This window comes from Marmoricola sp. OAE513 (assembly GCF_040546585.1).
Taxonomy (GTDB): Bacteria; Actinomycetota; Actinomycetes; order Propionibacteriales; family Nocardioidaceae; genus Marmoricola.
This window is the reverse complement of record NZ_JBEPOC010000001.1, coordinates 1-55,630: the sequence shown is the minus strand read 5'-3', so window position 1 is coordinate 55,630 and position 55,630 is coordinate 1. Positions and strand designations below refer to the sequence as shown.

The following is a 55,630-nucleotide window of genomic DNA, read 5'->3' as shown; positions in this document are numbered from 1 at the left end:
CGGTCTGGAACATGCCCTCGTCGAGCTCGACGATCTCGGGGATGGTGCCGTTCTGGCGGGCGCGCTGGAAGTTCGGCTCCAGAGGGATCGAGTCCAGCGAGACGAAGGCGTAGACCAGCTTGCGGATCTTGCCGGCCCGGGCGAGAAGACCGACGTCGGCGCCGCCCCAGGAGACGATGGTGAGGTCCTTCAGGTCGGACCGGAGGATGGCGCGGACCAGGGCCATCGGCTTGCGCCGCGGGCCCCACCCGCCGATGCCGATGGTCATGCCGTCGGAGAGCTGGGCGACGACCTCGTCGATCGTCATCTGCTTGTCGCGGGGCTTGCTCACTTCTTTGCCTTGTCCGTTCCCGCGAAGTCATCGCGAAGCTCATCACTGACACCGGCGAGGTTGAGCTCGAAGGTGAACCCCTGCTCGAACCGGTAGCTCTTGTTCACGTCGACCGGCTCGATGCCGTTCAGCGCTTCCTTGGCGGCCCTGATGACCCGCCCGTCCTTCTCGGCGATGCTCGCCGCGACCTCGAGCGCCACCTCGAGCAACTGCTCCGGGGGAGCGAGGCGGTAGACCGACCCGAACCGGTGCAGCTCGGTCGCCGGGATGGTGGCGGCGGTGAAGTAGAGGGCGCGCATCATCTGCTGGGGGACCAGACGGGCCATGTGCGTCGCTGCGCCCAGTGCCCCCTGCTTGACCTCCGGGACGCCGAAGTACGCGTTCTCGGCGGCGACCACGATGTCGGCGTTGCCGACCAGTCCGACCCCACCCCCCACGCAGAAGCCGTTGACGGCCGCGATGACGGGCACCGGGCACTCGTAGACGGCCTTGAAGGCCGCGTAGCACCCTTTGTTCGCACCGATCAGAGCGTCGAACCCGGTCGTGTTCTGCATCTCCTTGATGTCCACACCGGCGTTGTAGCCCTTGCCCTCGGCGCGCAGGACCACGACCTTGACGGCCGGGTCCGCGCCTGCGGCGTCGAGCGCGCTCGCGACGTCGAACCAGCCCTGGACGGTGAGCGCGTTCACCGGCGGGTGGGACATCGTGATGACGGCGATGCCGTCGTCACGGACGTCGGTGGTGACTGCAGACATGGGGACCTCTCCCTGTGGCCGGGTTGTCGAGCCCGGCCGACACACAACCAAGCACTTGCTTGGTACTCTACCAGCATGGCTCTCTCGATCGACCTGACCGGACGGGTGGTTCTGGTGACCGGCGGCTCCCGCGGCATCGGCCGCGGGATCACCGAGGCGTTCGTCTTCGCCGGTGCCACCGTCGTGACCTGCGCGCGCTCGGAGGCCGAGCCGTTCCCGGGCAGCACCCACGTCGTCTGCGACGTGCGCGACCCCGAGTCGGTCCAGGCGATGGTCGACGGCATCGTGGCCGAGCACGGCCGCCTCGACGTGCTGGTCAACAACGCCGGGGGAGCGCCGGCCGCGGACGCGGCGACGGCCTCGCCCCGGTTCCACGACAAGATCATCGGCCTCAACCTGAGCTCGCCGCTGCTCGTCGCCCAGGTCGCGAACGCGGTGATGCAGACCCAGGGGAGCGGCGGCTCGATCGTCAACATCAGCTCGATCAGCGCTCACCGTCCGGCCCCCACGATCGCGGCGTACGCCGCAGCGAAGGCCGGCTTGGAGTCGCTGACCAAGAGCCTGGCGATGGAGTGGGGCCCGAAGGTGCGCGTCAACGCCATCGAGGTCGGGCTGTGCCGGACCGAGCAGACCGACGACCACTACGGCGGTGACGACAAGGTCGCCCGCATCGAGGAGACCATCCCGCTCGGTCGGATGGCCCGCCCCGACGAGGTCGGTAACGTCGCCGCCTTCCTCGCCAGCGATCTGGCGTCCTACGTCAGCGGTGCCAGCGTCGGCTGCCACGGCGGTGGCGAACCCCCTGTTTTCCTGCACATCAGCTGACCCACTCGGTCGTCGAGCTTGGCGAGACGCCAGAACCTAGGAGTAGAAGTTGTCCCGTCTTCTTGAAGGCCGCATCGCCATCGTCACCGGAGCCGGTCGCGGCATCGGTCGGGCGCACGCGCTCGAGCTCGCCCGACACGGTGCCAAGGTCGTCGTCAACGACTTCGGCGTCTCGAACAACGGCGACAAGACCGACTCGCCGGCGCACGAGGTCGTCGCGGAGATCGAGGCGATGGGCGGCGAGGCCGTCGTCAACGGTGCCGACGTGGCCGACTTCGAGCAGGCGGCCGCGATGGTGCAGCAGGCGATCGACACCTTCGGCGGCCTCGACATCCTGGTGAACAATGCCGGGTTCGTGCGCGACCGGATGCTCGTCAACGCCACCGAGGACGAGTTCGACGCCGTCGTCCGGGTGCACCTCAAGGGCCACTTCGCGACCCTGCGGCACGCGGCGGCGTACTGGCGGGCGGAGTCGAAGGAGGGGCGTCAGCGCGTCGCGCGCGTCATCAACACCACCTCGGGCGCCGGGCTGCAGGGCTCGATCGGCCAGGTCGTGTACTCGGCGGCCAAGGGCGGCATCGCCACGATGACCCTGGTCGCAGCCGCCGAGCTCGGGCGGGTCGGCGTGACCGTCAACGCACTCGCGCCGGTCGCCAAGACCCGGATGACCGAAGGTGCGTTCGACACCTCCGAGATGGCCCTTCCCGAGGACAACTCGCCGATCGTGGCGTGGCTGGCCTCCGAGGAGTCCGGCCACGTGACCGGTCGCGTCTTCGAGAGCGACGGCGGCCTGCTCACCCTCGAGGAGGGCTGGAACCACGGCGCCTCGCGCGACAAGGGCGCCCGCTGGGAGGCCACCGAGCTCGGCTCCGTGGTCGACGAGCTCATCGCCGAGGGCGTGAAGCCGGAGCCGGTGTACGGCGCCAGCTGAACGCCGAGAGGGCCCAGATGTCCCACCCGGGCATGCCGAGAGGGCCCAGATGTCCCAGCTGGCCATGCCGAGAGGGCCCAGATGTCCCAGCTGGGCATGCCGAGAGGGCTCGGATGCACATTCGGCGGATCATCTGAGCCCGCTCGGCGCACCTGCGCGGGACACCTGAGCCCGCTCGGCCCACCTGGGCGGGACATCTGAGCCCGCTCGGCCCACCTGGACGGGACATCTGAGCCCGCTCGGCGCACCTGGGGCGGGGCGGGTCAGCGCAGGCTGACGGACTCGTCGGCGCCGGGGACCTCGATCGCGATCTTCTCCTCGAAGTCGAAGGCGATCTCGCCGGGGTCGCCGGGCGTCTCGCTGACGAACTTCAGGATCTGGTGCGGCTCGTCGGCGCGGACGAACATGCGGTACTTCTCCTTGCCGTCCGCCGAGATCAGCTCGACCACGGGGTGACCGTCGAGCTCGGTCAGCTTGCCGACCTCGAAGTTCTCGTCGTCGAGGTCCTCCTCGGAGGCGAACAGGTTCGAGCCGAGTCCGCACAGCGTGCTGAACTGCTCCGAGGCGGGCAGCTTGGCCCACTTGCCGTCGAGGAACTTCTGCGTCTGCTCGGCGTTGGCTCCGGCGTTCTTCTCCCAGAACTTGTCGTCGGCCTTGAGGTACGAGGCGTCCTTGGCGGAGACGAAGGTGGCGGTGCCCCCGTCCTTCGTGCTGAGCTCGCCCTCGCACAGACCGTCGCCGTCCGCCTTCAGGTCGATGTCGAGACGCTCGCCGTCCTGGATCATGTTGCCGCTCAGGTGCACGGCGCCCGTCTTCTTCATCGCGGCCGCTGCGGCCTCGACGATGTCCGGACCCGACTTCTTCGCGAACGCTGCCGAGGCGGCGTCAGCCTTCGGCTCGTCGGTGGAGTCAGAGGACTTGTCGCCGCCGCAGGCCGCCAGGGGCAGCGCGAGAGCGAGAGCAGCGGTGAGCAGGACCGGACGGGACACAACGCGCGAAGAAGACATCGCGCGAGCCTAGCGGCCCGTCCGGGCCGGAGTCACCTCGGACGCACAGGGCGAGGACGCTCAGATCCGCTCGATGATCGTGCCGGAGCCCTGGGCGCCGCCGGCGCACATCGAGATCAGCGCGGTGGACTTGTCCTGGCGCTCGAGCTCGTGCAGAGCCGTGGTCAGGAGCCGTGTTCCGGTCGACCCGACCGGGTGACCGATCGCGATCGCGCCGCCGTTGACGTTGTACTTGTCCTCAGGGACGTCGTGCACCTTCGCCCAGCTCATCACGACGGCGGCGAACGCTTCGTTGACCTCGAAGAGGTCGATGTCGGAGATGCTCATGCCCGAGTCCTTGAGGACCTTCTCAGTCGCCTGGACCGGTCCGTCGAGGTGGTAGTACGGGTCGGAGCCGACGAGGGTGGAGGTGATAATCCGGGCGCGCGGCGTGAGACCGAGAGACTTCGCGAGGTCCTCGTCCATCAGCAGCAGCGCCGAGGAACCGTCGGAGATCTGCGAGGACGTACCGGCCGTGTGGAAGCCGCCCTCGAGGACGGGCTTCAGGGTGGCGAGTCCCTCGAGCGTGGTCTCGCGGAGGCCCTGGTCGGTGTCGACGACGCGGGTCTCACCGGTCGGCTTGCCCTCGTCGTCAAGGACCGGAGCCTCGAGGGCGAAGATCTCGCGCTTGAACCGGCCCTCGGCGACGGCCTGCGCTGCCTTGCGCTGGGACTCGTAGCCGAAGCGGTCGATGTCCTCGCGGGTGAAACCGCGGTTCTTCGCGATCCGGTCGGCGCCCTCGAACTGCGACGGAAGGTCGATGGCCCAGTCGTCCGGGCGGGGGTCTCCGCTGCCCGGCGGGACGTTGGCACCGAGGCCGATGCGGGACATCGACTCGACGCCGCAGGCGATACCGACCTTGATCGCGCCGCCGGCGATCATCGCGTTGATGAAGTGGGTGGCCTGCTGGGCCGAGGAGCACTGCGCGTCGATCACGGTCGACGCGGTCGCGTTCGGGAGTCCGGCGTGCATCCAGGCGCGCCGCGCCATGTTGTTCGACTGCTCGCCCGCCTGGGTCACGCATCCCGCGATCAGCTGGTCGACGATCTCGGGGTCGATGCCGGCGCGCTTGATGACCTCGGTCTGGGAGGCGCCGAGGAGGACCGCGGGGTGCAGACCGGCGAGCCAGCCGCGGCGCTTGCCGAGGGGAGTGCGCACCGCTTCGACGATGACCGGGTTACCCATGGTTCCTCCTGTGACGGGTGGGGAGCGTTCCTTCAAAATAGAACACGTTCTGGTTTTCTGCCAGACTCAACCTAGCCCGAAAAACTCTGCGGAGACCTTTGATCACGTGCACAAATTGTGTAATCATCGCCACTAGAACGTGTTTCAGAACCGTGGAGGAAGAGAACTCGTGACCATTGCCCCTGAACTGCCCGCCGCTTTCGATCCGACCGATCCCGGTCTGAACGAGATCGCGGTCCCGCTCGCAGAGTTCGCCGAGCTGCGCAAGACCGCCCCGGTGCACTGGGTCGAGCAGGCTCCAGAGGCCCGCGCCGGCTTCCTGGACACCGGCTTCTGGGCGATCAGCAAGCACGAGGACATCCTCGCGATCTCCAAGAACAGCAAGGTCTTCTCGACTGCCGAGAACGGCGTGATCATCCGGTTCGCTGCAGACATGACCCGTGACCAGGTCGAGCTGCAGCGCGCGATGCTGATCCACCACGACCCGCCGCACCACACCCGGCTGCGCCAGATCATCAGCCGCGGGTTCACGCCGCGAGCCGTGAACGCGCTCAAGGAGGTGCTGGTCGAGCGAGCCAACGACATCGTCGACGCCGCCGTCGCGAAGGGCTCGGGCGACTTCGTCGAGGAGCTCGCCGCCGAGCTTCCGCTGCAGGCGATCGCCGAGCTGCTCGGCGTGCCGCAGGAGGACCGCAAGAAGCTCTTCGAGTGGTCCAACCAGATGCTGTCGTACGACGACCCGGAGATCGAGGGCGACCCGGCGGTCGCGGCGGCCGAGATCCTGGGTTACTCGATGATGCTCGCCGACGACCGTCGGGCGAACCCGAAGGACGACATCATCACCAAGCTCGTCACCGTCGGTGACGACGGCGAGGGCGCGCTCACCGACGACGAGTTCGGGTTCTTCGTGATCCTGCTCGCCGTGGCCGGCAACGAGACGACCCGCAACGCGATCACCCACGGCATGATGGCGTTCTTCGAGAACCCCGAGCAGTGGGAGATCTGGAAGGCCGAGCGTCCGACCACCATGGTCGACGAGGTCATCCGTTGGGCCACCCCGGTCACCGTGTTCCAGCGCACCGCGCTGGAGGACATCGAGATCGGCGGTCAGCTGGTCAAGAAGGGCGACCGGGTCGCGCTCTACTACGCCAGCGGCAACAACGACGAGGACGTCTTCGACAACCCGCGTCAGTTCGACATCAAGCGGGAGCACAACCCGCAGCTGGCCTTCGGCGGCCACGGCGCGCACTACTGCATCGGCGCGAACCTGGCCCGCGTCGAGGTCGACGTGATCTTCAACGTGCTCGCCGACAAGGCCCCGGACATCAAGCAGGCGGGTGAGGGCCGTCGACTGCGGCACGCCTGGATCAACGGCATCAAGGAACTGCCTGTCACCTACGTCTAGGACGCGTTCGTACCTGAGCCGCTGCGACCTCACGGGGCCGCAGCGGCTCGGTGCATTCCACAGGGCGTTCTGGGCAAGGGCTGTCCACAGCCGGGGAATCCACCCTTGCACCCCCATTCCCTCGTCCTCCTAGGGTCGCCCTCATGTTCCCATCTCGGTTCCCCGGTGCCGTCCTGCTCGCACTCGTCCTCACGGTCGTCCCCGTGGCTTCCTCGCGTGCGGCGGAAACGCCTCCGGGCCTCGCCCTGAGCGTGCCGTCCGCGCTCGTCGACGAGACCTCCGGCACGCTCACCGTGCACTGGACGGACGCGGACGGTGCGGCGGTGCCGGGCACCGTCCGAATCTGGTCGCACGGCCGCGGTCGGCCGTGGGCTCCCGGGACGCTGGTGCACCTGGACGCCTCCGGGCGCAAGGCGTTGCCGATCCGGCCGCGCGTGGACACCTGGTACCAGGTGCGGGGCGAAGCCGGGCCGGTCGACGAGACGGGGGCCCCGAGCTGGCCTGCGGCGCGTTCCGCGGTCCGGTACGTCGACAACAAGCCGCCCGCCCGGCGCGTCGTCCTGCCACCGAAGGCGCCTCGTCCCAAGAAGCTGCCCGCGCAGCCCCGCGCGGTGGGTGCTGGCGCCGCGGTCGTGGTCACCAGGATCCCGCGCGACGTGTGGTCCTCGATGGTCGGCCGCAGCTGGCGGCCGGGCTGTCCCGTCGGCAGGTCGAACCTCCGGCTGATCCGGGTGAACTACTGGGCCTTCGACGGCTACCGCCGCCGCGGCGAGCTCGTCGTCCGCGCGAGCGCCGTCGGCGACTTCACCCGCGCGCTGAAGCGCCTGTACGCCGCACGCGTCCCGATCCGCTCGATGTACCTGCCCGACCGCTTCGGCTACACGGCGCGGTCCGGGGGAGCCGACGACTACCGGTCGATGGCGCACGACAACACCTCGGCGTTCAACTGCCGCTGGGTCACCGGCAGGCCGCGTGTCCGCTCCCCGCACTCCTACGGCCGCTCGCTGGACCTGAATCCGTGGGAGAACCCGTTCCGCTCGGCCAAGGGGTGGAAACCGAACCGCTGGTGGATCGGGCACAGCAACCCGCGCTACGCCTGGCGCTCGGGGAAGCACCGGGTCGTGAAGATCATGCGCTCCAGCGGCTTTCGCTGGTCGTGGCCCGGCTCCGACCCGCAGCACTTCGATGCCTGAAGAATCGATTGACAAACGATAGATAAGGAACGAGACTCGATCCATGAAGATCGAACGTCGAGCCGTTCCTCCGCTGCGACTCTGCCTGGTCGTGCTGTTCGCGATCCTGGTCGTGTTCCAGACCATGTCGCTGCCCGGCCAGTTCCGGCACATGGCTGCCACCGAGCCGGACATGGCCGGCTGGCGCTGGCCGTTGACCGCACTCGCGGTGTTCTGCGTGCTGTGCGCGCAGGTGGTCGTCGTCGCGACCTGGAAGCTGCTCGGCCTGGTGCGCGAGGACCGGATCTTCAGCGAGGCGGCGTTCGTCTGGGTCGACGCGATCGTGGCGGCTGCCGGCGCCGGGTGGCTGGTCCTGGCGGGCACGTTCCTCTGGGTCGGTTTCCATGCGGACGACCCCGGGGTGCCGATGCTGCTGTTCCTGCTCACCGTTGCCGGCGCCGTGGTGGTCCTTGTCATCGTCGTGATGCGCGCGCTGCTGCGTCAGGCGGCTGCCCTGCGCAGCGACCTGGCGGAGGTCATCTGATGGCCATCGTCGTCCGCATCGACGTCGAGCTCGCCCGCCGGAAGATGAGCGTCGGCGAGTTCGCCGAGAAGGTGGGCCTGACGCCCGCCAACGTCGCGGTCCTGAAGAACGGGCGTGCGAAAGCCGTCCGGTTCAGCACGCTGGAGGCGATGTGCCGGGTGCTGGAGTGCCAGCCCGGCGACCTGCTGGAGTGGGTCGAGGAGTCGGACGGCGAGAACCTGCGAGCGCAGGACGTCGGCGTGACCGCCGCGCTCGGTTAGCCCCCGGTCACCGGGCTGTCAGGACGAGCGGACCGTCCTCGGTGATCGCGATCGTGTGCTCGCTGTGCGCGCCGCGCGAGCCGTCGGCGCTGCGGAGCGTCCAGCCGTCCGGGTCGGTGTAGATCTCGTCGGTGGTGTGCATGAACCACGGCTCGATGGCGATCACCAGGCCAGGCTTGAGCCGCAGTCCGCGACCGGGGCGGCTGTCGTTGGGGACGTGCGGGTCGCCGTGCATGGTCCGTCCGACGCCGTGGCCCCCGAACTGCAAGTTCACCGACAGGCCGTTGGCACGGGCGACCTCGCCGATCGCGAAGCCGATGTCGCCGAGCTTGTTGCCCACCACCGCAGCGGCGATGCCCGCCTCGAGCGCGTCCTCGGTGGCCTTGATCAGCGCGAGGTCGGCGGGGTCGGCGGCACCCACGACGACCGATGTCGCGGAGTCGGCGACCCACCCGTCGACCTCGCACGCGAAGTCGACGCTGAGCAGGTCACCGTCGGCCAGGGTGTAGTCGAAGGGCAGGCCGTGCAGGACGGCGTCGTTGACCGAGGTGCACAGGACCTTTCCGAACGGCATCGCGCCGAAGGACGGGTGGTAGTCGACGTAGCACGAGGTCGCGCCGCGGTCCGCGATCATCCGGGCGACCAGGGCGTCGAGCTCGAGCAGGTTCACACCGACCGCTGCCGTCTCGCGCAGGGTGGTCAGGACGTCGGCCACGAAGCGCCCGGCGGGACGCATCTGCTCGATCTCACGGGCGTTGAAGAACTCGATCACACAAGGAGTCTAGGTGCGGGCGTCGCGGCAAGCTCGACGACCGGTCGTCGAGCTTGCCGAGACGTGGTGACCTAGTTGGACGGCTTCTCCGAGCCGACCAGCCACATCGCGAAGAACTGCGAGCCGCCGCCGTACGCGTGGCCCATCGCCTTGCGGGCGTCCGCGACCTGGTGCTCGCCGGCCTCGCCCATCACCTGCAGGGACGCCTCGGCGAAGCGGATCATGCCGCTGGCGCCGATCGGGTTGGAGGACAGCACGCCGCCGCTCATGTTGAACGGGATCTTGCCGCCGATCGCGGTCTCCCCGGCCTCGGTCAGCTTCCAACCGTCTCCGGGTGCGGCGAACCCGAGGTTCTCCAGCCACATCGGCTCGAACCACGAGAACGGCACGTACACCTCGGCGCAGTCGATCTCCTCGATCGGGTTGGTGATGCCGGCCTGCTTGTAGAGCGCTGCCGAGGCGGCCCGCCCAGCGGCTGGGTTCACCTGGTCGCGCTCGGCGGCGGTGGTCGGCTCCGAGCGCATCTGGGTGCCGTGGATCCACGCCGGGTTCGTGATGTCCGAGGCAGCGACAGCCGACTCCGACGCGATCACGAGCGCGCAGGCACCGTCGGAGGACGGGCAGGTCTCGTCGTACCGGATCGGGTCCCAGAGCATCGTGGAAGCGAGCACCGACTCCACGGTGGTGTCCGGGTTCTGCAGGTGCGCGTAGGGGTTCTTGAGCGCGTTCTGCCGGTCCTTGGCCGCGACGATCGCGCCGATGTGGGTCGGCGCTCCGGAGCGTCGGATGTACGAGCGCACGTGCGGGGCGAAGTAGCCGCCCGCGCCGGCGTGCACCGGCATGATGAACGGCACCGGGATCGAGAGCGCCCACATGGCGTTCGACTCCGACTGCTTCTCGAACGCCACGGTGAGGACGCGCTCGTGGACGCCCGACTGCACCAGCGAGGCGGCGACGATCGCGGTCGATCCGCCCACCGAACCGGCGGTGTGCACGCGCAGGAGCGGCTTCCCGGCGGCGCCGAGGGCGTCAGCCAGGTACAGCTCGGGCATCATCACGCCCTCGAACAGGTCGGGGGCCTTGCCGACGACCACCGCGTCGATGTCGTCGAACGTCAGCTGGGCGTCGGCCAGCGCGCGGTCGACGGCCTCCCGGAGGAGGCCCGCCATCGAGACGTCGCCGCGGGCTGCCTGGTACTTGGTCTGGCCGACGCCGATGACGGCTGCAGGAACCTTGGCCATGTCAGATCCCCTTCTGCGAGTCGAGCACGGTCACCAGGTTGTGCTGGAGGACCGGTCCGGAGGTGGTGTGCGCCACGGCCTTGTCGGAGTCGCCGCTCCAGATCCGCGAGGCGGCCTCGCCGATCCGGTTCAGGCCGGCGGAGAACATCGGGTTGGCGGTCAGCGCGCCGCCCGACGGGCTGATCCGGACGTCGTCGGCCAGGCCGAGGGCGTTGCGCAGGATCAGCTCCTGGTGGCTGAAGGGCGCGTGCAGCTCGGCGGTGTCGACCCCGTCGAGCCGACCGTTCAGCTTCGCGGCGGCGGACGCCGTGCTCGAGGACACCGTCAGGTCGCGGGCGTTGATCGCGATCGGCTCGATGCGGTGCTCGAAGCCGGTGATCCAGGCCGGACGCTGCCGGGCCTCGAACGCCTTGTCGCCGGCCGCGATCACGATGCCGGCCGCCCCGTCGGAGACGGGGGCGCAGTCCCAGCGGCGCAGTGGGTCGGCGTACAGGGGCTGAGCCAGCACGTCCTCGACGGAGGTGGCCCCCTTCCGGATCGCCCACGGGTTCGCCTCGGCGTCGCTCATCGAGCGCGCGACGACCTCGGCCATCGCGTTCTCGTCCCACAGCCCCTTCTCGAGACCCTCCCGGGCCTGGATGCCGGCCAGCGAGACCGTGTCCGGCCACAGCGGCTGGGTGACGTACGGGTCGAGCTGGAGCGCCAGGGTGCGGCGCAGGATGCCGGCCGAGGACTTGCCGAAGCCGTACACCAGGGCGGTGTCGACCTCACCGGTCTGGATCTTCACCCAGGCCTCGTAGAGCGCCCAGGCGGCGTCCATCTCGACGTGCGACTCCATCACCGGCGGCAGGGTGCCGATGGCGTCGACCGCGGAGACGAACGAGAACGAACGTCCGGCCAGGTAGTCGCTCGACCCCGAGCACCAGAACCCGATGTCGGACTTGGTCCACCCGGTCTGCTGGTACAGGTCCTGGATGATCGGGACCAGGATCTCCAGACAGGTCGGGGACCCGTCGAGCTCCTTCATCTGCTGCTGGCTGAAGCCAACAACTGCCACATCACGCATGTAGGTATCCGCCTGTCAGAGGTGGTGCTTGTAGGTCTCGTAGTCCGCGTCCGGCTCGCCGGTGGGACGGAAGTACTTGATGTTGTTGAGGTCGGTGGTCCACTCCTCGCGGGGCTTCCACACGGCCTCGACGCGCATGCCCATCCGCACGTCAGCGGCCTCGACGTCGAGGATCAGGTGCAGGAACGCGATGTCGGCACCGTCCAGCAGCACGTAGGCCGACACGTAGGGGATCGGGATGGTCTGGCCCTGGAACGGAACGTTGACCACGCAGAACGTGGTGACGGTGCCGCGGTCGGGCAGCTCGATCTCGTCGGTGGTGGGGATGCCGTCCACCGGGCAGGCGCCGCGCGGCGGCACGTAGACCTTCTCGCACTTCGGGCAGCGCTGACCGAACAGCTTGCCCTCCGAGAGGCCCTTGAAGAACTTCGTCTCCTCCGGCGAGGCGGCGTAGTCGTAGGCGAGCTTGACCGGGCTGATGATGCCGGTGACCTCGGGCGGACCGAAGTCCATCGACGCCGAGCCGTCCGACTCGCTGTCGCCGGCGGGTTCGAAGCACGCGATGTCGCGGATCGTCCCGGTGGTCTCCTCGGCCCAACGCACCTTGACCCGGAGGCCGGTGCTGATGTCGGCGGGGGAGTCGACGTCGACCGCGTGCAGGATCGGCGCGTCGGACCCGTCGAGCAGCACCTGGGCGAAGGCGAACGGCTTCTCCAGGGGCTGCTGCGCGACCGGCTCGGCCACCCACGCCCAGCTCGTCACGGTGCCGTGGTCGGAGACCGGCACCAGGTCGGTGACCGCGTCGTGGGTGATCGGGTCGAACTCCGGGGGCGGGACGACGACACGCCCGTCGGAGAGAACACCCCCCAGCACGGAGTGTTGCTTGAGAGCCGACATGAACGGGGAGAGCACGGATCCGAGAGAGCGGGTGTAGTCGAACTCCACCTTCATCGGCGCGTGCAGAACCCGGGATTCCGTAGTGGGTGCCATGGCACAGAAGTGAAACACGTTCTAGTATTCGGAGCAAGGACATCCGGCGACATCAGCCCCAAGGAGAGAACATGAAGCTCGGACTGCAGCTCGGCTACTGGCAGGCAGGCCCGCCGACCAACCACGCCGAGCTCGTCGCCGCCGCTGAGGAGTCCGGCTTCGACGCGATCTTCACGGCCGAGGCCTGGGGCTCGGACGCGTTCACGCCCCTGGCGTGGTGGGGCAAGGACACCAGTCGGGTCCGTCTCGGGACGAGCATCGTGCAGATGTCCGGGCGCACCCCGACCAGCATCGCGATGCACGCTCTGACCCTCGACCACCTCTCCAACGGCCGGATGATCCTCGGCATGGGCGTGTCCGGGCCGCAGGTCGTGGAGGGTTGGTACGGCGTGCCGTTCTCCAAGCCGCTGGCCCGCACGCGCGAGGTCGTGGACATCATCCGCCAGGTGCTGCGCCGTGAGGGTCCGGTCGTCAACGACGGCCCGCACCACCCGCTGCCGTACAACGGCCCCGGTGCGATGGGCCTGGGCAAGCCGCTCAAGCCGATCACCCACCCGCTGCGCGAGGACATCCCGATCTGGCTCGGCGCCGAGGGCCCGAAGAACGTCGCCCAGACCGCCGAGATCGCCGACGGCTGGATCCCGATCTTCTACACCCCGAAGTCCGCCGGCATGTACCAGCCGTGGCTCGACGAGGGCTTCGCCCGTCCGGGTGCCCGTCGTACCCGGGAGACATTCGAGATCGCCGCGACCTGCCACCTCGAGTTCACCGAGGACGACGGCCCGGCCAAGCAGGCGGTCGTGGACGCGATGAAGCCGATCGTCGCGCTGTACATGGGTGGCATGGGCGCCAAGGAGATGAACTTCCACCACCAGGTCTTCACCCGGATGGGCTACGGCGACGTCGCCGACGACGTCCAGCGGCTGTTCCTGTCGGGCCAGAAGGCCGAGGCCACCGCGCTCATCCCCGACGAGCTGGTCAACGACATGCACATCATCGGGACCGAGGGTTACGTCAAGGAGCGCGTCGCGGAGTGGGAGGCGACCGGCGTCACCACCCTGCTTCTCAGCTGCCGTACGCCGGAGGAGCTGCGACGCGTGGCCGACGTCCTCGCCTGAACCTGGGCCTGATCCTCAGCCGACGCAGAACTCGTTCCCCTCGGGGTCGGCGAGCGTGACGAAGCAGTACGGGTCCGCGGGATCGTCGCTGCGCTCGCCGTGCAGCACGGTCGCGCCGAGGGAGACCAGCGCGGTGACCTTCGCGTCGACGATCGCGATCCGCTCGTCGAGCGACAGGCTCTCGTCGCGCCCGGTGGCGTAGACGTCGACGTGCAGCCGGTTCTTGCCGACCTTGGCCTCGGGCACCTCCTGGAACCACAAGGGTGGGCGGAACCCCTCGGGGTCGAAGAGCCGGTCGTAGAACGCGCCGTTCTCGTCGGCCCGGCCCTGGTAGTGCCGCCACCACGGTGTGTCCGGCGAGGTCGGGGGAGTCCGCGACCAGCCGAGTGCCTCGGCCCAGAAGTCGGCGAGCCGCGCTGCGTCGCGGCAGTCGATGGTCAGCTGCCAGAAGGTCATGGACCGAGCCTAGGTCGAACTCGAGGGCGTTGCTCGTTGCCTAGACCTAGAACACGTTCTAGTCTGGCGTCATGAGCACCGTGAGCGAGATCGCGAACGCCGGAGACCTCCGCACCGGCACCCACAACGGACACCTGATGGTCGCCGCCCTGCGTCGGCACCACAACCGGCCGATCATCCACCTCGGTGACGTCACGCTCACCGGCCAGCAGGTCGCGGACCGGATCAGCACCTACATCCAGGCGTTCGAGTCGCTCGACGCGGGCTTCGGCACCGCCGGCGCGCTGCTCGCGCTTAACCGGCCCGAGGTGCTCTTCATCCTCGGCGCCGGCCAGACCCAGGGCTACCGCCGTACGTCGCTGCACCCGCTGGGTTCGGCGGACGACCACGCCTACGTCATCAACGACGCCGAGATCACCACCCTGATCATCGACCCGTACTTCGAGGAGCGTGCGCTCGCCCTGCTCGAGAAGTGCCCGGCGCTGACCCAGGTCCTCACCATCGGGCCCGTCCCCGAGGGCATCGCCAAGGCTGCCGCCGACAGCGGCCGGACCACCGCGGACCTCACCGAGGTCGCTGCCGGCTTCGAGCCGACCACCCTCGAGGCGCGGCTGCTGCCCGCCGACCACTTGGTCTCCATCACCTACACCGGTGGCACCACCGGCAAGCCCAAGGGCGTCATCGGGATGAGCCAGACCATGAACACGATGACGAGCATCCAGCTCGCCGAGTGGGAGTGGCCCGAGGAGCCGCGCTTCCTCATGTGCACCCCGCTGTCGCACGCGGGCGCCGCCTTCTTCGTGCCGGTCGTCATCAAGGGCGGCACGCTCTTCGTGACGAGCACGTTCAACCCGGCCGAGGTGCTCGCCACCATCGAGGAGAAGAAGATCAACTCCCTGATGCTGGTGCCGACGATGCTCTACGCGCTGATGGACCACCCCGACAGCCACACCCGGGACCTGTCCTCGCTGGAGACCGTCTACTACGGCGCCAGCGCGATGAACCCGGTCCGGCTCAAGGAGGCCATCGAGCGCTTCGGCCCGATCTTCGCGCAGTACTACGGTCAGTCCGAGGCACCGATGGTGATCACCTACTTCACCAAGGGGGACCACGTGAACGCCGACGGGACCCCCGCGGAGCACCGGCTCACCTCGTGCGGTCGACCGACCGCGCTGGCCCGTACGGCGCTCCTCGGCGAGGACGGTCAGCCGGTCGCCCAGGGCGAGCCGGGGGAGATCTGCGTCGCCGGCCCGCTGCTCTCAGGTGGCTACTGGAAGCTGCCCGAGCAGACCGCCGAGACCTGGAAGGACGGCTGGATGCACACCGGCGACGTCGCCCGGGAGGACGAGGACGGGTTCTGGTACATCGTCGACCGGACCAAGGACATGATCGTCACCGGAGGCTTCAACGTCTTCCCGCGCGAGGTCGAGGACGTGGTGGCCGAGCACCCGGCGATCGCCCAGGTCGGCGTGATCGGCATCCCGCACGAGAAGTTCGGGGAGTCCGTCGCCGCCATCGTGGTGATGCGCGAGGGTCACGAGCTGACCGACGCGGTGATCGCCGAGATCCAGGACATGGTCAAGGAGAAGAAGGGCTCGGTGCAGGCACCCAAGCAGGTCATCGCGATCGACGCCCTGCCGCTCACCGGACTGGGCAAGCCGGACAAGAAGGCTCTCCGGGCGCAGTACTGGACCGGGGACCGCAGCGTCGGCTGACGTCGCGGGGTCAGGTCCTACTTGATCCGGACCTTGTAGGTCCTGCTCCACGTGGAGTTCATGTACATCCGCTGTCCCTGCAGCCGGATCTTGTACACCCCGGGCTTCAGCCTGCCCGAGGTCCAGCCGGTGGTGGTCGCGAGCTCACGGAAGGCCGAGACCTTGGTCGTCGACCTCCGGGCCTTCTTGGTCGACGTCGCGTCCGCCTTGGGGCTGATCAGCTTGAACCGCATGGCGCGGACGGAGTTCTCGCCAGCGGTGAGGGCCCAGCTGAGGACGAGCTTCTTGCCCCGGACCTTGATCGTCGGCTTGAGCTTCGGGTCCCACGGGATGAAACCCCGGTAGATGGCCGGCGCTCCACGGAAGACCGTCGGCACCTCCTCGCGGATCGCCTCGGCGAACCGCTGCGCGAGGAACGACTCGCCGGTCGGCGTGGGGTGGATGGTGTCGTAGAGGTAGGCGGGCGACGACCACAGGGATCCGTCGAGCTGGGCCACGGTGATCCTGCCGCCGGACCATCCCGGGTTGTTCGCGAGGTCGGACAGGCGACGGTTGTACTGGTCGCGTACCCAGCTCGGGACGCGCGGGGTCACGAGCTCGCCGAGAACGATCCTGATGCCGGGGCTGTTGGCACGAGCGGCCTTCAAGTACGTCATCCAGTCGTCGAGGACGCGGTTGATGCGCTCGGCGTACAGGGGTGCCATCTGGTCGGCCGTCTTGCCGATGTTGGTGCGCGGAATGTCCAGGAAGTCGTTGGTGCCGAGGAAGCTGACGAGGATGTCGGGCTGGTACGTCTTGACCACGGTGCCGATGTCGTCCAGGCGCTGCGACAGCATCGTGCCGCCGATCCCGTAGTGGTGGGTGTCCCACCCGCCGGCCAGGTAGTGCTTGTACCGACCGTGCGCCGGCCAGGTCCTCGGCCCGACGAAGTCGACCGTCTTCAGCAGTCCCTGGCGCCGGAACTCCATCGCCATCCGGTACCGGTACGTGTAGTCCCCGTCGATGCCCTCGGTGATCGAGTCGCCGGCGAACATGATCCTGGTCTTGGTCGGCGTGGCTGCGTCAGCAGCGTGCGCACCGGTCGGTACGCACGTGACGAGGAGGGCCGCTGCAAGGGCACCGGCGGCGAGGAGCTTCACCTTCATGGTGAGCAAAATGTAGGCGAACGACGGGGTCCGATTCAGGCGAATCGACAAGGCACTGGCGATGCGACTGAAGTCACAGGCGCCCCTCAGGTACCGCGCTACCGGACCCGGACCTCGTAGACCTTGCTCCAGGTGCTGCGCATGGTGCCGCGGATGCCCTGGATCTGCACGCGGTAGCGTCCGGGACGCTTGACGGCCGAGGTCCACGACGGTTTCTGGGCCAGCGTGCTGTAGTACGACTTCCTGTTCTGCAGGTCGGTGAACTTCACCTGCACGCCGAGGACCGTGTTCGCCCGTGCTGTGGCCGCCCAGTTGACGACGACCTTGCGACGGGACACGGACACCTTCGGGGTGAGCACGGGGCTCCAGGGCACGGTCACCTGGGGCACCTTGGCCGCGCCCGGGAGTACCGCGGGCGCCACCGCGTGGATCCCGGTCGCCATCTTTTGCGCCATCAGCAGGTCTCCGGTCGGCGTGGTGTGGATGCCGTCCACGGTGTAGCCCGCCTTCGCCCACTTCGGGTCGTCGCTCAGCGCCACGACCAGCGGCGAGGTGGACGTCGAGGGCAGCCGGGCCGCGAAGGCGTCGTTGACCTCGTCGCGCACCCAGGGCTCGATCAGCTGGCTGGTGATCTCGCTGACGACGACCCTGACGTCGGCCTTCCGGGAGCGAGCCGAGGCCAGGAATGCGGTGTAGTCCTCGAGCACCCCGTCGACCAGCGCGTCGACGCGCTGCTCGACCAGCACGGACCGACCCTGGGCCCGGTACTGGTCGCGGATCGAGATCGGGTTGGCCAGCGTGCGCAGGACCATGGCGTTGTTGACGTCGTTGTTGCCCATCACCGAGACCACGACGTCGGGTTGGAGGGACTGCATCTCGTCGACGATGTTGAACCGGCCCCAGTTCGGGGCGCCGGGCACCGGTGAGATGTCCATGAAGTCGGTGATCAGCGTCGCGCCCTGGGAGTCGTGGTCGGAGTCCCAGTTCTTGGCGAGGTAGTTGTGGCTCTCGCCGTACCCCCACCGGAACGGGCCGACGAAGTTCACCGCGGCGTTCTGACGCTTGAACTCCACGCCGAGCCGGTAGCGCCAGGTCACGTCGCCGTCGAACTGGTGGGCCACCGAGTCGCCGACGACCATCACCTTCGGGACGGTCGCCGCAGGCGCCACCCGTCGGCGCGAGCGGAGCCAACCCGGTCGCCACGAGAGCGACCAGGACGCCTGCTGTCCCGAGAGCACGTCTCATCGGACCGTGACGGTCCAGGTCCTGCTCCACGGCGAGATCATCGCCTGGCGACGGCCGTGGATGCGGATCTGGTACTTGCCCTTCTTCAGTCTCGCGGAGATGTACTGCGAGGAGCTCATCCAGCCGGACGTCGCGGTGCGCCTGGTCTTGAGGCGCTTCACCTGGATCTGCATCAGCTGAGGCTTGTTCAGCCACTTGGTCTGGTACCAGTCGACGACCAGCTTGCGGCCCTTGGCGACCCTGATCTTCGGCGCCCAGGGCGGGTTGTAGATCAGGCCGGCCGACTTGATCTCGGGAGCCCTGGGGAGGACCTTGGCGCTCGAGTCCTTCACGCCCACCTTGTTCAGCGCCCAGCCGACGCGCTGGGCGATGATCGCCTCGCCCACCGGGTTCGGGTGCGTGGTGTCGTAGGTGTTCTTGGTCGGGTCCCACCCGGGGTAGTCCAGGTCGGCCACGACGACGCGGGAGTCGGGGTAGTACGGGTTCGCGGTCTCCTGCTGGGCGAGCGCGTTGACGGCGTTGTTGAACTCGACCCGGTTCGGGATCCGACGCGTGGTGACCTCGCCGAGCACGACCTGGATGTTGCCGTTGGCCTGTCGCGCCTCGGTGATGTAGTCCCTCAGGTCCTTGATCTCGTCCTGCACGGAGATGACGCCCGTGCGGGGCAGCAGGTCCGTGGTTCCGTAGAGGGCGACCAGGACGTCGGGATCGGCGTTGTACATCTGGCTGGGCAGCTCTTCGATCTGCGTCCGGAGCCGGGTCCCACCCGTCGCCGCGTGGTCCGTGTCCCAGCCGGAGCTGACCTGGTAGTGGTTGGCTCCGCCGTAGGTGTACTTGTACGGGCCGACGAAGTCGAACTTCACGCCCTGGCGGCGCAGCTCGCGGTCCAGGCGGTAGCGCCAGGTGTAGTCGCCGTCGAAACCCTGGGTGATCGAGTCGCCGGACAGCATGATCTTCACCGGCTGGGTGATCTCCGCGTCCTCGGCCGACGCCGAGCTGCCCACGCCCACGACAGCAGGGCCGAGCGCCAGAGCAGCGCACAGCAGACCGAGCGGGAGGGTTCGGAGCTTCATCGCCCGCTCAGGATAAGCCAGATTTGGGGCGGTGCGGCCCGAAATGAGCTCCCGTCCTAGAGGGAGACCTCGGGGTTCTGGCGCACGGTGACGTCGCTGACCTCGAAGATGTCGCGGAGGCCGAAGGAGAACATGCCGGCGACCACGTTCGAGGGGAACGTGCGCACCCGGGTGTTGTACGCGCCGACGTTGAGGTTGTAGAACCGCCTGGCCGCAGCGATCCGGTTCTCGGTGTCGGTCAGCTGGTGCTGCAGGTCGAGGAAGTTGGCGCTCGCCTTCAGCTCGGGGTAGGCCTCGGCACGCGCCAGCACCGTGCCCAGCGTCTGGCCGACCTGCTCCTCGAACTGCTGGCGTGCTGCCGGGGCGTCGCTCTGGTGGGCGGTGGCCTGCTCCCGTGCCGCGGTCAGCGCGGTGAGCACCTCGCGCTCGTGGGTGGCGTACCCCTGCACGGTGCTGACCAGGTTCGGGATCAGGTCGTGCCGCCGGGTCAGCTCGACGTCGATGCCACCCCAGGAGGAGTCGATGAGGACGCGCTGCCGGACGAACCGGTTGTACATCACGACGACGGAGAGGCCGACGAGGGCGACGACGCCGAGGACCACGTACAGGATCACCATGCCCGACAACCTAACCTCAGCGCCGCGACGAGCAGGAGCAGGTTCTCCACGAGGGTCAGGTCTCCGGCAGGCCGAGTGAGGTGCGCACGAACCCGGGCACCCGGTCGAGGATGCCGTCGATCGCCGCGAGGGTCGCATCCAGCGTCTCCAGCGAGTGCTGACCGGCTTCGACGGTGACCAACGACGAGCCGCGGAAGGACCAGGCCAGGTCGGGGAGCGTGAGCAGGTACTCCATCATCAGGGGGTGCAGGACGTCGGTGGCGAACTTGCGGTCCTCGCAGTGCACCGTGAACGCCCGGTTGAACTGCTCGGACTCCATCTCGATGTCGTTGTTGGTGAGCCGGCCGACCATCCGGCCGAAGAAGCCCTCGGGGGAGACCGACAGGTTCGGGGCCTGTGCGCCGATCTGCAGGGCGATCACGGAGTACGGGTGCGTCTCGGTGCGGGTCCGCGAGTGACCGTCGCTGTCGGTGTAGTGCTCGGTCGTGGAGTAGCGGTAGTCGAAGGCGAGGAACACCCGGCCGTCGTACGTGCCGGACAGCACGTTGGTGGCACGGCGGTCGTGGCCCGTGCCGAACGGCGAGCCGTCGAACTCGTCGACGTACCGGTCGTCCCGCTCGGTGTAGGTCCAGCCGCGCGACGCGGCCAGTGCGGCGAGCGCCTCCCGGCGCTTCTTCGCCGCCAACCAGGAGAAGTACCCGAGAACGCCGACGATGCCGAACCCGACGATCGCGATCAGCACGACAGCAGCCATGCGCCTACGTTCTCACGAGCCGCCCGCGGCTCCCCACCTTTCGCCGAGAGGGCACAGATGTCTCACTTGCGAGCGCCGACCGGGCGCAGATGTCCGAGCGCGCGGGACATCCCAGCCCGCTCGGCGTCGCGGCGCGGGACATCCCAGCCCGGTCAGGCTCCCTTGAACTGCGCGGGGCGCTTCTCCAGGAACGCCCGCGGGCCTTCCTTGGCGTCCTCGGACTTGAAGACCTCGGCACCGACCTTGGCGTCGTCGGCCCAGCAGTCGTCCTCGTGCTTGCCCTCGGAGTCGCGCATCGTCTTGAGGATCGCCTGCACGGCGAGCGGGCCGTTGGCCGCGATCATGTCGGCGATCTCGTGCGCCTTCTCCAACGCGGTGCCGTCCGGGACGACGTGGCCGATCAGACCGAGCTCCTTGGCCTCGGGAGCCAGGATCGGGCGTCCGGTGAGGAGCAGCTCCGCGGCGACCGTGTACGGGATCTGGCGGGGGAGCCGGACGGCCGAACCGCCGAGGGGGTAGAGCGACCAGCGCGCCTCGGCGACGCCGAACTTGGCGGACTCGCCGGCGATCCGGATGTCGGTGCCCTGCAGGATCTCGGTGCCACCGGCGATGGCCGGGCCCTCGACAGCGGCGATGAGCGGCTTGGTCAGGCGGAAACCCTTGAGCAGACCCTTGAGGATGGTCGGGTCGAACTCGCCGGACTCGAAGGAGTCGCCCGGCGGCTTCTCGTTCGCGGTGGACAGGTCCATGCCCGCGCAGAAGTAGCCGCCCGCGCCGGTGAGGATGCAGACCCGGATCTCCGGGTCGGAGTTCACCCGGTCCCAGGCGTCCTCCATGATCCGCAGCATCTCCGAGGACAGCGCGTTGCGCCGCTCGGGGCGGTTCATCGTCACGATGAGCTTGTGGCCGTCTTGGTCTACGAGGCAGTCCGTCATGCGGGGAATGCTAGCCACAAACGAGAACGTGTTCTAGTCTTTCGCCCATGGCCCTCAACATCGCTGACCTGTTCGAGCACGCCGTTGACGCGGCGCCCGAGAACCCCGCTGTGAAGGTGGGAGACCGCACCGTCACGTTCGCGGACCTGGAGCGCGAATCCAACCAATTGGCGCACTACCTCCAGTCCCAGGGCGTCAAGGCCGGCGACCACGTCGCGGTGTACGCGAAGAACAGCATCGAGCACGTCATCGCGGTGCTCGCGATCGTCAAGATCCGCGCCGTCAACATCAACGTGAACTACCGCTACGTCGAAGGTGAGCTCAACTACCTGTTCGACAACGCCGACGTCGTCGCCCTGATCGCGGAGCGCACCTACGCGCCGCTGATCGCCAAGACGTTCCCGAACCACGAGAAACTGCAGACGGTCGTGATCGTCCCCGACGTGATCGAGCCCGACGACCAGTCCGACATCAGCGCCTTCGGCGGGGTCCTGTACGCCGACGCGGTCGCCGACCAGAGCGCCGAGCGGGACTTCGAGGAGCGCAGCGCCGACGACCTGCACATCATCTACACCGGCGGCACCACCGGCTTCCCGAAGGGCGTCATGTGGCGCCACGAGGACTTCTGGCGCACGCTCGGCGGCGGCATCGACTTCTACACCGGCGACAAGCTCGACGAGTTCGACCAGTCGAAGCAGGCCGCGCAGGAAGGCCGGATGACCACCTTCCCGCTCAGCCCGCTCATGCACGGCGGCGCCCAGGCCGGCCTGCTGATGCACCTCTTCGCCGGCCACCTGACGATCCTGGAGCCGAAGTTCGACCCCCAGCGCACCTGGGAGATCATCGACGAGAACGGCGTGATGCTGATCTTCATGACCGGCGACGCGATGGCCCGTCCGCTGATCGAGGAGTTCGAGCGCAAGGCGGCCACCGGCGAGCCGTACAGCGGCGCCAGCCTCTTCGCCGTCTCCAGCAGCGCGGCGATCTTCAGCCCCTCGGTCAAGGAGCGCTGGCTGACCGCGCTGCCCAACCCGGTCTACACCGACTCGGTCGGTGCGTCCGAGACCGGCTTCCAGGGCATGGGCATGCAGGACAAGACCCACATCTCCAGCGACGGACCCGTCGTGGGCCTCGGTCCCAACAGCGTGGTGCTCGACGAGAACAACCAGGTCCTGGACCTGGCGACGAACGTCGGCAAGGTCGGTCGTCTGGGACGTGGCGGTTCGGTGCCGGTCGGCTACTACAAGGACGAGAAGAAGTCCGCGGAGACCTTCCTCGTCGTCGACGGCATGCGGATCTCGGTACCCGGCGACTTCGCCCGGATCGAGGAGGACAACAAGGTCACCCTGCTGGGACGCGGTTCCAACTGCGTCAACACCGGTGGCGAGAAGGTCTACCCCGAAGAGGTCGAGATGGCGATCAAGCGCCACCCGGCCGTGTACGACGTCCTCGTCGTCGGCATCCCGGACGAGAAGTTCGGCCAGGCGGTCGCCGCGGTGATCCAGCCGCGCGAGAACGAGACGGTCGAGCTCGAGGAGCTGCGCGACTTCCTCCGCGAGTTCCTGTCCGGCTACAAGCTTCCCCGGACGATGACCCTCGTCCCGGAAATCCCGCGCAACGCCACCGGCAAGGCGCAGTACCCGAAGGCCAAGGAGCTGCTCCTGGCCGCCAAGACCAACGACACTGCAGGAGCGACCAAGTAATGCGTACCGAACTCTGCGAGCGACTGGGCATCGAGTACCCGATCTTCGCCTTCACCCCGTCCGAGAAGGTCGCGGCCGCGGTCTCCCGCGCCGGTGGCCTCGGCGTGCTGGGTGCAGTCCGGTTCAACGACGCCAGCGAGCTCGACGAGACGCTCACCTGGATGGACGAGAACACCGACGGCAAGCCGTACGGCGTCGACATCGTGATGCCGATGAAGATCCCGACCGAGGGCAAGTCGGTGGATCTCAAGGAGCTCATCCCCGGTGAGCACGTCACCTTCGTCGAGGAGACGCTGCGCAAGCTCGGCGTTCCGCCGCTGCCGGAAGGTGAGGGCAGGGAAGGTGTGCTCGGCTGGCTGCACAGCACCGCGCGCAGCCACGTCGACGTTGCCCTCCAGCACCGACCGGTGCTGATCGCCAACGCACTCGGCACCCCGCCGAAGGACGTCATCGACCTCGCGCACGAGCACGGCGTCCTGGTGGCAGCGCTGGCCGGCGCCGGCAAGCACGCCCAAAGCCACGTCTCCAACGGCGTCGACATCATCGTCTCGCAGGGCTACGAGGCCGGCGGCCACACCGGTGAGATCGCCAGCATGGTGCTCACCCCGGAGATCGTCGACTCGGTCGGGCCGGACGTCCCGGTGCTCGCTGCCGGCGGCATCGGCTGCGGCCGCCAGGTCGCGGCGTCCCTCGCGCTCGGAGCCCAGGGCGTCTGGACGGGATCTCTGTGGCTCACCGTCGCCGAGTACGACCTCGGTCAGAGCGACGCGATCCAGAAGGCGCTGCTCAAGGCCGGCTCCGCCGACACCGTTCGCAGCCGCGTCTACACCGGCAAGCCGGCCCGCCTACTGAAGAACAAGTGGACCAACGCGTGGGAGGAGGACGGTGCCCCGGCGCCGCTCCCGATGCCGCTGCAGAACCTGCTCGTCTCCGACGCGCACAACCGGATGAGCGCCGCCGACGACCCGGACGTCGTCGCGATGCCGGCCGGCCAGATCATCGGGCGCACCAACGAGGTCCGACCGGTCGCCCAGGTGATGGCCGAGCTCATCGCCGAGTACGAGGAGACCGTCGCCCGCCTGGAGAAGATCCGGGGCTGACGCAGCACCCGTAAAGCACGTCGTACGAGCACCCGTCCGGTCCTAGACTGGGCGGGTGCTCGTCTCCTACCTGGCCTTCGCCGGCGCCGCCGCACTGATCGTGCTGCTTCCCGGCCCGGACACGCTCGTCGTGGTCCGGAGCATCCTGCGCGGCGGACGGCGCCAGGGGATCCTGACGGCGCTCGGCAACCTGGTCGGTCTCACCGTCTGGGTCAGTGCGGCGGTGCTCGGCCTCGCGGCCCTGCTCAAGGCCAGCGAGATCGGGTACGACGCCCTCCGCGTGGTCGGTGCCTGCTACCTGGTCTACCTCGGCGTCCAGGCCTGGCGCACTCGCGGCGCCATCGAGGCCGAGGTGGCCGACGGCAGCGGCAAGGCGCTGCTCGGGACCGGCTTCCGCGCCGGCATCCTGACCAACCTGTTCAACCCGAAGGTCGGCGTCTTCTTCGTGACGTTCCTGCCGGGCTTCGTCCCCGACGGTGCCCCGGTCACGCTCACCACTGCTGCCTTCGGCGGCATCTTCGTGCTGCTCACCGCGCTCTACTGGCTGGCGCTGCTGGGGGTGGCGGAAAAGGTCCGCACCTGGATGAGCACGCCGACCATCCGGCGTCGGATGGACGTCGCCACTGCGGGCATCCTGGTCGCCTTCGGCGTCCGTCTCGCCACGGAGTAGACATCCTGGCCGCGCGGCACCTGCTGCCCTAGGGTCACGGCATGGTCGTTCCGAACTCTGCCGTCGCCCGTCCGGGAGCCCTGCGCCGTCTGGGCGCCGTGCTGTTCACCGCGGTGCTGTTCGCAGGCGTCACGCTGGTCACCTCCCAGGACGACGCCAGCAGCGTCGTCGGCCCGCTCGCCGTACCGAAGGCCGACTGCGGTCCCGGTGCGCTCCCGGAGACCTCGACGCAGGGACGGGTCCCGAAGTCGGACTACACCTCGGGGCGGGTGAAGGAGGGATACCTCTGCAACACCACCCAGACCAGCCACCAGGGCTCCTCGGGCGGCTTCAAGACGCTGCGCTACACGGACTCCCAGGGGCACACCTGCGCGTTCTACGACTCCACGCTGACGGTCCCGCGCGACATCGTGTCCAACACCCTGTCGGGTGACGGGCTCGGCACGGTCGTCCTCGACATGACCGACCCGGCGCACCCGAAGAAGACGGCGAACCTCACCACGGTCGGCATGCTGAGCCCGCACGAGTCGCTGCTGGTCAACGAGAAGCGCGGACTGCTCGTCGGCGTGCTCGGCACCTTCGCCACCGCCCCCGGCATCCTCGACGTGTACGACGTGAAGACCGACTGCCGCAAGCCGAAGCTGTTGTCCTCCACGCCGGCCGGGCTGCTCGGCCACGAGAGCGGGTTCTCCCCGGACGGGATGACGTTCTACGTCTCGAGCGCCTTCCTCAGCTTCGTCGCGGTCGACCTCACCAACCCGCGCGCGCCGCGCCCGATCTACTCCGAGTTCGGCGTGATGTACCACGGGATGCGGGTCTCCGACGACGGTCGCACCCTGTACGCCGCCTCGCTCGGGCAGCCCGGGCCCGGCGGCATCACCGGCAGCGGACTGACGATCGTCGACGTCAGCCAGATCCAGGACCGGGTCAAGAACCCGAAGGCCAAGATCCTCTCCAAGCTGACCTGGCGGGACGTCTCGATCCCGCAGGTCGCCGAGCCGTTCACCAGCAAGGGGCGCAAGTACGTGCTGGAGATCGACGAGTTCGTCGACCTGGTCTCGTTCAAGGGGCTGGTGGACCTCAAGCGCGCTCCGGTCGGCGCTGCCCGGATCATCGACGTCGACGACCCGCGCCACCCGCGGGTGGTCAGCGACATCCGGCTCAAGGTGCACGAACCCAGCCAGCGCGACGGGGAGCAGAGCCACGACCCGGGAGCGAGCTTCGTCGCGCAGGGCTACGCCGGCCACTACTGCAGCATGCCGACGCGGAAGGACCCGAAGATCGCGGGCTGCTCGATGATCCTGTCGGGGCTCCGGCTCTTCGACATCTCCGACGTGACCCGCCCGCGGGAGGTCGGCTACTTCAACAAGCCGGTGCCGAAGAACACCAAGATCACCCTGATCCCGGCGATCGGTGCGTACGCGATGTCGCAGCCCGCGTGGGACGTCCAGCGCAACGAGGTCTGGTACACCGACAGCAACTCCGGGTTCTACGTCGTGAGACTCACCAACGGCGTGGAGAAGCTGTTGCACTGACGTACCCCGTTAACTGCTCGCTCGTTAACCAGGCATGGTCGTCCCTCACCGCACCACCGCGTCCGTGCGCCGTCTTCTCGCTGTCGTCTGCCTGTGCCTGGCCGCGGTGGTCCCGTTCCTGCTGGACGGGGCCAGTGCCGCCGACGAGCCCGAGCGTCAGCCGGTCCCGCGGGCCGTGTGCGGGCCGGGCTCGCTGCCCGAGACCGACATCCAGGGCCGGGTGCCCAAGGCTGATTACACCTCGGGCCGGGTCGAGCAGGGGTACCTGTGCAACACCGCCGAGGTCGCGCACGAGGGTTCCAGCGGCGGCTTCAAGGCGCTGCGCTACACCGATGCCGCCGGCAACACCTGCGCGTTCTACGACTCCACGGCGCTGGTGCCGCCCACCTCGACGCTGACCAACCTGCTGAAGAACGCCGGCATCGGTGTCGTCGTGCTCGACATGAACGACCCGGCTCACCCGCGGCGCACGGCGACGCTGGTCAGCCCGGCGATGCTGAGCCCGCACGAGTCGCTGCTGGTCAACGAGAAGCGCGGCATCCTGATGGCGACCTTCGGCAACGTGCTGACCGCGCCCGGCATCATGGACCTGTACGACGTCAGGACCGACTGCCGCAAGCCCAAGCTGCTCTCCAGCACGCCGTCGGCCGTGCTCGGCCACGAGAGCGGGTTCTCCCCGGACGGCAACACCGTCTACGCGGGCAGCACCATCTTCACCCTCGCCGCGATCGACGTCAGCAACCCGAGGGTGCCGAGGACGATCTTCACCGAGCTCAACGTGCAGTACCACGGGCTCCGGCTCTCCGACGACGGCCGCACCCTGTACGCCGCCCACATCGGCCAGCCCGGACCCAACTTCCTCTCCGGCGGCGGGTTGCGGATCATCGACGTCAGCCAGATCCAGGACCGGGTCAAGAACCCGAAGGCGCCGGTCCTCGCCACGATGACCTGGCGCGGTTCCTCGATCCCGCAGGTGGCGCAGCCGTTCACCCAGAACGGCCACCAGTACCTGCTCGAGGTCGACGAGTTCGTCGACCTGTTCTCGTTCAGCGGCCTGTCGGACATCAAGCACTCGCCCGTCGGAGCTGCCCGGATCATCAACGTCGACGACCCGCGGCACCCGTACCAGGTCTCCGACATCAGGCTCGAGGTCCACCAGCCGGCCGAGCACGCCGGCGAGCAGACCAAGGACCCGGGCAACTCCAGCCCGCTCGGCGGGTACGCCGGCCACTACTGCAGCGTCCCGACGCGGGACAACCCGAAGATCGCGGGCTGCTCGATGATCCTGTCCGGTCTGCGCCTCTTCGACATCAGCGACGTCCAGAACCCGAAGGAGGTCGGCTACTTCAACAAGCCGGACTCCGACGGCGGTGCGGCGTACTCGCAGCCCGCGTGGGACGCCGAGCGCAACGAGGTCTGGTACACCGACACCGGGACGGGTTTCTACGTGGTGAGGCTGACGAACGGACTCAGCGTTTCTTGACGACGTTCGTGCCGACGATCTTGTCGTGCAGCGCCTGCTTGTTCTTGTCCCACAGGGGCCAGAGGTAGTCGAGCAGGACCAGCAGGACGAACAGGGTGCCGACGAGCGGCAGGTTCGTGAGCAGGCCGAGCAGGAACACGAAGGCGAACCGGACCAGGATGGTCGCAGCCGGCAGGTCATCGGTCTCGCGCCGGCGGATCCGGAGGCCGACGGCCAGCTTCCCGGGCGTCGCGTGCTTCCAGAACAGGAAGACCAGCGAGTACAGCGCGCTGGCAGCGATGACCGAGGCGTACAGCGCTAGCCCCGGGCCGGTGGTGATGTCCAGGACGGCGGGCAGCTTGTCGCCGCTCTCGTAGCTGAACGTCCCGCCGGAGGTGTTGTCGTCGACCCACTTCTCCAGACTGTCCCAGTTCGCCGTCACGGCCGGCAGCGCCGCCAGGACGAGCAGGGGTACCTGGAAGAAGGCGTCCAGGATCGTCGCGAGCACCCGCATCCACCAGCCCGCGAGCGGCTGACCGTCGGGCGTCGACGGCACGCCCTGGTCGTAGAACGACGACGGCGCGGTGTACTGCGGGTACGCCGGCGGGTAGGCGGCCGGAGCCGAGGGCGCCTGCACCTGCTCGGTCCAGGCGTTGCCGTCCCAGTAGCGGGACCCGGCTTTCGCGGGGTCGGGAGCAGCAGGGTCGGGGTACCAGCCGGCAGGGATCTGGGTCATGCCGGAAGTGTGTCAGAGACCTGGTCCGGCCGGGCCGGGGGCACGAGCACCACGCTCGTACCCGCGACCTTGTCGTGCAGGGCCTGGTTGTTCTTGTCCCACAGCGGCCAGAGCACGTCGAGCAGGGCGAGCGCGCCGACGGCGAGAGCGACCGGCGGCACCAGGTAGTACCCGGCGGTGAACGCCGTCAGCACGCCGACGCGTGCGGCGATCGTCGACCAGGGGAGCGGGCCTGGCGTCTGGCGGCGCCGTACCCGCAGGTTGAAGGCGAGCTTGCCCGGCGTGGCTTGCCTGCGGTGCAGGAACAGCGCGTGGAACGCAGCGGTCACCAGGATCAGCGAGCCGTAGAAGACCACGCCGCGTCCGGTGCTGGGATCGAACACCGGGGGGTTCTCGTTGCGGTCGCTGAGGCTGTTCCACCAGGTCTTGACGTTGTCCCCGTCGGCCAGGACCGAGGGCAGCCCCACCACCACGAGGAGCGGGAGCAGCGCGAGCCCGTCGATGAACGCCGCCACCGCCCGCACCGGCCAGCCGGCGACCGTCTCGCCGTACGGAGTCGTGAGGGCGGTCGAGGTGGCGAACGGGGCGCCGGGGTACGGCCCGTCGACGGGTCCGCGGGGGACGCCTTCGGCCGGTCGGACGTGCCGGGTCCAGGTGTGCCCGTCCCAGTGCCGTTCCATCGGCACGTTCGAGCTCACCGGATCGGCGTACCACCCTGCAGGAACCTGGACGTCGGACATGTCGGCCTCCTCGACCCGAGGGCTCAAGCGTAGGCCCGACCACGCTCCTCGCGGGTCCAGGTCGGTTTGTCCGTGTCGTTCGCGAGCTCGCGCTTGAGCACCTTGTTGGTGGCGGTCCGGGGGAGCGCGTCCACGATCCGCACGAAGCGCGGCCACCCCTTGCTCGCCAGGTCGGGCTGCTCGGCGAGGAAAGCGCCGAACGCGTCCGGTGTGATCGGGGCGGTGACCACCAGGGCGACCACCAGCTGGTCGCCGGAGGCCGGGTCGGGGACGGCGTACACGGCCGCCTCCGAGATGTCCGGGTGCCGCAGCAGGATCCGCTCGATCGGGGCCGCCGCCAGGTTCTCGCCGTCCACGCGCAGCCAGTCGGCGGTGCGGCCGGCGAAGTAGATCCAGCCGTCGGCGTCGCGGTAGCCGAGGTCGCCGGACCAGTACATCCCGCCGCGCATCCGCTCGGCGGTGGCGGCCTCGTCGTTGTAGTAGCCGGCGAACTGCCCGGTCCCGGTCGTGTTCACCAGCTCGCCGGTGCACTCCTCGAGGTTCACCACCGCGCCGGTCTCGTCGAACACCGCGCGCGGGCACTCGGTGCGGGTCTCCGGGTCGTAGACGGCCACACCGGGGCCGGGCTGACCGAGCGCGCCGGGAGGCGTCCCCTCGACCCGGGAGATGACGACGGCGTTCTCGGTGGACCCGAAGCCGTCCACCACCCGACAGCCGAAACGTTCGCCGAACGCCGCGATGTCCCGCTCGTTGCCCTCGTTGCCGAAGACCAGGCGCAGCGGGTTGTCCGCGTCGTCGTCCGCCGCCGGTGTCGCCATGATGTAGGCGAGCGGCTTGCCGACGTAGTTGGCGTACGTCGCGCCGTACCGGCGGACGTCGGGGAGGAACCCGGACGCCGAGAACTTCTCGGCGAGCGCGATGGTGGCGCCGTTGAACAGTGCCGGCGCCCAGCCGGCCACGACGGCGTTGGAGTGGAACAGCGGCATCGAGATGTAGTGCACGTCGTCGCCGGACAGGCCCAGCCGCTCGGTGAGGTAGCCCGCGGGGAAGGAGATCTTCTCGTGGGTGATTCGGACGGCCTTGGGGTCCCCCGAGGTGCCCGAGGTGAAGATCAGCATGAACAGCGAGTCCGGCCGGGGGTCGGCCGGGGGCGGCGGGGCGTCGGCCGGCCAGGCGTGCGACGCGTCCAGCACGGTGACGCCGTCCAGGTCGAGGCCGACGAGGAGCGGCGCGTGCGTCTCGTCGGTGACGAGCACCTGGACGTCGGCCTTGCGGATGTCCGCGAGCAGCCCATCGCCGCGCCGGGTCGTGTTCAGCCCGCCGAGCACGTGCCCGCCCCAGCCCGCGGCCGCGAGCTGGAACGCCATCTCCGGGGTGTTGTCGAGCAGCACCCCGACGTGCGGCGGCCGCGACGCGTCCAGCAGCGAGTGCAACGCGGCTGCCCGGCCCCGGGACCCGGCGACGTACTCGCGCCAGGACCACGAGCGGTCACCGGCGAGAAGCCCGGGGGAGTCGTCCTCCGCCCGGGCCTCCAGCAGCGCTCGTACCGTCACACAGGCTCCGACGCGAGCAGCGCGCCGATCTTGCGGGCCTGGTCGGTGCTGCCACCGAGCAGGAACTCACCGAGCTTGCCGACGGTGAAGTAGCGGTGCGCCTCGCCGTCCATGTCGATGCCGACACCGCCGTGCACGTGCACGGTGGTGTGCGCGATCCGGTGCCCGGCGTCCGCGGCCCAGAGCTTGGCCCCGGCCACCTCGGTCTCGGCCTCCAGCCCCTCGTCGAGGCGCCAGGCGGCCTGCCACAGCATCAGGTCGGCACCGAGCAGGTCGATGTAGCCGTCGGCGAGACGCTGGCGCACGGCCTGGAAGGTGCCGATCGGCCGACCGAACTGCTCGCGGGTCTTGGAGTACGCCGCGGTGAGCTCGAGCGCACCCTTGACCACGCCGAGCTCGAACGCCGAAGCGGCCAGCGAGAGGTGCTGGTGCAGCCAGCTGATCGTGTCCGCGTCGCCCAGCAGCGTGCCGGGGGCCCCGTCGAGCTCGACCCGACCCACGCGGGTGCCGTCGCTGATCCGCTGCTCGACGATGTTCACGCCGTCACCGGGCTCCACGACGAACGCGCGGGTGCCGTCCGGCGTGGAGGCGGTGACCACGAACGCGGCAGCGCGGGTCGCCGACGGCACCACGCTCTTTACACCGGTCAGCGACCACGTGTCGCCGGAGCCGGACGCGGTCGTCGTCGGGGTGACGGGCAGGTGGTCCCGCTCCTCGGAGATCGCCGCGCTCAGGATCTTCTCGCCGGAGACCGCGCCCGGCAGCAGCCCGGCCTTGGTCGCCTCGGAGCCGAACCGGGCCACGGCGAGCGTGGCCGGCAGGTGGCTGGTGAGCGGGACGGGAGCGACGAGCTTGCCGGCCTCGATGAGGACCGAGCACAGCTCGAGCACGCCCAGCCCGGCGCCGCCGTCCTCCTCGGGCAGCGAGAGCGCGAGCAGACCGGCGTCGGCCAGCTTGGCCCACAGCGCCTGGTCGAATCGGCCCGGGTCGGCAGCCTTGAGGCGCTCGGGGGTGCACTCGTTCTTGAAGATGGTCGCGGCCAGCTCGGACGCGTCGTTCTGGGTCTCGGTGAAGGTGAAGTCCATGTCCGTCTTCCTCTAGCGCTTCTCGACGGGCATGCCGAGCCCGACGTAGCCGATGATGTCCCGCTGGATCTCGTTGGTGCCGCCGCCGAAGGTCATCACCAAGGCGGAGCGGTAGAAACGCTCGAGGCGACCGCGGAGCACGGCTCCCTGCGAGTCGCCGTTGACGATCGCGTCCGGTCCGACGATCTCCATCAGCGAGCGGTAGACCTCGGTGGCGAGCTCGGAGCCGTAGATCTTGGTCGCCGAGGCGTGCGCCGGCGACAGGTCGTCGGTGGCCGAGGCGAGCTTCCAGTTGAGGAGCTTGAGCATGTCGACCCGGGCGTGGGCGCGGCCGAGCAGCACCTGGACCCACTCGGCGTCGATGACGCGGGTGCCGTCCGGGTTCTTGGTGTTCTGCGCCCACTCGCGGACCAACCCGACCGAGTGCATCAGCGGCGCGGCCGACGTCAGCGCCACCCGCTCGTGGTTGAGCTGGTTGGTCATCAGCGCCCAGCCGCCGTTCAGTCCGCCGACGAGGTTCTCCTCGGGCACGCGGACGTCCTGGTAGTAGGTGGCGCTGGTGCCGACGCCGGCGACGGTGTGCACGGGGGAGTAGGAGAAGCCCTCCGCGTCGGCCGGGACCAGGAGCATCGAGAGACCCTTGTGGCGCGGAAGGTCCGGGTCGGTACGGGCGGCGAGCCAGATGTAGTCGGCGTACTGGATCAGCGAGGTCCACATCTTCTGGCCGTTGATCACCCACTCGCCGTTCTCCAGCCGCGCCTTGGTCTGCAGGCTGGCCAGGTCGGTGCCCGAGCCGGGCTCGGAGTAGCCGATCGAGAAGTGCATCTCGCCCTTGAGGATCTTGGGGAGGATCTCCTCCTTCTGGGCGTCGGTGCCGAACCGCATGATCGTGGGGCCGACCGTGTTGAGCGTGAGGTACGGGATCGGGACGCCGGCGATGGCGGCCTCGTCGGTGAAGATCAGCTGCTCCATCATCGAGCGGTTCTGACCGCCGTACTCCTCGGGCCAGCCGATGCCGAGCCAGCCGTCGTGGCCGATCTGCCGGATGACGTCCTTGTAGACGGTGGCATCGCCGAACTCGCCCATCACGTCGCCGGTCTCCTTGAACTCGCTCGTCGCGACGGAGAGGCCGGCCCGCACCTTGTCGGTGACCAGCTGCCCGAAGTAGTCGCGCAGCTCGGCGCGGAGCGCCTCGTGCTCCTCGTTCAGTGCGATTTTCATGAAGAGATCCCCATACTGGTCAGGAGCGCCACGGCGCCAAGGACTGGAATAACTACGCGCAAAACTATAACCTGTTCTTGTTTTACGGAAGAGAAACCCGCCGTCAACGGAGGTCACCCATGAGCACCGCCACCGAAGCTCGTTCGCTCGACCAGGGCGTCGCGCCGAGCCGTTACGCCCGCGGTTGGCACTGCCTCGGCCTGGCTGAGACCTTCCGGGACGGCAAGCCCCACGCGATCAACGCGTTCGACGGCAAGCTCGTCGTGTGGCAGGACAGCAAGGGCGAGCTGAACGTCCTGGACGGCTACTGCCGGCACATGGGGGGCGACCTGACCCAGGGCGAGGTCAAGGGCGACGACATCGCGTGCCCGTTCCACGACTGGCGCTGGGGCGGCGACGGCAAGTGCAAGGCGATCCCGTACGCCCGCCGGGTGCCGCTGCGTGCCAAGACGCTGCGCTACGAGACCGCGATCGTCAACGACCAGCTCTTCATCTGGATGGATCCCGAGGGCTCCGCCGCCGACCGCTCGATCCTCCCGATCCAGCTGCCCGGCCTCGCCGAGGGCGAGTACGCCGACTGGTCGTGGAACATCACCGAGATCGAGGGCTCCAACTGCCGCGAGCTCATCGACAACGTCGCCGACATGGCGCACTTCTACTACGTGCACTTCTCGTTCCCGACGAGCTTCCGGAACGTCTTCGAGGGCCACATGGCGACCCAGTTCATGGAGTCGACCGGCCGTCCCGACAAGGCCGAGGGCTACAGCTCCGCGGGCTCGGACCTGTTCCTCAAGTCCGAGGCCACCTACTACGGGCCGTCGTACATGATCAACTGGCTCTGGGTCGACTACAAGGGCTTCAAGACCGAGGTCATCCTGGTCAACACCCACATCGCCACCAGCCCGAACTCGTTCACGCTGCAGTACGGCATCACGGTGAAGAAGCCCGAGGGCATGGACGACGCGACCGTCGCCTTCATCGCCGAGAAGTACACGAAGATGTTCGGCGAGGGCTTCCTCCAGGACGTGCACATCTGGAAGAACAAGGTCGCCGTCCAGAACCCGCTGCTGTGCGAGGAGGACGGCCCGGTCTACCAGCTGCGTCGTTGGTACGAGCAGTTCTACGTGGACAAGGCCGACGTCGTCCCCGAGATGACCGAGCGCTTCGAGTTCGAGGTCGACACCACCAAGGCCAACGAGTTCTGGCACGCCGAGGTCGCCGAGAACCTCGCGAAGCGGGCTGCCGAAGAGGCAGAGGCCGGGCGACCGGTCCACCACTGATCGGGCCCGGCTGATGGTCTCCTACGCCCCGACCTCTCCCGAGACGCTCGAGGACCAGCGGCTCTACACCGAGGCCCGGCTGGTCGAGGTCGCGTGCCTCGACTGCCTGGCGAAGGTACGCGTCAAGAAGAACAGCGAGCAGCACACGGCGATCCAGTGGAGCGCCGAGGCGCTCGACCACTGCGCGGAGTTCAACCGCGCGTCGTCCCAGCCCGAGGGACGACCGATCCACACCGCGTGCTCGCGACTACGCTCCTCGATCGAGCAGGCCGTCAAGGACGGTGCTGTCGAGATCGGTGCTGAGGATGGTTACTGAAGTTGGCTACTGAGTCCTACGTCCTGAACGTCCTCGAGGTCATCGAGGAGACGGCGGACGCGAAGTCCGTCGTGTTCGAGGTCCCCGCCGAGCTGCAGGAGACGTTCGCGTACACGCCCGGTCAGTTCCTGACCGTCGCGGTGCCGAGCGACCAGACCGGCCTGGCCGCGCGCTGCTACTCGCTGTCGAGCTCCCCGCACAGTGGCAGCCACCAGATCACGGTCAAGCGCACGGCCGACGGCTACGCCTCGAACTGGATCTGCGACAACCTCAAGGCCGGCGACACCCTGCGCCTGCTGCCGCCCAGCGGCATCTTCACCCCCAAGGACATCAACGCCGACCTGCTGCTCTGGGGCGGCGGTTCGGGCATCACCCCGGTCATCTCGATCGCCCGGACCGCGCTGGAGAAGGGCTCCGGCAAGGTCGTGCTGTTCTACGCCAACCGCGATCAGGATTCGGTGATCTTCGCAGCCGAGCTACGCGAGCTGGTCGAGCAGCACCCCGACCGGTTCACCGTCGTGCACTGGCTCGAGTCCGTCCAGGGCCTGCCCACCGGCGAGGGCATCAAGCTCTTCGCGTCGTACTTCACGACGTACACGTCGTTCTGCTGCGGTCCGGCTCCGTTCATGAAGGCCGTCGCCACCGCGCTCAAGGAGCTCGAGATCCCGCGCGAGCAGCGCCACCAGGAGAAGTTCGTCTCCCTCGGCGGCAACCCCTTCGGCGACGTCGAGGAGGTCCTGGCGTTCCAGTCGAAGCTGGCAGAGGCCGACGACGGCGAGGACGAGCCCGAGGAGGCGAAGCCGACGGTCGGCCCGGTGCGCCTCGAGGTCGAGCTCGACGGCAACCACTACGCCTTCGACGACTGGGACGGCACCCAGGTCCTGCTGGAGTTCCTCGAGGGCAAGGGCGTCAACGCGCCGTTCAGCTGCCGGGAGGGCAACTGCAGCTCGTGCGCGTGCATCGTGCTCGAGGGCGACCTCGAGATGAAGCACAACGACGTCCTGGACCCCGAGGACCTCGCGGACGGCATCCGGCTGACCTGCCAGGCGCTCCCGCTCACCGAGCTGCTGAAGATCAGCTACAACGGCTGACTCCGCGGGCGGTCACTCGTCGTCGGTGTCCGCGTCGTCGTCCTCGTGGACCGGCAGGAACACCGACTGCTGCTTGACCCGCGGGGGCGCGACCGAGTCGGGCCCGAAGACGCGTCGACGCAGGGGACGGGTGATCACCCCGACCGGCGCGGTCAGGACGTAGGTGTACGCGACGACGAGCATCGTCGCGGCGGGCTCGAGGGCGATGCCGGTGACGAAGGCGACGACGATCAGCGCGGTGGTCACCTTGGCCTGCTGCGTCCTGGGGGAGACCAGGTTGCGGAACGACCGGAACCGGACGGTGCTGACCATCAGCACCGCGGGCACCACGCTGATGACCGCGGGGAGCAGGATCGACGGTCCGACCTTGTCCTCGGGCAGGTCGAGCGCGAACACGGTGGCGATCACGACCGCGGCCGCACCGGGGCTCGGCATCCCGATGAAGTAGCGCTTGTCCGCGTGCGGGTCGACGGTGAAGTTGAAGCGGGCGAGCCGGAACGCCGCGCACGCCAACCAGAAGTACGCCGCCACCCAGGCGACGACGGGCCACTCCGGGAGCACCCAGGTGTAGACGAGCACCGCAGGGGCGAGCCCGAAGGAGATCAGGTCCGCCAAGGAGTCGAGCTGCACGCCGAACGGGGACGTCGCGCCGACGAGCCGGGCCACGGCACCGTCGGCGACGTCCATGAAGATCGCCACCGTCATCAGGACCGCGGCCCAGTGGCTGTGCCCGTTGAACGCGAGCGGCACGGCCGAGAAGCCGCACGCCATGTTGCCCGCCGTGAACAGGCTGGGGGCGGTGACGCGCAACCGCTCCTTGGCGGGGAGCTGGCGCAGGGAGACGACCTCGGCGCCGGAGTGGGAGGCGACCCGGAAGCGGCGACGTCGCAGCAGGCGGCGCCGAGGCTTCACACTGCCGTCAGTCGGCGGGGCGTCGGTCATCGCCAGCGGCCCAGGACCGTGACGCCGGCGACGGTGCGGTCACCCGCGTGCACCTGGAGCTCGACGTCGGCGGGGACGAAGACGTCCATCCGGGAGCCGAACTTCATCAGGCCGATGCGGTCGCCGGTGCGGACCACGTCCCCGGCCTTGACCCGGGTCACCACGCGGCGTGCCACCAGACCGACGATCTGGCGGAAGATGACGCGGCGCTCCTTCCCGGACACGGTGTGCGACAGCGTGATGTCGGAGCGCTCGTTCTCGGTGGCGCTCTCGAACTTGTACGCCGCGTGCCACTTGCCCGGTCGGTAGGTCACGTCGGTGACCGTGCCGCTGTACGGCGTCCGGTTGATGTGCACGTCGAAGACGGACAGGAAGATGCTCACCTGCTGCCAGTCGCCCGGCGGCGCGACGCCCGGCTGTCCCGGTCCGGCGTGCATGACCTTGCCGTCGGCGGGAGCGAGCACCAGGTCCTCGTGGACGGGCGTGTGGTCGATCGGGCGCTCGGGATCGCGGAAGAACGCGACGATGCCGACCGGTAGCGAAGCCAGGGCGAGTGCGGTCTTCCGGCGGCCCAGCAGTGCTGCGCCCAGGGCGGGCAGGGCCCCGACGGCAGCAGCCGTCCAGGCCTCGCGATCAATTGTTGTAGGCATGCTTGCTCACCATCTCGGCTGCGCCGGCCTGCCGCTGGGCGGCGTCGTTGACCGAGGGGAAGATCGAACCGAACCGTGCACCCAGGCGCAGCTCGGCAGGAGCGACGACGACCTCGCCGCGGTTCTTGGTGATCGCCTTGACGACGCCGGCCGCCACCTTCTCGGGGGTGACCGTGCGGGTGCCTCGTGGGACCTCCATGCCGCTGTTCACGAACATGCCCGCGTCGCGCACGAAGCCGGGCTCGACGATCGAGACGCCGACGCCGGTCGGGTGCAGGTCCTGGCGCAGCGCCGCGGCGAAGCCGCGGAGGCCGAACTTGGTGGCGTTGTACAGCGTGCTGCCCGGGGAGGCGACGATCCCGGAGACGGAGCCGATGAAGACGAGGTGGCCGGTACGGCGCTCGACGAGGGCCGGCACCAGGGCGCGCGCCATCATGATGGGCGCCCGGAGGTTCACGTCGATGTTGGCGTCGATGCGCTCGACGCTCATCGTGGCGAGGTCGCCGGTGCCCGGCAGAGCAGCGTTCGCGACGAGCACGTCGACGCGACCCGCCTCGACCAGCAACCGGTCGACGTCCGCGGCGTCACCGAGGTCGGCGACGATGCTGCGGGCACCGAGCTCGGCCGCGAGCGGCGCGAGGACCTCGGCGTTGCGTCCGGTCAGGACCACGTCGCAGCCCTCGGACTTCAGCCGGCGTGCGATCGCGTGCCCGATTCCCCCTGTAGCGCCGGTCAGCAGGACCGTCGCTCCGTTGAGCTTCACGTGCTCTCCGTTCGTTGCGTCAATGCCGCCCCCGAACTTACCGGAGAGCAGCGCTGACCCGCTCACGCCGCGAGCCACCACCGCGGGTCGTGTTCCCAGGAGAGATCGGGTCGTGAGCCCCGGCCGGCGAGGTCCTGCGAGCCGGCCCGGGCAGCGAGGTGGTCGAGAGCCAGCCCGAGTTCAGTCGCTGAGAACTGAATCCCTCCCAGCGGGACCCATTCGCTGCTGACCGGGTGCGAGGTCGCGCGCAGGTGGTGGGAGAACCCGCCTGGCGTGTCGAGGACGAACGATCCGTTGTCGGTCTGGCGAACGGCGAAGCCGGGGGTCTGCTTGGCGCGGTGGTCGGTGCGGCACGCCGGGTTCAGGTTCTTCGCCGTGGTTGCCCCGCGGGGCCAGGCTGTCCGGTGGTCGAGGTCGCACTCGGTGGAGGCGTGATCGCAGCCCGGGCGGAAGCAGGTGGTCTGCGTGCCCACCACCTGCTCCCAGATCGCGCGGGTCGGCCGGTAGTTCTCGGTGGAGAGCTCGACGGCCTGGCCGGCGGGATCCGTCAGCATGCGGTGCCAGGTCGCGCCCGGACGTTGGGCGATCACGCGGGCGAGGCCTGCCGGGATCACCTGCCCGCCGGAGAGGCCCATGACGGTCTGGATCGGCACCGTCAGGTTGATCACCGGGCGGGCGTACGCCGGCGGTGCGTGCGTCGCGGCTCCGGTGAGGAGGTCGACTGCCAGGTCCGCCTTGATCTGTTCGACCGTCCGTCTGTCGCCCGCGGCGCGCAACGCACGCGCTTCCAGGGTCAGTCGTCGCAGCGCCACAGCGATTTGATCGGTCGTGCCTGCGATCGTCAGCCAGGAGATCCCGTGCTCCCCGTCGTCGACGACGACGTCGCGGTGCTGGTGCGCGTTGCGGAACTGCGCTTCGGCGTCCGCGGAGCGGATTTTCTTGATCAGGTAGGAGACCCGGTTGCGCAGCTGCTTGTGGGTGCAGGTCACGAGGCCGTCCTCACGGAGGTGGCGCGACAGGAAAGGGGTCATCTTGTCGGCGAACGCGGCGTACTCCTCAGTGGTCTCGAGGCCGTGCCGTGCTGCGTCGGCGATCAACCTGACCCGGTAGGGGTCGAGGGCGCCGGCCCGGGCGAGCTCGCCGAGGTGCGCGAAGTGGTCGACGATCCAGATGGCGTTGTTCAGCTCGCTGCGCACCCAGGAAGCCGGCACTGCCCAGGCCTCGCTCACCTCGACGACAGCCTGCTGACGTGCCGACAGCGCGTGCGGATCGTCCTTCCCCGGGCAGCGTCGCCGGAACTCGAGGTAGATCTGCAGCAGCAGGTGCGAGCGCCGCGCGGCCGACCGGTTCTCCGCGATCAGCTCGTCCACGCCGGAGCGGACCAGGTCGTGCAGGGTCATGCTTCCCTCCCAGAAGACGTCGACCCCTTCTGTGCCCCACGCTAACCGCGGACACCGACAGGAATTGCGCCTACCGCAGCGTCGCCATCAGCGTGATCACGGTGCCCAGCAGCAGGATGATCAGCACGAGCAGGATGACCCAGGTGAGCAGCCCGCCGTCCGGGTTTCCCTTCTTGACCTGGTGCCAGGCGGAGATGTCCGGGGGTACCTGGTTGAACCACGCCGCTGCGTGCGGCCAGGAGCAGAAGGACGGGTTCAGCCCGTAGGTCTTGTCCTCGATCAGCAGCTCCGCCTCGAGCGTGGTGCCGTGGACGGCGATGTCGTCACCGCAGTACGCGCACGGCTTCACCAGCCGCGCTCGCGCCACTCGGCCAGGTGCGGTCGTTCGGCGCCCAGCTGCGAGTCGTTCCCGTGGCCCGGGTAGAACCAGGTCTCGTCCGGCAGCGTGCCGAAGATGCGCTCCTCGACGTCGTTGATCAGGCTGACGAAGGCGTCCGCGTCGCCGAAAGTGTTCCCGACGCCGCCCGGGAAGAGCGAGTCGCCGGTCCACAGGTGCGGGGTGCCGTCGGGGTCGTCGTACTTGAGCACGATCGAGCCGGGGGTGTGCCCGGTGATCCGGATGACCTCGAGGCGGACCTTGCCGAACTCGATGACGTCGCCGTGCTCGACGCGGTCGTCCACGGTGACCTCGGTCTGCTCGGTGATGGCGTCCGCGTCCGGCTCGCCGGCGACGACCACGGCACCGGTGGCCTCGGCGACCGCCTTGAGTGCGCGGTGGTGGTCCCAGTGCTGGTGGGTCGTGATGACCTTGGTGGCGCCGGCTGCGCCGAGCAGGTTCAGCAGTGCCTGGGCGTCGTCGGCGGCGTCGATGAGCACCTGCTCGTCGGTCGCCCGGCAGCGCAGCACGTAGCAGTTGTTCGACATCTGCGGATCGACCGCCACCTTGGTGATGATCAGGTGGCTGAGCTCTCGGGTGTCCGGGGTCCCGCCGGGGGAGACGTTGCCGGTGTACGTCGTCATGGCACGAGCCTAGTTCCCAGCGGTCGGCTACCCTAAGTGCAGTAACCCACTAGACAAACACTACTGAGGAGCCAGCATGACCGTGACCGACGAGTTCCTGACGGCCAACGCGGAGTACCAGAACGGTTTCGACGGACCGTTGCCGCTCCCGCCCGCACGCAAGGTCGCCGTCCTGGCCTGCATGGACGCCCGGCTGGACCCGGCCAAGATCCTCGGCCTGTCCGAGGGTGACGCGCACGTGATCCGCAACGCCGGAGGGGTCGCGACCGAGGACGCGCTGCGCTCGCTGACCATCAGTCAGCGCCTGCTCGGGACCGAGGAGATCGTGCTCGTGCACCACACCGACTGCGGGATGGTGACCTTCTCCGACGACGACTTCCGCCAGGGCATCGAGAAGGAGACCGGGATCCGGCCGACCTGGTCCTCCGAGGCCTTCCCCGACGCAGCAGCGGACGTCACCCAGTCGATCAACCGGATCAAGGCGTCCCCGTTCATCCCGAAGACAGACCAGGTCCGCGGCTTCGTGTTCGACGTCGCCACCGGCGCGCTCGACGAGGTCAGCGCCTGATCACGTCCTGACCGGCTTCGTCCACGGCCCGATCTCCGGCAGGGGGCCGTGGGCGGAGCTGACCCCCTCGCCGTTGCCGCGGCCCATCAGCCACCAGCCGAGCTCGCCCGCCGTGCCGGTGACCACCGGCTCGTCGGCGCCGACCGACCAGGTCCGCCCGAGGTCGCTGGCGTGCGCGCTGAACTTCTCGGAGGCGGGGGAGGCGGCGTGGTTCGCGGTCACGGTGTCCAGCACCCGTACGGCGAAGTCCTCGGGCCAGTCTCGCGCGGTGTAGCCGAGGTCGAGGTCGGCGTGGTGGACCTCCACCTCGAGCCGGCGGGCGACCACCAGGCTGTCGACCGGCCAGGTCGGCCCCTCCGGCAACCGGTTGACGGTCGCTCCCCACTGCTCGTCGGTCAAGGAGCCGAACACGTGCCGCAACCGGCTGGTCGCGGCGAAGTAGCGCTCCCTGATCTCGCTCGGCTCCGCGGCAGCCAGCTCGGCGATGTCGGCGTCCCGGGCGGCGTTGGAGTCGTAGATCGCCCGCTCCTCGCCGTCCTGGATGCCGCCGAGCGCCCGGAGGAAGCCCTCGGCGTTCAGTGCCAGGTGCGCCACGACGTGGGCTCGGCTCCAGTCGGGGAGCACGGTCCGTCCGGTCCACTGGTCGTCCGTGAGGGAATCCACAGTCCGGATCATGCGTTGATCGGACTGCTTGAGGGCATCGAGCAGGAGGTCGGTCGCAGGATCAGGTGCCATGCGAGCAGTCTGCCTTCACAGGCCCGTAACACGCTTGTCGGTGGCGCGTGAGATCGTGGCGATCTCGTGGTTGACTACCCGAACAGACGTTCGAACGACCCCGCAGCAACCCCGCAACAACCCGCTTAGGAGCGACGTGATCGACCAGCTGATCATCCGTGGTGCGCGCGAGCACAACCTCAAGGATGTCTCGCTCGACCTGCCCCGGGACGCGCTGATCGTCTTCACCGGCCTGTCCGGCTCGGGCAAGTCCTCGCTGGCCTTCGACACGATCTTCGCGGAGGGGCAACGCCGGTACGTCGAGTCGCTCTCGGCCTACGCGCGCCAGTTCCTGGGGCAGATGGACAAGCCCGACGTCGACTTCATCGAGGGCCTGTCGCCGGCCGTCTCGATCGACCAGAAGTCGACCTCGAAGAACCCGCGCTCTACCGTCGGCACCATCACCGAGGTCTACGACTACCTGCGACTTCTCTACGCCCGGGCCGGCCGGCCGCACTGCCCGATCTGCGCGGCCCCGATCGAGCGGCAGACGCCGCAGCAGATCGTCGACCGGGTCCTGCAGCTCGAGGACGGCACCCGCTTCCAGGTGCTCGCCCCCGTGATCCGCGGTCGCAAGGGCGAGTACGTCGAGCTGTTCCGCTCCCTGCAGTCCCAGGGCTTCAGTCGAGCGCGGGTGAACGGGGAGACCTACCAGCTGGACGAGCCTCCCAAGCTCGACAAGCAGAAGAAGCACACCATCGAGGTCGTCGTCGACCGCTTGGCGGCGAAGGCGTCGTCCAAGCGGCGGCTGACCGACTCGGTCGAGACCGCCCTCAACCTGGCCTCGGGCCTGGTGATCTTCGACTTCGTCGACCTCGAGGCCAAGGACCCGAACCGGGAGATGAAGTTCTCCGAGCGGATGGCCTGCCCCAACGAGCACGACATCGACACCGACGAGCTCGAGCCGCGGTCGTTCTCGTTCAACTCCCCGTTCGGCGCCTGCCCGACCTGCAGCGGCCTGGGTACCCGGATGGAGGTCGATCCCGAGCTGGTGATCTCCGACGAGAACGCCAGCATCGCCGAGGGCGTGATCGGCCCGTGGTCGGGGGCGCACGTCGCCGACTACTTCTCGCGCCTGCTGGAGGCCCTCGGTGCCGAGCTCGGGTACTCCATGGACACCCCGTGGAAGAAGATCCCGAAGAAGGCGCAGAACGCCATCCTCAACGGTCACCCGACCAAGGTGCACGTGAGGCACACCAACCGGTACGGCCGCGAGCGCTCGTACTACACGAACTTCGAGGGGGTGCGCCCCTACATCGAGCGCAGGCACCGCGAGGCCGAGTCCGACACCAGTCGGGAGCGCTTCGAGGGTTTCATGCGTGAGGTGCCCTGCCCCGCGTGCGAGGGCTCGCGACTCAAGCCGGTCTCGATGTCGGTGACCCTCGGCGAGCTGGGCAAGGGTGGCAAGAACATCGCCGAGGTCTGCGCGCTGCCGATCAACGAAGCGGCCGAGTTCCTCGACGGCGTCGCGCTGTCCGCGCGGGAGAAGCAGATCGCCGAGCGCGTGCTCAAGGAGATCCAGGAGCGGCTCCGGTTCCTCCTCGACGTGGGCCTCGACTACCTCTCGCTCGACCGGCCGTCGGGCACGCTGTCGGGCGGGGAGGCTCAGCGGATCCGACTGGCCACCCAGATCGGTGCCGGCCTCGTCGGCGTGCTGTACGTGCTGGACGAGCCGAGCATCGGCCTGCACCAGCGTGACAACCAGCGGCTGATCGAGACGTTGGTCCGCCTCAAGGACCTGGGCAACACCCTGATCGTCGTCGAGCACGACGAGGACACGATCATGACGGCCGACTGGGTCGTCGACATCGGACCCGGCGCCGGCGAGCACGGGGGACAGGTCGTCCACTCGGGCACCGTGAAGCAGCTGCTGAAGCACCGCGACTCCGAGACCGGCCTCTACCTGTCGGGACGCAAGGCGATCCCGCTGCCGGAGGTGCGCCGTCCGCGGACCAAGGGCCGCGAGCTGGTGGTGCACGGCGCTCGGGAGAACAACCTCAAGAACATCGACGTCGCGTTCCCCCTGGGTCTCTTCGTCGCTGTCACCGGTGTGTCCGGTTCCGGCAAGTCGACCCTGGTCAACGACATCCTGTACACGTCGCTCGCGAAGCAGATCTACAACGCCCGGACCGTCCCCGGGCGGCACACCAAGATCTCCGGTCTCGAGCACGTCGACAAGGTCATCCACGTCGACCAGTCACCGATCGGCCGGACCCCGCGGTCCAACCCGGCGACGTACACCGGCGTCTTCGACCACGTCCGCAAGCTGTTCGCCTCCACGCCGGAGGCCAAGATGCGGGGCTACCTGCAAGGACGCTTCTCGTTCAACGTCAAGGGCGGCCGCTGCGAGGCCTGCGCCGGCGACGGCACGATCAAGATCGAGATGAACTTCCTCCCCGACGTCTACGTGCCGTGCGAGGTGTGCCACGGGGCCCGGTACAACCGCGAGACGCTCGAGGTCCACTACAAGGGCAAGACCATCTCGGACGTCCTGGACATGCCGATCGAGGAAGCCGTGGACTTCTTCGCGGCCATCCCGGCGATCAACCGGCACCTGAAGACTCTCGTCGAGGTCGGACTCGGCTACGTCCGCCTGGGACAGCCCGCCACGACGCTGTCGGGCGGTGAGGCGCAGCGCGTCAAGCTGGCCTCCGAGCTGCAGAAGCGCTCCACCGGCCGCACGGTCTACGTGCTCGACGAGCCCACGACCGGCCTGCACTTCGAGGACATCCGCAAGCTCCTGCTCGTGCTCGGCCGCCTGGTCGACCAGGGCAACACCGTGCTGGTGATCGAGCACAACCTCGACGTCATCAAGACCGCCGACTGGATCGTCGACATGGGCCCCTCGGGCGGCAACCGCGGCGGCACCGTCGTGGCGACCGGCACCCCCGAGGACGTCGCTGCGGTGGAGGAGAGCTTCACCGGGGAGTTCCTCAAGCCACTCCTGGAGGGGAAGCGGCGCTGAGGCGTGCTCACAGGTACTAGGACCATCGGACAGGTTCCTGACAGCCAGGATTTCGGTTTCAACTACTAGGCTCGGAGACACCTCCAGACGAAGGGTGTCCACCGTGACCGAGAACAAGACCACCAGGCGCAACGTCCTCTACGGCGTCGCGGCCGCAGGCGTCGCCGTCCCCGTCCTCGCGGCGTGCGGATCCGACTCCTCCGACGACCCCGGGACCACCACGGGCGAGCCGCAGGCGCCGTCGACGTCCTCCGGGAGCGACGGGAGCGAGGCCCCGGCGGCCGAGGGCATCCCCACGGCCGACATCCCGGTGGGCGGCGGCAAGATCTTCGCGAGCGACAAGTACGTGGTCACCCAGCCGACCGAGGGCGAGTTCAAGGCCTTCACGGCCGTCTGCACCCACACCGGCTGCGTGGTCAGCAAGATCTCCGACGGCAAGATCGACTGCCCGTGCCACGGCAGTCAGTTCTCGATCGAGGACGGCTCCGTCCAGGGTGGGCCGGCGCCCAGCCCGCTGGCGGAGAAGAAGGTCACCGTCACCGGCACCTCGCTCACCGTCGGGTGAGCTGGTCGATCACGTCCCTGACGTGACGACGCTCGGCGGTCGTCGACCGCCGAGCGTGGAATTCTGCCGCGCGCAAGCGCGCCGGGATGTCGATCGGTGCACAACAGCGCTGCGCTGCCAGCGCCAGCAGCGCGTGCGCGAGTGCGAAGGTGGGATCCAGGGCGAGCGCCCGGGCGTAGTGCTGCATGGCCGCCTCGGCCGTCGGCGCGTCCAGGCCGTCGTGGTACGCCGCAGCGGCCTCGGGCGAGGTCGTCAGGCGCTCGTCGCGCGCGGTCCTGGTCAGCACGAAAGTAGAGTAAAGGACTCGACAAAGAAGTGAAAGTACCTGGCTAGGCTCGTTGCATGAAGATTGGGCTGCACTACGCGAACTTCACCCATCCGGACTGGGAGTCGACCCTGGAGGACCGGCTCACCGAGTCGGTCCGCGTCGCCGACCAGGGAGGCATCTCGCTGGTCACGGTGATGGACCACTGGTTCCAGATGGAGAACCTCGGCGGACCCTCCGAGCCGATGCTCGAGGGCTACACCACCCTCGGGTACCTGGCGGGGATCACCGAACAGGTGCGCCTCAGCCTCCTGGTCACCGGAACGACGTACCGGTACCCGGGTCTGCTGGCGAAGACGGTGACGACCGTGGACCGGCTGTCCCGCGGGCGCGCGATGCTCGGCATCGGTGCGGCCTGGTACGACCGCGAGCACCTCGGCCTCGGGGTGCCGTTCCCGTCGATGTCCGAGCGCTTCGAGCGGCTGGAGGAGACGCTGCAGATCTGCCGTCAGATGCGGTCCGAGGACGACGGTCCGTACGCCGGGCAGCACTACCGGCTCGAGGAGACCGTCTGCGTGCCACCTCCGGTGCGCGGACGAGTCCCCGTGCTGATCGGCGGGAGCGGTGAGAGGAAGACGCTGCGCCTGGTCGCCCAGTACGCCGACGCCTGCAACCTGTTCGGGGAGACCGCCGAGGTGCTGGCGCACAAGCTCGACGTGCTCCGGGGGCACTGCGACGCGGTCGGACGCGACTACGACGAGATCGAAAAGACGGTCATCGGTGCCGGTACGGCCTCCGGCGCCGAGAGCCGTGACGAGTTCCTGCGTCGGATGGAGGAGTACGCAGCCCTGGGCGTCGAGCTCGTGACGCTGGTCCCGACCGGCGACGACCCGGTGGCCTGGACGCACGACCTCGTCGAGAACGTGGCGCCCGCCCTCGCCGACCTGTGAGGTCCTGTCGGTCGGCGCAGGTAGCCTCGAGCCGTGGCTGATCCTTCGACGTACCGACCCAAGCCGGGGTCGATCCCGACGCAGCCGGGGGTCTACCGCTTCCGGGACAAGGACGGCCGGGTCATCTACGTCGGCAAGGCCAAGAGCCTGCGGCCGCGCCTGTCGTCGTACTTCGCCGACGTGGCCTCGCTGCACCAGCGCACCGCCACGATGGTCACCACGGCCGCGAGCGTCGAGTGGACGGTCGTCGAGACCGAGGTCGAAGCCCTGCAGCTGGAGTACTCCTGGATCAAGGAATTCGATCCGCGCTTCAACGTGAAGTACCGCGACGACAAGTCCTACCCGTGGCTGGCGGTGACGCTCAACGAGGACTACCCGCGCGTCATGGTCGGACGCGGCGCCAAGAAGAAGGGCGTGAAGTACTTCGGGCCGTACTCGCACGCGTGGGCGATCCGCGACACCGTCGACCAGCTGCTGCGGGTCTTCCCGATGCGTTCGTGCAGCAACGGCGTCTTCCGGCGATCGGCGCAGATCGGTCGGCCCTGCCTCCTCGGTTACATCGACAAGTGCTCGGCGCCCTGCGTCGGCCGGGTGGACCAGCTCGAGCACCGCGAGATCGCCGAGGACTTCTGCGACTTCCTCGGCGGGCGCACCGACGCGTTCGTGAAGCGGGTCGAGCGTGAGATGTACGCCGCGTCCGAGGCCCAGGAGTACGAGAAGGCCGCACGGCTGCGCGACGACCTCGGCGCGCTCAACAAGGCGCTGGAGCGTCAGGCTGTCGTCTTCGGCGACGGCACCGACGCCGACGTGATCGCCCTGGTGGAGGATCCGCTCGAGGTCGCCGTCCAGATCTTCCACGTGCGGGCGGGCCGGATCCGCGGCCAGCGCGGGTGGGTCGCGGACCGGGTCGCTGACCTGGACACGGCCGGGCTGGTCCAGGAGTTCCTGCTCCAGCTGTACGCCGGCGAGGAGGGTGACGCCGTGCCGCGCGAGATCCTGGTGCCCGTCCTCCCGCCCGACGCTGCCGTGTTCGAGGAGCTGCTCTCGGAGTCCCGCGGGTCCCGCGTGACCGTCCGGGTGCCGCAGCGCGGGGACAAGCGCACCCTCCAGGAGACCGTCGAGGCGAACGCGGCCCAGTCGCTCGCGCTCCACAAGACCCGGCGCGCCAGCGACCTGACCGCCCGCAACCAGGCCCTGGAGGAGATCCAACGGGCCCTCGACCTGCCGACCGTGCCGCTGCGGATCGAGTGCTACGACATCTCCAATCTGCAGGGCACCGAGGTGGTCGCCTCGATGGTCGTCTTCGAGGACGGGCTGGCGCGCAAGAGCGAGTACCGCCGTTTCGTCATCAAGGGCGTCGACGGCCAGAACGATGTCGCGTCGATGCACGAGGTGATCACCCGGCGGTTCCGGCGGCTGCTCGACGAGCGGATCGAGACTCCGGATCTCGCCAACGGCGAGGTCGATCCGGACGCCGGTCCGCTGCTCATCGATCCCGACACCGGCAAGGCCAAGAAGTTCGCCTACGTCCCGGGGCTGGTGGTCGTCGACGGTGGACCGCCCCAGGTCGCCGCGGCCCAGCGGGCCCTGGACGAGCTCGGCATCGACGACATCCCGGTCTGCGGCCTGGCCAAGCGTCTCGAGGAGGTCTGGCTCCCCTCCGACCCCGATCCGGTGATCATGGCGCGCAGCAGCGAGGGGCTCTACCTGCTCCAGCGGATCCGCGACGAGGCGCACCGGTTCGCCATCGCCCACCACCGGTCCCGCCGGTCCAAGACGATGGTCGAGAGCCTGCTCGACGACGTGCCGGGTCTGGGCGAGGTACGGCGCAAGTCGCTGATCAAGCACTTCGGCTCGCTGAAGAAGCTCCGGGCCGCGAGCGCGGAGGAGATCGCCCAGGTCCCGGGGATCGGGCCCGCGACCGCCGGCCAGATCGTGGCCGCGGTCGCGCAGGACGCTGCCGTTGGCAAGACTGTCTCCGTGAACACCGCGACCGGCGAGATCCAGGAAGGCTGACATGACCGAGGACACCGGCGAGATCCCGGTCGTCACCGACCCGGGCGAGCTCGTCGTCGTCACCGGGATGACCGGTGCCGGCCGCAGCACGGCCGCCAAGGAGCTCGAGGACCTGGGGTTCTTCGTGGTGGACAACCTGCCTCCCGAGCTGGTCACCGAGGTCGTCCGCCTGGTCGACGAGAAGATGGGTCGCGGCCAGCCGATCGCGGTCGTCGTCGACGTCCGTGGCGGCACCCGGTTCGGCTCGTTGCGCGAGCAGATCGCCCTGCACCTGCCGACGCGGCGCGCGTCGGTGCTCTTCCTCGAGGCTGACGACGACATCCTCGTACGCCGCCAGGAGGCGGCTCGGCGACCGCACCCGCTGCAGGAGGGCGGGCGTCTGCTGGACGGCATCCACCGCGAGCGCGAGGTCATGACGCAGCTCCGCGGGGACGCCGAGGTGGTCATCGACACGACCCCGCTCAACGTGCACCAGCTCAAGGACAAGGTCGCGGCGGCGTACGGGACGCCGGAGGCGGTCGGGCTCAAGGTCACGGTGGTCTCCTTCGGGTTCAAGTACGGCGTGCCCGTGGACGCCGACCTGTTGGCCGACATGCGCTTCCTGCCGAACCCGTTCTGGGTCCCGGAGCTGAAGGACCTGACCGGCCAGGACCCGTCGGTGGCCTCCTACGTCAAGGACCGCACCGACGCGCAGACCTTCCTGGAGCGGTACCTGCCGGTCGTCGAGACGGTCGGCGAGGGCTACCTGCGCGAGGGCAAGCGGTTCATGACGGTCGCGATCGGCTGCACCGGGGGCAAGCACCGCAGCGTGGCGATGTCCGAGGAGCTCGCTGCCCGGTTGCGGTCCGCGGGCATCGACGCGGACGCGACGCACCGTGACCTCGGTCGCGAGTGACCGACCGATGAGCTGGTCGGACGACCCCGCTGTCGTGGCGCTCGGCGGGGGACACGGGCTGGCCGCGTCGCTCGCGGCGCTGCGCCGGTTGACCGCAGAGCTCACCGCGGTGGTGACCGTCGCCGACAACGGAGGGTCCTCGGGACGGCTCCGTGGAGAGTTCGGGGTCCTTCCGCCCGGGGACCTGCGGATGGCGCTGGCAGCGCTGTGCGGGGACGACCGTTGGGGGCAGACCTGGGCCAAGGTGCTGCAGCACCGGTTCGAGTCCCACGGCGAGATGGACGGTCACTCGGTCGGCAACCTGCTGATCGTCGCCCTGTGGGAGCTGCTCGACGACCACGTCGCCGGCCTGGACTGGGTCGGGGGACTCCTCGGTGCGCGCGGCCGGGTGCTGCCGATGGCCCTGACGCCGCTGGACATCACCGCCGACGTGCGTGGGGCCACCCCGGACGCCCCCGACGAGGTCAGCCTGGTGCGCGGACAGGTCGAGGTGGCGACGACGTTGGGGGACGTGCTCGACGTGCATCTCGAGCCGGCCGACCCGACCGCGTGCCCCGAAGCGGTGCAGTCCGTCCTCGACGCCGACTTCGTCGTCCTGGGGCCGGGTTCCTGGTACTCCTCGGTCATCCCGCACGTGCTGGTCCCCGGTCTGCGGGCGGCTCTCGAGCAGACCCGGGGCCGTGTCGTGGTCACCCTCAACCTCGAGGCCCAACCGGGGGAGACCGACGGCTTCACCCCCGAGGACCACCTCTCGGTCCTGCACCAGCACGCGCCCGACCTCGCGATCGACACCGTCCTGGCGGACAGGGCCGCCGTCGTTCACGAAGCGCGGCTACGCTCTGCAGCCTCAGACCTCGGGGCCCGGTTGGTCCTGGCCGACGTGGCCCGGGCCGATGCGCCGGGCCAACACGATCCGGAGAAACTTGCCCGCGCCTATGCGCTGGTCCTCCGAGAGAACTAAGGTGACGCGCATGGCGATGACGGCACAAGTGAAGGCGGAGCTTGCCAACACCCCGGTCACCAAGACCTGTTGCCGCAAGTCCGAGGTCTCCTCGATGCTCCGCTTCGCCGACGCGCTGCACCTGGTGAACGGCGGCATCGTCGTCGAGGCCGAGCTGGACACCGGCGCTGCCGCACGCCGGCTGCGGCGCGACATCGCCGAGGTCTTCGGCCACGACTCCGAGGTCGTCCTGCTCAAGGGCAACGGCCTGCGTCGCGGCACCCACTACATCGTCCGGGTCGCGAAGGAGGGTGAGTCGCTCGCCCGCCAGACCGGTCTGATCGACCAGCGCAACCGGCCGGTCCGCGGACTGCCGCCCCAGGTCGTCTCGGGGTCGGGCTGCGACGCGGTCGCCGCCTGGCGGGGCGCCTTCCTGGCGCACGGGTCGCTGACCGAGCCGGGTCGTTCCTCCTCCCTGGAGGTCACCTGCCCCGGGCCGGAGGCCGCTCTGGCGCTCGTCGGTTCGGCCCGCCGTCTCGGCATCTCCGCGAAGGCCCGCGAGGTCCGCGGGGTCGACCGGGTGGTCATCCGGGACGGCGACGCGATCGGCCAGCTCCTCACCCGACTCGGTGCGCACGAGTCCCTGCTCGCCTGGGAGGAGCGCCGGATGCGGCGCGAGGTCCGCGCCACCGCGAACCGCCTCGCCAACTTCGACGACGCGAACCTGCGCCGGTCAGCCCGTGCCGCGGTAGCCGCCGGCGCACGGGTGGACCGCGCCCTGGAGATCCTCGGCGAGGACATCCCCGACCACCTGCAGCTCGCGGGCAAGCTGCGGCTGGAGCACAAGCAGGCCTCCCTGGAGGAGCTCGGTCAGCTGCACGACCCGGTGCTGACCAAGGACGCGATCGCCGGACGAATCCGCCGACTGCTCGCGATGGCGGACAAGAAGGCCGAGGAGCTCGGTATCCCTGACACCGAGGCGTCGCTGACCCCGGAGATGCTGGCCGAGGAGGCCTGAGTAACTGAGATCTTCCTGAGCGCGATAAGGTCGGGACCGCCCGTCTTCCTCGACCTCAGGAGTAGATCGCAGTGACTGTCCGCGTCGGAATCAACGGCTTCGGCCGCATCGGTCGCAACTTCTTCCGCGCGGTACGCGCGTCGGGTGCAGACATCGAGATCGTCGGCGTCAACGACCTGACCGATCCGAAGGCACTGGCGCACCTGCTCAAGTTCGACTCGATCCTCGGACGCCTGGACGCCGACGTCAGCGTCGACGGCTCCACCATCCTCGTGGGCGACCAGAAGATCGTCGTCTCCGCGGAGCGCAACCCTGCCGACCTGTCGTGGGGTGACCTCGGCGTCGACATCGTCGTGGAGTCCACCGGCTTCTTCACCGACGCGACCAAGGCGAAGGCGCACATCGACGCCGGCGCCAAGAAGGTCATCATCTCCGCCCCGGCCTCCAACGAGGACATCACCATCGTGATGGGCGTGAACCACGAGCTGTACGACCCGGCCGCACACCACGTGATCTCCAACGCGTCCTGCACGACCAACTGTCTCGCCCCGATGGCCAAGGCGCTCAACGACGAGTTCGGCATCGTCAAGGGCCTGATGACGACCATCCACGCGTACACCGCGGACCAGAACCTGCAGGACAACATCCACAGCGACCTGCGCCGTGCCCGTGCCGCGGCGATCAACATCGTGCCGACGGGCACCGGTGCCGCCAAGGCGATCGGCCTCGTCCTGCCCGAGCTGAAGGGCAAGCTCGACGGTTACGCCCTCCGCGTCCCGACCCCGACGGGTTCCGCCACCGACCTCACCTTCGAGGCGGGTCGCGAGACCACCGTCGAGGAGGTCAACGCCGCGATCGAGAAGGCTGCCGACGGCAAGTTCCTCAAGTACTCCACCGACCCGATCGTCTCCTCCGACATCGTGACCGACCCGTCGTCGTGCATCTTCGACGCGCCCCTGACCAAGGTCATCGGCAACCAGGTCAAGGTCGTCGGCTGGTACGACAACGAGTGGGGCTACTCCAACCGCCTCGCCGACCTGATCACGCACGTCAGCTCCACTCTCTGAGATGGCTCGGACGTCCCACCTGATCGCATCGCTCGGTGATCTGCGCGGCAAGCGCGTCCTGGTCCGCTCGGACCTGAACGTGCCGCTGGACGCGGACAAGAAGATCACCGACGACGGCCGGATCCGGGCCAGCATCCCCACCATCCAGGCGCTCCGCGACGCGGGCGCCCGGGTGGTCGTGGCGGCGCACCTCGGTCGGCCGAAGGGCGAGCCGGACCCGGCGTACTCGTTGGAGCCGGTGGCAGCGCGCCTCGGTGAGCTCCTCGGCACCCCGGTCTCGTTCGCCACCGACACCGTGGGCGACAGCGCCCGTACGGCGGTCGCGGACCTGCCGGACGGGGGAGTCGCGCTGCTGGAGAACGTCCGGTTCAACGCGGGTGAGACGAGCAAGGACGACGCCGAGCGCGGCGCCTTCGCCGACCAGCTGGCCGACCTGGCGGACGCGTTCGTCAGCGACGGCTTCGGGGTGGTGCACCGCAAGCAGGCGTCGGTGTACGACGTCGCGGAGCGGCTCCCGCACGCGATGGGATCGCTCGTCGCTGCGGAGATCGACGTGCTGAAGCGTCTGACCGAGACCCCGGAGCGTCCCTACGTGGTCGTGCTCGGCGGCTCGAAGGTCTCCGACAAGCTGGCCGTGATCGACAACCTGCTGGACAAGGCCGACAGCCTGCTGATCGGCGGCGGGATGGTGTTCACCTTCCTCGCGGCGCTGGGCCACGACGTCGGTGCTTCGCTGCTCGAGGAGGACCAGATCCCGGTCTGCCTGGAGTACCACGAGCGGGCGAAGAAGCTGGGCGTGAAGCTCGTCCTGCCGACCGACATCGTGGTCGCCGACGCGTTCGGGGACGAGGCCTCGGCACGGGTGGTCCCGGCCGACCAGATCCCTGACGGCGCGATGGGACTGGACATCGGTCCCGAGTCCGGCAAGGCCTTCGCCGCCGCTCTGGCCGATGCCCGCACGGTGTTCTGGAACGGCCCGATGGGCGTCTTCGAGCAGGCCGCCTTCGCGGCCGGCACCCGCGCGGTGGCGCAGGCCCTGACCACGGTCGACGGGCTCTCCGTCGTCGGCGGCGGCGACTCCGCCGCGGCCGTCCGCGCTCTCGGGTTCGCCGACGAGCAGTTCGGTCACATCTCGACCGGCGGTGGCGCGTCGCTGGAGTACCTGGAGGGCAAGGCGCTCCCCGGAATCGACGTCCTTTCCTGAGAGGCAGAACGATGGCCAGCACCACCCGCACGCCCCTGATGGCGGGCAACTGGAAGATGAACCTCAACCACCACGAGGCCGTGCACCTGGTGCAGAAGCTCGCCCTCGGGCTGGCCGACAAGAAACACGACTTCGGCGCCGTCGAGGTCGTCGTGGTGCCGCCGTTCACCGACATCCGCTCCGTGCAGACCACGGTCGACGGTGGCCAGCTGGCCATCAAGTACGGCGCCCAGGACATCTCCACGCACGACGACGGTGCCTACACCGGTGAGATCTCGGCGTCGATGCTGGCCAAGCTCGGCTGCTCCTACGTCGTCGTCGGGCACTCCGAGCGTCGCGAGTACCACGGCGAGACCGACGCCCTGGTCAACACCAAGGCCCACAAGGCGCTCGCGGCCGGCATCACGCCGATCGTCTGCGTCGGCGAGGGCCTGGAGATCCGCCAGGCCGGAACCCACGTCGAGTACACCGTCGAGCAGCTCGACGGGTCGCTGGCCGGTTTCAGTGCGGCCCAGGTCGCCGAGCTGGTCGTCGCCTACGAGCCCGTCTGGGCGATCGGCACCGGGGAGGTCGCCACGCCCGAGGATGCCCAGGAGGTGTGCGCAGCCCTGCGTGCCCGGGTCTCCGAGGTCTTCGGCGAGGACGCCGCCGCCGGCCTCCGGATCCTGTACGGCGGTTCGGTGAAGGCCAGCAACGTCGCGGGCATCATGCAGAAGCCGGACGTCGACGGCGCCCTGGTCGGCGGCGCGAGCCTGCAGGCCGACGAGTTCGGCGGCATCTGCCGGTTCTACTCGATGCCGGTGCTCTGAGCCTGCCATGAGCAAGCCGCGCAGCGTCGTCATCACCGGTGCGTCCCGCGGTCTCGGCTTCGCGTCGGCCACGTACCTCTACCAGCAGGGCTGGCAGGTCGTGGCTGCGGTCCGGTCGCTCGAGCCGGCGATGGTCGCGCTGCGTGCTGCCACGGGTGCGTCCGCCGACGACCCGCGGCTGATCGGGGTGCGGCTCGACCTGCTGGACGAGGCCTCGGTGGCTGATGCCGCGGAGGAGATCGTCAGCCGGGTGGGCGCTCCGTTCGCGGTGGTGCACAACGCAGGGATCGCGGCTGCCGGCACGGTCGAGGAGCTCCCCGACCAGGTCTGGCGCGACATGTTCGGCACCCACCTGTTCGGACCGGTGGCGCTGACCAAGCGGCTGCTGCCGTCGATGCGGGCGGTCGGCGCGGGCCGGGTCGTGATGATCTCGAGCGCGGGCGGCGTGCGCGGGATGCCGATCATCGCGGCGTACTCGGCCGCGAAGGGTGCCGTCGAGCGCTGGGCGGAGTCCCTGGCTGCCGAGGTCTCGCCGTTCGGCATCGGGGTCTCGGTGCTCGTTACCGGGGTCTTCGACACCGACATCATCACCGACGCCGGGACCGCCGACTACCTGGACTTCGAGGGCCCGTACGGCGCCCAGAACGCGACCTTGAACAAGCGCGGTCGTGCGGCGATCAAGATCGCGAATTCGCCGGAGAAGTTCGCGGCACGGCTCGCTGCCGCGCTCGAGGACACCGGCCCCT

At 69.0% G+C, this 55,630-nt stretch carries 56 protein-coding genes (1 of these 56 cut by a window edge); 28 read left to right on the top strand and 28 right to left on the bottom strand.

Annotated features, from left to right (window positions below; genetic code table 11):
* Window positions 1-331, bottom strand: partial view of a CoA transferase subunit A gene (locus ABIE44_RS00280; RefSeq protein WP_354437708.1) — the start only. The gene continues 572 nt to the left of window position 1, outside the view; only the first 331 of its 903 coding nucleotides appear in the window; its start codon is at window positions 329-331; the stop codon falls past the left edge of the window.
* Window positions 328-1,086 (bottom strand): enoyl-CoA hydratase family protein, encoded by a 759-nt coding sequence (locus ABIE44_RS00275; RefSeq protein ID WP_209713732.1) that lies wholly within the window; start codon window positions 1,084-1,086, stop codon window positions 328-330. The genes ABIE44_RS00280 and ABIE44_RS00275 overlap by 4 nt, the downstream gene beginning before the upstream one ends.
* Window positions 1,087-1,161: 75 nt before the next feature.
* Between ABIE44_RS00275 and ABIE44_RS00270 the strand changes: the two genes are divergently transcribed.
* Together ABIE44_RS00270 and ABIE44_RS00265 are read left to right on the top strand one after the other, a co-directional pair.
* The gene (locus tag ABIE44_RS00270) at window positions 1,162-1,911 is read left to right on the top strand and encodes an SDR family oxidoreductase (RefSeq protein ID WP_209713735.1); all 750 of its coding nucleotides are present in this window, start codon (window positions 1,162-1,164) and stop codon (window positions 1,909-1,911) included.
* A gap of 49 nt (window positions 1,912-1,960) precedes the next feature.
* Window positions 1,961-2,842, top strand: a complete 882-nt coding sequence (locus tag ABIE44_RS00265) for an SDR family oxidoreductase (protein ID WP_209713737.1) — start codon at window positions 1,961-1,963, stop codon at window positions 2,840-2,842.
* A gap of 263 nt (window positions 2,843-3,105) precedes the next feature.
* Here the strand turns inward: ABIE44_RS00265 and ABIE44_RS00260 are convergent, their stop codons facing one another.
* Both ABIE44_RS00260 and ABIE44_RS00255 read right to left on the bottom strand, forming a co-directional pair.
* Complete coding sequence (locus ABIE44_RS00260) at window positions 3,106-3,849, bottom strand: hypothetical protein (RefSeq protein WP_209713739.1); 744 nt, start codon at window positions 3,847-3,849, stop codon at window positions 3,106-3,108.
* A 60-nt stretch (window positions 3,850-3,909) separates the two neighbouring features.
* Window positions 3,910-5,073, bottom strand: coding sequence for a steroid 3-ketoacyl-CoA thiolase (locus ABIE44_RS00255; RefSeq protein WP_209713741.1), 1,164 nt, complete (start codon window positions 5,071-5,073; stop codon window positions 3,910-3,912).
* Between the two features lie 169 nt (window positions 5,074-5,242).
* Here ABIE44_RS00255 and ABIE44_RS00250 point away from each other — a divergent pair, with 169 nt between their 5' ends.
* The 4 genes from ABIE44_RS00250 to ABIE44_RS00235 all read left to right on the top strand — a co-directional run bounded on the left by ABIE44_RS00250 (window position 5,243) and on the right by ABIE44_RS00235 (window position 8,454).
* Window positions 5,243-6,478, top strand: coding sequence for a cytochrome P450 (locus ABIE44_RS00250; protein ID WP_209713743.1), 1,236 nt, complete (start codon window positions 5,243-5,245; stop codon window positions 6,476-6,478).
* Between the two features lie 143 nt (window positions 6,479-6,621).
* Window positions 6,622-7,671, top strand: a complete 1,050-nt coding sequence (locus ABIE44_RS00245; RefSeq protein ID WP_209713745.1) for a M15 family metallopeptidase — start codon at window positions 6,622-6,624, stop codon at window positions 7,669-7,671.
* A gap of 43 nt (window positions 7,672-7,714) precedes the next feature.
* A complete protein-coding gene (locus ABIE44_RS00240; RefSeq protein ID WP_209713747.1) occupies window positions 7,715-8,194 on the top strand; it encodes a DUF2975 domain-containing protein in 480 nt (159 codons plus the stop codon).
* Window positions 8,194-8,454, top strand: a complete 261-nt coding sequence (locus ABIE44_RS00235; RefSeq protein WP_209713749.1) for a helix-turn-helix domain-containing protein — start codon at window positions 8,194-8,196, stop codon at window positions 8,452-8,454. Before ABIE44_RS00240 ends, ABIE44_RS00235 begins: the two co-directional genes overlap by 1 nt.
* A 7-nt stretch (window positions 8,455-8,461) precedes the next feature.
* Here the strand turns inward: ABIE44_RS00235 and map are convergent, their stop codons facing one another.
* From map to ABIE44_RS00215, 4 genes are all read right to left on the bottom strand, one after another.
* On the bottom strand, window positions 8,462-9,226 hold the full coding sequence (gene map, locus ABIE44_RS00230; RefSeq protein WP_209713751.1) for a type I methionyl aminopeptidase: 765 nt from the start codon (window positions 9,224-9,226) through the stop codon (window positions 8,462-8,464).
* 71 nt (window positions 9,227-9,297) lie between these two features.
* The gene (locus ABIE44_RS00225) at window positions 9,298-10,467 is read right to left on the bottom strand and encodes a thiolase family protein (RefSeq protein ID WP_209713753.1); all 1,170 of its coding nucleotides are present in this window, start codon (window positions 10,465-10,467) and stop codon (window positions 9,298-9,300) included.
* 1 nt (window position 10,468) lies between these two features.
* Window positions 10,469-11,533 (bottom strand): thiolase family protein, encoded by a 1,065-nt coding sequence (locus tag ABIE44_RS00220; RefSeq protein ID WP_209713755.1) that lies wholly within the window; start codon window positions 11,531-11,533, stop codon window positions 10,469-10,471.
* Window positions 11,534-11,548: 15 nt separating this feature from the next.
* On the bottom strand, window positions 11,549-12,523 hold the full coding sequence (locus tag ABIE44_RS00215) for a Zn-ribbon domain-containing OB-fold protein (protein WP_209713757.1): 975 nt from the start codon (window positions 12,521-12,523) through the stop codon (window positions 11,549-11,551).
* A gap of 71 nt (window positions 12,524-12,594) precedes the next feature.
* Here ABIE44_RS00215 and ABIE44_RS00210 point away from each other — a divergent pair, with 71 nt between their 5' ends.
* Window positions 12,595-13,641, top strand: coding sequence for an LLM class F420-dependent oxidoreductase (locus ABIE44_RS00210; protein WP_209713759.1), 1,047 nt, complete (start codon window positions 12,595-12,597; stop codon window positions 13,639-13,641).
* A 15-nt stretch (window positions 13,642-13,656) separates the two neighbouring features.
* On the opposite strand, the gene ABIE44_RS00205 is transcribed toward ABIE44_RS00210, so the two are convergent.
* Complete coding sequence (locus tag ABIE44_RS00205) at window positions 13,657-14,097, bottom strand: VOC family protein (RefSeq protein WP_209713761.1); 441 nt, start codon at window positions 14,095-14,097, stop codon at window positions 13,657-13,659.
* A gap of 71 nt (window positions 14,098-14,168) precedes the next feature.
* Between ABIE44_RS00205 and fadD8 the strand changes: the two genes are divergently transcribed.
* Window positions 14,169-15,812, top strand: coding sequence for a fatty-acid--CoA ligase FadD8 (gene fadD8, locus ABIE44_RS00200; RefSeq protein ID WP_209713763.1), 1,644 nt, complete (start codon window positions 14,169-14,171; stop codon window positions 15,810-15,812).
* Between the two features lie 17 nt (window positions 15,813-15,829).
* On the opposite strand, the gene ABIE44_RS00195 is transcribed toward fadD8, so the two are convergent.
* From ABIE44_RS00195 to ABIE44_RS00170, 6 genes are all read right to left on the bottom strand, one after another.
* Window positions 15,830-16,957, bottom strand: coding sequence for an SGNH/GDSL hydrolase family protein (locus ABIE44_RS00195; protein ID WP_209713765.1), 1,128 nt, complete (start codon window positions 16,955-16,957; stop codon window positions 15,830-15,832).
* Between the two features lie 98 nt (window positions 16,958-17,055).
* A complete protein-coding gene (locus ABIE44_RS00190) occupies window positions 17,056-18,195 on the bottom strand; it encodes an SGNH/GDSL hydrolase family protein (protein WP_209713767.1) in 1,140 nt (379 codons plus the stop codon).
* Between the two features lie 3 nt (window positions 18,196-18,198).
* Complete coding sequence (locus tag ABIE44_RS00185; RefSeq protein ID WP_209713769.1) at window positions 18,199-19,275, bottom strand: SGNH/GDSL hydrolase family protein; 1,077 nt, start codon at window positions 19,273-19,275, stop codon at window positions 18,199-18,201.
* Between the two features lie 56 nt (window positions 19,276-19,331).
* The gene (locus tag ABIE44_RS00180) at window positions 19,332-19,892 is read right to left on the bottom strand and encodes a LemA family protein (RefSeq protein WP_209713771.1); all 561 of its coding nucleotides are present in this window, start codon (window positions 19,890-19,892) and stop codon (window positions 19,332-19,334) included.
* Window positions 19,893-19,947: 55 nt separating this feature from the next.
* The gene (locus ABIE44_RS00175; RefSeq protein ID WP_209713773.1) at window positions 19,948-20,646 is read right to left on the bottom strand and encodes a DUF3137 domain-containing protein; all 699 of its coding nucleotides are present in this window, start codon (window positions 20,644-20,646) and stop codon (window positions 19,948-19,950) included.
* Window positions 20,647-20,798: 152 nt separating this feature from the next.
* A complete protein-coding gene (locus tag ABIE44_RS00170) occupies window positions 20,799-21,581 on the bottom strand; it encodes a crotonase/enoyl-CoA hydratase family protein (RefSeq protein WP_209713775.1) in 783 nt (260 codons plus the stop codon).
* 47 nt (window positions 21,582-21,628) lie between these two features.
* Here ABIE44_RS00170 and ABIE44_RS00165 point away from each other — a divergent pair, with 47 nt between their 5' ends.
* The 5 genes from ABIE44_RS00165 (at window position 21,629) to ABIE44_RS00145 (ending at window position 28,072) form a co-directional block, all read left to right on the top strand.
* On the top strand, window positions 21,629-23,284 hold the full coding sequence (locus ABIE44_RS00165; RefSeq protein ID WP_209713777.1) for an acyl-CoA synthetase: 1,656 nt from the start codon (window positions 21,629-21,631) through the stop codon (window positions 23,282-23,284).
* Window positions 23,284-24,384: an NAD(P)H-dependent flavin oxidoreductase gene (locus ABIE44_RS00160; RefSeq protein WP_209713779.1), complete on the top strand. Its 1,101-nt coding sequence runs from the start codon at window positions 23,284-23,286 to the stop codon at window positions 24,382-24,384. Before ABIE44_RS00165 ends, ABIE44_RS00160 begins: the two co-directional genes overlap by 1 nt.
* Before the next feature lie 55 nt (window positions 24,385-24,439).
* Window positions 24,440-25,054, top strand: a complete 615-nt coding sequence (locus ABIE44_RS00155; protein ID WP_209713781.1) for a LysE family translocator — start codon at window positions 24,440-24,442, stop codon at window positions 25,052-25,054.
* Between the two features lie 41 nt (window positions 25,055-25,095).
* Window positions 25,096-26,589: an LVIVD repeat-containing protein gene (locus ABIE44_RS00150; protein ID WP_209713783.1), complete on the top strand. Its 1,494-nt coding sequence runs from the start codon at window positions 25,096-25,098 to the stop codon at window positions 26,587-26,589.
* Window positions 26,590-26,653: 64 nt separating this feature from the next.
* Window positions 26,654-28,072, top strand: coding sequence for an LVIVD repeat-containing protein (locus ABIE44_RS00145; RefSeq protein WP_209713785.1), 1,419 nt, complete (start codon window positions 26,654-26,656; stop codon window positions 28,070-28,072).
* On the opposite strand, the gene ABIE44_RS00140 is transcribed toward ABIE44_RS00145, so the two are convergent.
* The 5 genes from ABIE44_RS00140 to ABIE44_RS00120 are packed head-to-tail and all read right to left on the bottom strand — an operon-like array spanning window position 28,059 to window position 33,386.
* Window positions 28,059-28,787 carry an RDD family protein gene (locus ABIE44_RS00140; protein WP_209713787.1) on the bottom strand — a complete coding sequence of 243 codons (729 nt, stop codon included), beginning with the start codon at window positions 28,785-28,787 and terminating at the stop codon, window positions 28,059-28,061. The two genes, ABIE44_RS00145 and ABIE44_RS00140, sit on opposite strands and share 14 nt — an antisense overlap.
* On the bottom strand, window positions 28,784-29,527 hold the full coding sequence (locus ABIE44_RS00135) for an RDD family protein (RefSeq protein ID WP_209713789.1): 744 nt from the start codon (window positions 29,525-29,527) through the stop codon (window positions 28,784-28,786). The genes ABIE44_RS00140 and ABIE44_RS00135 overlap by 4 nt, the downstream gene beginning before the upstream one ends.
* Window positions 29,528-29,550: 23 nt before the next feature.
* Window positions 29,551-31,080, bottom strand: a complete 1,530-nt coding sequence (locus ABIE44_RS00130; RefSeq protein WP_209713791.1) for an AMP-binding protein — start codon at window positions 31,078-31,080, stop codon at window positions 29,551-29,553.
* Complete coding sequence (locus ABIE44_RS00125; RefSeq protein ID WP_209713793.1) at window positions 31,077-32,165, bottom strand: acyl-CoA dehydrogenase family protein; 1,089 nt, start codon at window positions 32,163-32,165, stop codon at window positions 31,077-31,079. The genes ABIE44_RS00130 and ABIE44_RS00125 overlap by 4 nt, the downstream gene beginning before the upstream one ends.
* Window positions 32,166-32,177: 12 nt before the next feature.
* A complete protein-coding gene (locus ABIE44_RS00120) occupies window positions 32,178-33,386 on the bottom strand; it encodes an acyl-CoA dehydrogenase family protein (protein WP_209713795.1) in 1,209 nt (402 codons plus the stop codon).
* A gap of 119 nt (window positions 33,387-33,505) precedes the next feature.
* Here ABIE44_RS00120 and ABIE44_RS00115 point away from each other — a divergent pair, with 119 nt between their 5' ends.
* The 3 genes from ABIE44_RS00115 to ABIE44_RS00105 are packed head-to-tail and all read left to right on the top strand — an operon-like array spanning window position 33,506 to window position 36,073.
* Window positions 33,506-34,666 (top strand): 3-ketosteroid-9-alpha-monooxygenase, oxygenase component, encoded by a 1,161-nt coding sequence (locus ABIE44_RS00115; protein WP_209713797.1) that lies wholly within the window; start codon window positions 33,506-33,508, stop codon window positions 34,664-34,666.
* A 13-nt stretch (window positions 34,667-34,679) separates the two neighbouring features.
* Window positions 34,680-34,982, top strand: a complete 303-nt coding sequence (locus ABIE44_RS00110) for a hypothetical protein (protein WP_209713799.1) — start codon at window positions 34,680-34,682, stop codon at window positions 34,980-34,982.
* Window positions 34,983-34,984: 2 nt separating this feature from the next.
* A complete protein-coding gene (locus ABIE44_RS00105; RefSeq protein WP_209713801.1) occupies window positions 34,985-36,073 on the top strand; it encodes a 2Fe-2S iron-sulfur cluster-binding protein in 1,089 nt (362 codons plus the stop codon).
* A gap of 12 nt (window positions 36,074-36,085) precedes the next feature.
* Here ABIE44_RS00105 and pssA read toward each other — a convergent pair whose 3' ends face one another.
* From pssA to ABIE44_RS00075, 6 genes are all read right to left on the bottom strand, one after another.
* Window positions 36,086-37,015 carry a CDP-diacylglycerol--serine O-phosphatidyltransferase gene (pssA, locus tag ABIE44_RS00100; protein ID WP_209713803.1) on the bottom strand — a complete coding sequence of 310 codons (930 nt, stop codon included), beginning with the start codon at window positions 37,013-37,015 and terminating at the stop codon, window positions 36,086-36,088.
* Window positions 37,012-37,665 (bottom strand): phosphatidylserine decarboxylase, encoded by a 654-nt coding sequence (locus ABIE44_RS00095; RefSeq protein WP_209713805.1) that lies wholly within the window; start codon window positions 37,663-37,665, stop codon window positions 37,012-37,014. The genes pssA and ABIE44_RS00095 overlap by 4 nt, the downstream gene beginning before the upstream one ends.
* A complete protein-coding gene (locus ABIE44_RS00090) occupies window positions 37,649-38,428 on the bottom strand; it encodes an SDR family NAD(P)-dependent oxidoreductase (protein WP_209713807.1) in 780 nt (259 codons plus the stop codon). Before ABIE44_RS00090 ends, ABIE44_RS00095 begins: the two co-directional genes overlap by 17 nt.
* Window positions 38,429-38,490: 62 nt before the next feature.
* Window positions 38,491-39,828, bottom strand: a complete 1,338-nt coding sequence (locus tag ABIE44_RS00085) for an HNH endonuclease signature motif containing protein (protein WP_209713809.1) — start codon at window positions 39,826-39,828, stop codon at window positions 38,491-38,493.
* Window positions 39,829-39,898: 70 nt separating this feature from the next.
* Complete coding sequence (locus ABIE44_RS00080; protein WP_209713811.1) at window positions 39,899-40,195, bottom strand: hypothetical protein; 297 nt, start codon at window positions 40,193-40,195, stop codon at window positions 39,899-39,901.
* Window positions 40,174-40,848, bottom strand: coding sequence for an MBL fold metallo-hydrolase (locus tag ABIE44_RS00075; protein ID WP_209713813.1), 675 nt, complete (start codon window positions 40,846-40,848; stop codon window positions 40,174-40,176). The genes ABIE44_RS00080 and ABIE44_RS00075 overlap by 22 nt, the downstream gene beginning before the upstream one ends.
* Window positions 40,849-40,924: 76 nt before the next feature.
* Here ABIE44_RS00075 and ABIE44_RS00070 point away from each other — a divergent pair, with 76 nt between their 5' ends.
* Window positions 40,925-41,416, top strand: a complete 492-nt coding sequence (locus ABIE44_RS00070) for a beta-class carbonic anhydrase (protein WP_209713816.1) — start codon at window positions 40,925-40,927, stop codon at window positions 41,414-41,416.
* On the opposite strand, the gene ABIE44_RS00065 is transcribed toward ABIE44_RS00070, so the two are convergent.
* Window positions 41,417-42,151, bottom strand: a complete 735-nt coding sequence (locus tag ABIE44_RS00065; RefSeq protein ID WP_354437702.1) for a maleylpyruvate isomerase family mycothiol-dependent enzyme — start codon at window positions 42,149-42,151, stop codon at window positions 41,417-41,419.
* A 136-nt stretch (window positions 42,152-42,287) separates the two neighbouring features.
* Between ABIE44_RS00065 and uvrA the strand changes: the two genes are divergently transcribed.
* Both uvrA and ABIE44_RS00055 read left to right on the top strand, forming a co-directional pair.
* The gene (gene uvrA, locus ABIE44_RS00060; protein WP_209713820.1) at window positions 42,288-45,155 is read left to right on the top strand and encodes an excinuclease ABC subunit UvrA; all 2,868 of its coding nucleotides are present in this window, start codon (window positions 42,288-42,290) and stop codon (window positions 45,153-45,155) included.
* Between the two features lie 103 nt (window positions 45,156-45,258).
* A complete protein-coding gene (locus tag ABIE44_RS00055) occupies window positions 45,259-45,720 on the top strand; it encodes a Rieske (2Fe-2S) protein (RefSeq protein ID WP_209713822.1) in 462 nt (153 codons plus the stop codon).
* Here ABIE44_RS00055 and ABIE44_RS00050 read toward each other — a convergent pair.
* Window positions 45,707-46,006 (bottom strand): hypothetical protein, encoded by a 300-nt coding sequence (locus ABIE44_RS00050; RefSeq protein ID WP_209713824.1) that lies wholly within the window; start codon window positions 46,004-46,006, stop codon window positions 45,707-45,709. The two genes, ABIE44_RS00055 and ABIE44_RS00050, sit on opposite strands and share 14 nt — an antisense overlap.
* A gap of 56 nt (window positions 46,007-46,062) precedes the next feature.
* Here ABIE44_RS00050 and ABIE44_RS00045 point away from each other — a divergent pair, with 56 nt between their 5' ends.
* From ABIE44_RS00045 to ABIE44_RS00005, 9 genes are all read left to right on the top strand, one after another.
* Window positions 46,063-46,935 carry an LLM class F420-dependent oxidoreductase gene (locus tag ABIE44_RS00045; protein ID WP_209713826.1) on the top strand — a complete coding sequence of 291 codons (873 nt, stop codon included), beginning with the start codon at window positions 46,063-46,065 and terminating at the stop codon, window positions 46,933-46,935.
* A 33-nt stretch (window positions 46,936-46,968) separates the two neighbouring features.
* Complete coding sequence (uvrC, locus tag ABIE44_RS00040; protein WP_209713828.1) at window positions 46,969-48,951, top strand: excinuclease ABC subunit UvrC; 1,983 nt, start codon at window positions 46,969-46,971, stop codon at window positions 48,949-48,951.
* 1 nt (window position 48,952) lies between these two features.
* Window positions 48,953-49,846: an RNase adapter RapZ gene (gene rapZ / locus ABIE44_RS00035; protein ID WP_209713830.1), complete on the top strand. Its 894-nt coding sequence runs from the start codon at window positions 48,953-48,955 to the stop codon at window positions 49,844-49,846.
* Between the two features lie 7 nt (window positions 49,847-49,853).
* On the top strand, window positions 49,854-50,807 hold the full coding sequence (locus ABIE44_RS00030; RefSeq protein ID WP_209713832.1) for a gluconeogenesis factor YvcK family protein: 954 nt from the start codon (window positions 49,854-49,856) through the stop codon (window positions 50,805-50,807).
* 10 nt (window positions 50,808-50,817) lie between these two features.
* The gene (gene whiA / locus ABIE44_RS00025; RefSeq protein WP_209713835.1) at window positions 50,818-51,804 is read left to right on the top strand and encodes a DNA-binding protein WhiA; all 987 of its coding nucleotides are present in this window, start codon (window positions 50,818-50,820) and stop codon (window positions 51,802-51,804) included.
* Window positions 51,805-51,875: 71 nt separating this feature from the next.
* Window positions 51,876-52,871 carry a type I glyceraldehyde-3-phosphate dehydrogenase gene (gene gap, locus ABIE44_RS00020; RefSeq protein ID WP_209713837.1) on the top strand — a complete coding sequence of 332 codons (996 nt, stop codon included), beginning with the start codon at window positions 51,876-51,878 and terminating at the stop codon, window positions 52,869-52,871.
* 1 nt (window position 52,872) lies between these two features.
* On the top strand, window positions 52,873-54,075 hold the full coding sequence (locus tag ABIE44_RS00015; protein ID WP_209713839.1) for a phosphoglycerate kinase: 1,203 nt from the start codon (window positions 52,873-52,875) through the stop codon (window positions 54,073-54,075).
* An 11-nt stretch (window positions 54,076-54,086) separates the two neighbouring features.
* Window positions 54,087-54,884: a triose-phosphate isomerase gene (gene tpiA / locus ABIE44_RS00010; RefSeq protein ID WP_209713841.1), complete on the top strand. Its 798-nt coding sequence runs from the start codon at window positions 54,087-54,089 to the stop codon at window positions 54,882-54,884.
* A 7-nt stretch (window positions 54,885-54,891) separates the two neighbouring features.
* A partial coding sequence (locus ABIE44_RS00005; protein WP_354437699.1) for an SDR family NAD(P)-dependent oxidoreductase occupies window positions 54,892-55,630 on the top strand: 739 nt, incomplete at its 3' end.

Excerpts from the sequence above, each read along its gene's own strand:
- ABIE44_RS00275 (WP_209713732.1), bottom strand. The coding sequence starts at position 1,086 with ATGTCTGCAGTCACCACCGACGTCCGTGACGACGGCATCGCCGTCATC.
- ABIE44_RS00270 (WP_209713735.1), top strand. The coding sequence starts at position 1,162 with ATGGCTCTCTCGATCGACCTGACCGGACGGGTGGTTCTGGTGACCGGC.
- ABIE44_RS00260 (WP_209713739.1), bottom strand. The coding sequence starts at position 3,849 with ATGTCTTCTTCGCGCGTTGTGTCCCGTCCGGTCCTGCTCACCGCTGCT.
- ABIE44_RS00255 (WP_209713741.1), bottom strand. The coding sequence starts at position 5,073 with ATGGGTAACCCGGTCATCGTCGAAGCGGTGCGCACTCCCCTCGGCAAG.
- ABIE44_RS00245 (WP_209713745.1), top strand. The coding sequence starts at position 6,622 with ATGTTCCCATCTCGGTTCCCCGGTGCCGTCCTGCTCGCACTCGTCCTC.
- ABIE44_RS00240 (WP_209713747.1), top strand. The coding sequence starts at position 7,715 with ATGAAGATCGAACGTCGAGCCGTTCCTCCGCTGCGACTCTGCCTGGTC.
- ABIE44_RS00235 (WP_209713749.1), top strand. The coding sequence starts at position 8,194 with ATGGCCATCGTCGTCCGCATCGACGTCGAGCTCGCCCGCCGGAAGATG.
- ABIE44_RS00225 (WP_209713753.1), bottom strand. The coding sequence starts at position 10,467 with ATGGCCAAGGTTCCTGCAGCCGTCATCGGCGTCGGCCAGACCAAGTAC.
- ABIE44_RS00220 (WP_209713755.1), bottom strand. The coding sequence starts at position 11,533 with ATGCGTGATGTGGCAGTTGTTGGCTTCAGCCAGCAGCAGATGAAGGAG.
- ABIE44_RS00215 (WP_209713757.1), bottom strand. The coding sequence starts at position 12,523 with ATGGCACCCACTACGGAATCCCGGGTTCTGCACGCGCCGATGAAGGTG.
- ABIE44_RS00210 (WP_209713759.1), top strand. The coding sequence starts at position 12,595 with ATGAAGCTCGGACTGCAGCTCGGCTACTGGCAGGCAGGCCCGCCGACC.
- ABIE44_RS00205 (WP_209713761.1), bottom strand. The coding sequence starts at position 14,097 with ATGACCTTCTGGCAGCTGACCATCGACTGCCGCGACGCAGCGCGGCTC.
- fadD8 (WP_209713763.1), top strand. The coding sequence starts at position 14,169 with ATGAGCACCGTGAGCGAGATCGCGAACGCCGGAGACCTCCGCACCGGC.
- ABIE44_RS00195 (WP_209713765.1), bottom strand. The coding sequence starts at position 16,957 with ATGAAGGTGAAGCTCCTCGCCGCCGGTGCCCTTGCAGCGGCCCTCCTC.
- ABIE44_RS00185 (WP_209713769.1), bottom strand. The coding sequence starts at position 19,275 with ATGAAGCTCCGAACCCTCCCGCTCGGTCTGCTGTGCGCTGCTCTGGCG.
- ABIE44_RS00180 (WP_209713771.1), bottom strand. The coding sequence starts at position 19,892 with ATGGTGATCCTGTACGTGGTCCTCGGCGTCGTCGCCCTCGTCGGCCTC.
- ABIE44_RS00175 (WP_209713773.1), bottom strand. The coding sequence starts at position 20,646 with ATGGCTGCTGTCGTGCTGATCGCGATCGTCGGGTTCGGCATCGTCGGC.
- ABIE44_RS00170 (WP_209713775.1), bottom strand. The coding sequence starts at position 21,581 with ATGACGGACTGCCTCGTAGACCAAGACGGCCACAAGCTCATCGTGACG.
- ABIE44_RS00165 (WP_209713777.1), top strand. The coding sequence starts at position 21,629 with ATGGCCCTCAACATCGCTGACCTGTTCGAGCACGCCGTTGACGCGGCG.
- ABIE44_RS00160 (WP_209713779.1), top strand. The coding sequence starts at position 23,284 with ATGCGTACCGAACTCTGCGAGCGACTGGGCATCGAGTACCCGATCTTC.
- ABIE44_RS00150 (WP_209713783.1), top strand. The coding sequence starts at position 25,096 with ATGGTCGTTCCGAACTCTGCCGTCGCCCGTCCGGGAGCCCTGCGCCGT.
- ABIE44_RS00140 (WP_209713787.1), bottom strand. The coding sequence starts at position 28,787 with ATGACCCAGATCCCTGCCGGCTGGTACCCCGACCCTGCTGCTCCCGAC.
- ABIE44_RS00135 (WP_209713789.1), bottom strand. The coding sequence starts at position 29,527 with ATGTCCGACGTCCAGGTTCCTGCAGGGTGGTACGCCGATCCGGTGAGC.
- ABIE44_RS00125 (WP_209713793.1), bottom strand. The coding sequence starts at position 32,165 with ATGGACTTCACCTTCACCGAGACCCAGAACGACGCGTCCGAGCTGGCC.
- ABIE44_RS00120 (WP_209713795.1), bottom strand. The coding sequence starts at position 33,386 with ATGAAAATCGCACTGAACGAGGAGCACGAGGCGCTCCGCGCCGAGCTG.
- ABIE44_RS00115 (WP_209713797.1), top strand. The coding sequence starts at position 33,506 with ATGAGCACCGCCACCGAAGCTCGTTCGCTCGACCAGGGCGTCGCGCCG.
- ABIE44_RS00110 (WP_209713799.1), top strand. The coding sequence starts at position 34,680 with ATGGTCTCCTACGCCCCGACCTCTCCCGAGACGCTCGAGGACCAGCGG.
- pssA (WP_209713803.1), bottom strand. The coding sequence starts at position 37,015 with ATGACCGACGCCCCGCCGACTGACGGCAGTGTGAAGCCTCGGCGCCGC.
- ABIE44_RS00095 (WP_209713805.1), bottom strand. The coding sequence starts at position 37,665 with ATGCCTACAACAATTGATCGCGAGGCCTGGACGGCTGCTGCCGTCGGG.
- ABIE44_RS00085 (WP_209713809.1), bottom strand. The coding sequence starts at position 39,828 with ATGACCCTGCACGACCTGGTCCGCTCCGGCGTGGACGAGCTGATCGCG.
- ABIE44_RS00075 (WP_209713813.1), bottom strand. The coding sequence starts at position 40,848 with ATGACGACGTACACCGGCAACGTCTCCCCCGGCGGGACCCCGGACACC.
- ABIE44_RS00070 (WP_209713816.1), top strand. The coding sequence starts at position 40,925 with ATGACCGTGACCGACGAGTTCCTGACGGCCAACGCGGAGTACCAGAAC.
- ABIE44_RS00065 (WP_354437702.1), bottom strand. The coding sequence starts at position 42,151 with ATGGCACCTGATCCTGCGACCGACCTCCTGCTCGATGCCCTCAAGCAG.
- ABIE44_RS00045 (WP_209713826.1), top strand. The coding sequence starts at position 46,063 with ATGAAGATTGGGCTGCACTACGCGAACTTCACCCATCCGGACTGGGAG.
- rapZ (WP_209713830.1), top strand. The coding sequence starts at position 48,953 with ATGACCGAGGACACCGGCGAGATCCCGGTCGTCACCGACCCGGGCGAG.
- ABIE44_RS00030 (WP_209713832.1), top strand. The coding sequence starts at position 49,854 with ATGAGCTGGTCGGACGACCCCGCTGTCGTGGCGCTCGGCGGGGGACAC.
- whiA (WP_209713835.1), top strand. The coding sequence starts at position 50,818 with ATGGCGATGACGGCACAAGTGAAGGCGGAGCTTGCCAACACCCCGGTC.
- ABIE44_RS00015 (WP_209713839.1), top strand. The coding sequence starts at position 52,873 with ATGGCTCGGACGTCCCACCTGATCGCATCGCTCGGTGATCTGCGCGGC.
- tpiA (WP_209713841.1), top strand. The coding sequence starts at position 54,087 with ATGGCCAGCACCACCCGCACGCCCCTGATGGCGGGCAACTGGAAGATG.